The sequence below is a fragment of the Psychrobacter sp. UBA6739 genome (assembly GCF_002453835.1).
In the GTDB taxonomy this organism is placed as follows: domain Bacteria; phylum Pseudomonadota; class Gammaproteobacteria; order Pseudomonadales; family Moraxellaceae; genus Psychrobacter; species Psychrobacter immobilis_A.
This window is the reverse complement of sequence record NZ_DKHR01000061.1, coordinates 1-57,671: the sequence shown is the minus strand read 5'-3', so window position 1 is coordinate 57,671 and position 57,671 is coordinate 1. Positions and strand designations below refer to the sequence as shown.

51 protein-coding genes and 2 tRNA genes (1 of these 53 running past the window's edge) are annotated in these 57,671 nt (G+C 43.0%); 23 read left to right on the top strand and 30 right to left on the bottom strand.

The window, feature by feature from the left end; genetic code table 11:
- Window positions 1–127, top strand: the 3' portion of a protein-coding gene (locus tag B2575_RS13330) for a calcium/sodium antiporter (RefSeq protein WP_296242634.1). It extends 854 nt beyond the left edge of the window; the window shows 127 of its 981 coding nt (coding positions 855–981); the start codon falls outside the window, past its left edge; its stop codon occupies window positions 125–127.
- A 62-nt stretch (window positions 128–189) separates the two neighbouring features.
- On the opposite strand, the gene B2575_RS13325 is transcribed toward B2575_RS13330, so the two are convergent.
- The 3 genes from B2575_RS13325 to B2575_RS13315 all read right to left on the bottom strand — a co-directional run bounded on the left by B2575_RS13325 (window position 190) and on the right by B2575_RS13315 (window position 1,438).
- Window positions 190–843 (bottom strand): RDD family protein, encoded by a 654-nt coding sequence (locus tag B2575_RS13325; RefSeq protein ID WP_296242632.1) that lies wholly within the window; start codon window positions 841–843, stop codon window positions 190–192.
- A 241-nt stretch (window positions 844–1,084) separates the two neighbouring features.
- A tRNA-Arg gene (locus B2575_RS13320) sits at window positions 1,085–1,161 on the bottom strand.
- Window positions 1,162–1,348: 187 nt separating this feature from the next.
- Window positions 1,349–1,438 (bottom strand) — tRNA-Ser (locus tag B2575_RS13315).
- A 356-nt stretch (window positions 1,439–1,794) separates the two neighbouring features.
- Between B2575_RS13315 and B2575_RS13310 the strand changes: the two genes are divergently transcribed.
- On the top strand, window positions 1,795–2,601 hold the full coding sequence (locus B2575_RS13310; protein ID WP_296242630.1) for a hydroxymethylpyrimidine/phosphomethylpyrimidine kinase: 807 nt from the start codon (window positions 1,795–1,797) through the stop codon (window positions 2,599–2,601).
- A gap of 110 nt (window positions 2,602–2,711) precedes the next feature.
- Here B2575_RS13310 and B2575_RS13305 read toward each other — a convergent pair whose 3' ends face one another.
- Both B2575_RS13305 and proC read right to left on the bottom strand, forming a co-directional pair.
- Window positions 2,712–3,281 (bottom strand): YggT family protein, encoded by a 570-nt coding sequence (locus B2575_RS13305; RefSeq protein ID WP_060490268.1) that lies wholly within the window; start codon window positions 3,279–3,281, stop codon window positions 2,712–2,714.
- A 152-nt stretch (window positions 3,282–3,433) separates the two neighbouring features.
- Complete coding sequence (gene proC / locus B2575_RS13300) at window positions 3,434–4,267, bottom strand: pyrroline-5-carboxylate reductase (RefSeq protein WP_198332257.1); 834 nt, start codon at window positions 4,265–4,267, stop codon at window positions 3,434–3,436.
- Window positions 4,268–4,485: 218 nt separating this feature from the next.
- Between proC and B2575_RS13295 the strand changes: the two genes are divergently transcribed.
- Window positions 4,486–4,998 carry a GNAT family N-acetyltransferase gene (locus B2575_RS13295; protein ID WP_201552492.1) on the top strand — a complete coding sequence of 171 codons (513 nt, stop codon included), beginning with the start codon at window positions 4,486–4,488 and terminating at the stop codon, window positions 4,996–4,998.
- A 43-nt stretch (window positions 4,999–5,041) separates the two neighbouring features.
- Here the strand turns inward: B2575_RS13295 and tilS are convergent, their stop codons facing one another.
- The 3 genes from tilS to ppx all read right to left on the bottom strand — a co-directional run bounded on the left by tilS (window position 5,042) and on the right by ppx (window position 9,439).
- Window positions 5,042–6,652 (bottom strand): tRNA lysidine(34) synthetase TilS, encoded by a 1,611-nt coding sequence (tilS, locus tag B2575_RS13290; RefSeq protein WP_201552490.1) that lies wholly within the window; start codon window positions 6,650–6,652, stop codon window positions 5,042–5,044.
- A gap of 230 nt (window positions 6,653–6,882) precedes the next feature.
- The gene (locus B2575_RS13285) at window positions 6,883–7,686 is read right to left on the bottom strand and encodes an acetyl-CoA carboxylase carboxyltransferase subunit alpha (RefSeq protein ID WP_296242627.1); all 804 of its coding nucleotides are present in this window, start codon (window positions 7,684–7,686) and stop codon (window positions 6,883–6,885) included.
- A 226-nt stretch (window positions 7,687–7,912) separates the two neighbouring features.
- Complete coding sequence (ppx, locus tag B2575_RS13280) at window positions 7,913–9,439, bottom strand: exopolyphosphatase (RefSeq protein ID WP_201552480.1); 1,527 nt, start codon at window positions 9,437–9,439, stop codon at window positions 7,913–7,915.
- A 472-nt stretch (window positions 9,440–9,911) separates the two neighbouring features.
- Here ppx and B2575_RS13275 point away from each other — a divergent pair, with 472 nt between their 5' ends.
- Window positions 9,912–10,250, top strand: coding sequence for a DUF962 domain-containing protein (locus B2575_RS13275; protein WP_296242659.1), 339 nt, complete (start codon window positions 9,912–9,914; stop codon window positions 10,248–10,250).
- A 19-nt stretch (window positions 10,251–10,269) separates the two neighbouring features.
- Here the strand turns inward: B2575_RS13275 and B2575_RS13270 are convergent, their stop codons facing one another.
- The 3 genes from B2575_RS13270 to B2575_RS13260 all read right to left on the bottom strand — a co-directional run bounded on the left by B2575_RS13270 (window position 10,270) and on the right by B2575_RS13260 (window position 14,066).
- Window positions 10,270–12,018, bottom strand: a complete 1,749-nt coding sequence (locus tag B2575_RS13270; protein WP_296242623.1) for an AMP-binding protein — start codon at window positions 12,016–12,018, stop codon at window positions 10,270–10,272.
- A 281-nt stretch (window positions 12,019–12,299) separates the two neighbouring features.
- Complete coding sequence (gene hemL, locus B2575_RS13265) at window positions 12,300–13,601, bottom strand: glutamate-1-semialdehyde 2,1-aminomutase (RefSeq protein ID WP_201554985.1); 1,302 nt, start codon at window positions 13,599–13,601, stop codon at window positions 12,300–12,302.
- Between the two features lie 111 nt (window positions 13,602–13,712).
- Window positions 13,713–14,066: a zinc ribbon domain-containing protein YjdM gene (locus tag B2575_RS13260; protein WP_055123598.1), complete on the bottom strand. Its 354-nt coding sequence runs from the start codon at window positions 14,064–14,066 to the stop codon at window positions 13,713–13,715.
- 326 nt (window positions 14,067–14,392) lie between these two features.
- Between B2575_RS13260 and B2575_RS13255 the strand changes: the two genes are divergently transcribed.
- Together B2575_RS13255 and B2575_RS13250 are read left to right on the top strand one after the other, a co-directional pair.
- Complete coding sequence (locus B2575_RS13255; protein WP_109590736.1) at window positions 14,393–15,166, top strand: YgfZ/GcvT domain-containing protein; 774 nt, start codon at window positions 14,393–14,395, stop codon at window positions 15,164–15,166.
- A 74-nt stretch (window positions 15,167–15,240) separates the two neighbouring features.
- Window positions 15,241–16,566 (top strand): D-amino acid dehydrogenase, encoded by a 1,326-nt coding sequence (locus B2575_RS13250; RefSeq protein ID WP_296242619.1) that lies wholly within the window; start codon window positions 15,241–15,243, stop codon window positions 16,564–16,566.
- 98 nt (window positions 16,567–16,664) lie between these two features.
- On the opposite strand, the gene B2575_RS13245 is transcribed toward B2575_RS13250, so the two are convergent.
- The 3 genes from B2575_RS13245 to B2575_RS13235 all read right to left on the bottom strand — a co-directional run bounded on the left by B2575_RS13245 (window position 16,665) and on the right by B2575_RS13235 (window position 19,835).
- A complete protein-coding gene (locus B2575_RS13245; protein WP_296242616.1) occupies window positions 16,665–17,126 on the bottom strand; it encodes a molybdopterin dinucleotide binding domain-containing protein in 462 nt (153 codons plus the stop codon).
- Window positions 17,098–18,894, bottom strand: a complete 1,797-nt coding sequence (locus B2575_RS13240; protein WP_296242614.1) for a molybdopterin-dependent oxidoreductase — start codon at window positions 18,892–18,894, stop codon at window positions 17,098–17,100. Before B2575_RS13240 ends, B2575_RS13245 begins: the two co-directional genes overlap by 29 nt.
- A gap of 251 nt (window positions 18,895–19,145) precedes the next feature.
- Window positions 19,146–19,835 carry a TetR/AcrR family transcriptional regulator gene (locus B2575_RS13235; RefSeq protein WP_296242613.1) on the bottom strand — a complete coding sequence of 230 codons (690 nt, stop codon included), beginning with the start codon at window positions 19,833–19,835 and terminating at the stop codon, window positions 19,146–19,148.
- Window positions 19,836–20,338: 503 nt separating this feature from the next.
- Here B2575_RS13235 and B2575_RS13230 point away from each other — a divergent pair.
- The 3 genes from B2575_RS13230 (at window position 20,339) to B2575_RS13220 (ending at window position 22,627) form a co-directional block, all read left to right on the top strand.
- Window positions 20,339–20,542, top strand: coding sequence for a CsbD family protein (locus tag B2575_RS13230; protein WP_045443240.1), 204 nt, complete (start codon window positions 20,339–20,341; stop codon window positions 20,540–20,542).
- Window positions 20,543–21,297: 755 nt separating this feature from the next.
- On the top strand, window positions 21,298–21,960 hold the full coding sequence (locus B2575_RS13225) for a PepSY domain-containing protein (RefSeq protein ID WP_296242611.1): 663 nt from the start codon (window positions 21,298–21,300) through the stop codon (window positions 21,958–21,960).
- A gap of 295 nt (window positions 21,961–22,255) precedes the next feature.
- Entirely contained in the window at window positions 22,256–22,627 is a 372-nt protein-coding gene (locus tag B2575_RS13220; protein WP_296242610.1) for a hypothetical protein, read from the top strand.
- 9 nt (window positions 22,628–22,636) lie between these two features.
- Here B2575_RS13220 and B2575_RS13215 read toward each other — a convergent pair whose 3' ends face one another.
- Both B2575_RS13215 and B2575_RS13210 read right to left on the bottom strand, forming a co-directional pair.
- Window positions 22,637–22,948 carry an NGG1p interacting factor NIF3 gene (locus B2575_RS13215; protein WP_201501832.1) on the bottom strand — a complete coding sequence of 104 codons (312 nt, stop codon included), beginning with the start codon at window positions 22,946–22,948 and terminating at the stop codon, window positions 22,637–22,639.
- A 53-nt stretch (window positions 22,949–23,001) separates the two neighbouring features.
- Window positions 23,002–23,649, bottom strand: a complete 648-nt coding sequence (locus B2575_RS13210) for a DNA-3-methyladenine glycosylase (RefSeq protein WP_296242608.1) — start codon at window positions 23,647–23,649, stop codon at window positions 23,002–23,004.
- A 294-nt stretch (window positions 23,650–23,943) separates the two neighbouring features.
- On the opposite strand from B2575_RS13210, the gene B2575_RS13205 reads away from it, so the two are divergent.
- Window positions 23,944–25,263 (top strand): short-chain fatty acid transporter, encoded by a 1,320-nt coding sequence (locus B2575_RS13205; RefSeq protein ID WP_296242607.1) that lies wholly within the window; start codon window positions 23,944–23,946, stop codon window positions 25,261–25,263.
- A 260-nt stretch (window positions 25,264–25,523) separates the two neighbouring features.
- Here B2575_RS13205 and purC read toward each other — a convergent pair whose 3' ends face one another.
- The 3 genes from purC to dapA all read right to left on the bottom strand — a co-directional run bounded on the left by purC (window position 25,524) and on the right by dapA (window position 27,622).
- Window positions 25,524–26,237 (bottom strand): phosphoribosylaminoimidazolesuccinocarboxamide synthase, encoded by a 714-nt coding sequence (gene purC / locus B2575_RS13200; RefSeq protein WP_296242606.1) that lies wholly within the window; start codon window positions 26,235–26,237, stop codon window positions 25,524–25,526.
- 129 nt (window positions 26,238–26,366) lie between these two features.
- Entirely contained in the window at window positions 26,367–26,681 is a 315-nt protein-coding gene (locus B2575_RS13195) for a hypothetical protein (RefSeq protein ID WP_227681635.1), read from the bottom strand.
- A 35-nt stretch (window positions 26,682–26,716) separates the two neighbouring features.
- Window positions 26,717–27,622, bottom strand: a complete 906-nt coding sequence (gene dapA, locus B2575_RS13190; RefSeq protein WP_060490249.1) for a 4-hydroxy-tetrahydrodipicolinate synthase — start codon at window positions 27,620–27,622, stop codon at window positions 26,717–26,719.
- Window positions 27,623–27,667: 45 nt separating this feature from the next.
- On the opposite strand from dapA, the gene B2575_RS13185 reads away from it, so the two are divergent.
- Window positions 27,668–27,970, top strand: coding sequence for a hypothetical protein (locus tag B2575_RS13185; protein ID WP_296242603.1), 303 nt, complete (start codon window positions 27,668–27,670; stop codon window positions 27,968–27,970).
- A 90-nt stretch (window positions 27,971–28,060) separates the two neighbouring features.
- On the opposite strand, the gene B2575_RS13180 is transcribed toward B2575_RS13185, so the two are convergent.
- Together B2575_RS13180 and B2575_RS13175 are read right to left on the bottom strand one after the other, a co-directional pair.
- Window positions 28,061–29,269 (bottom strand): hypothetical protein, encoded by a 1,209-nt coding sequence (locus tag B2575_RS13180; protein WP_296242602.1) that lies wholly within the window; start codon window positions 29,267–29,269, stop codon window positions 28,061–28,063.
- Window positions 29,270–29,517: 248 nt separating this feature from the next.
- Complete coding sequence (locus tag B2575_RS13175) at window positions 29,518–30,882, bottom strand: Do family serine endopeptidase (RefSeq protein WP_390890589.1); 1,365 nt, start codon at window positions 30,880–30,882, stop codon at window positions 29,518–29,520.
- 972 nt (window positions 30,883–31,854) lie between these two features.
- Between B2575_RS13175 and B2575_RS13170 the strand changes: the two genes are divergently transcribed.
- Window positions 31,855–34,266, top strand: coding sequence for a cation:proton antiporter (locus B2575_RS13170; RefSeq protein ID WP_296242598.1), 2,412 nt, complete (start codon window positions 31,855–31,857; stop codon window positions 34,264–34,266).
- Between the two features lie 150 nt (window positions 34,267–34,416).
- On the opposite strand, the gene tmk is transcribed toward B2575_RS13170, so the two are convergent.
- Entirely contained in the window at window positions 34,417–35,157 is a 741-nt protein-coding gene (gene tmk, locus B2575_RS13165) for a dTMP kinase (RefSeq protein WP_296242596.1), read from the bottom strand.
- Between the two features lie 98 nt (window positions 35,158–35,255).
- On the bottom strand, window positions 35,256–36,548 hold the full coding sequence (mltG, locus tag B2575_RS13160; RefSeq protein ID WP_296242594.1) for an endolytic transglycosylase MltG: 1,293 nt from the start codon (window positions 36,546–36,548) through the stop codon (window positions 35,256–35,258).
- A 167-nt stretch (window positions 36,549–36,715) separates the two neighbouring features.
- On the opposite strand from mltG, the gene B2575_RS13155 reads away from it, so the two are divergent.
- Entirely contained in the window at window positions 36,716–37,480 is a 765-nt protein-coding gene (locus B2575_RS13155) for a DpnI domain-containing protein (protein WP_296242592.1), read from the top strand.
- 58 nt (window positions 37,481–37,538) lie between these two features.
- Here the strand turns inward: B2575_RS13155 and B2575_RS13150 are convergent, their stop codons facing one another.
- Together B2575_RS13150 and B2575_RS13145 are read right to left on the bottom strand one after the other, a co-directional pair.
- On the bottom strand, window positions 37,539–38,498 hold the full coding sequence (locus B2575_RS13150) for an aminotransferase class IV (RefSeq protein WP_296242590.1): 960 nt from the start codon (window positions 38,496–38,498) through the stop codon (window positions 37,539–37,541).
- 3 nt (window positions 38,499–38,501) lie between these two features.
- The gene (locus B2575_RS13145) at window positions 38,502–39,170 is read right to left on the bottom strand and encodes a hypothetical protein (RefSeq protein WP_296242588.1); all 669 of its coding nucleotides are present in this window, start codon (window positions 39,168–39,170) and stop codon (window positions 38,502–38,504) included.
- A 444-nt stretch (window positions 39,171–39,614) separates the two neighbouring features.
- Here B2575_RS13145 and aroE point away from each other — a divergent pair, with 444 nt between their 5' ends.
- Window positions 39,615–40,475 (top strand): shikimate dehydrogenase, encoded by an 861-nt coding sequence (gene aroE, locus B2575_RS13140; protein WP_296242586.1) that lies wholly within the window; start codon window positions 39,615–39,617, stop codon window positions 40,473–40,475.
- Between the two features lie 95 nt (window positions 40,476–40,570).
- On the opposite strand, the gene B2575_RS13135 is transcribed toward aroE, so the two are convergent.
- The gene (locus B2575_RS13135) at window positions 40,571–41,698 is read right to left on the bottom strand and encodes an FUSC family protein (protein WP_296242585.1); all 1,128 of its coding nucleotides are present in this window, start codon (window positions 41,696–41,698) and stop codon (window positions 40,571–40,573) included.
- Between the two features lie 398 nt (window positions 41,699–42,096).
- On the opposite strand from B2575_RS13135, the gene B2575_RS13130 reads away from it, so the two are divergent.
- The gene (locus B2575_RS13130) at window positions 42,097–43,917 is read left to right on the top strand and encodes an acyl-CoA dehydrogenase C-terminal domain-containing protein (protein WP_201560765.1); all 1,821 of its coding nucleotides are present in this window, start codon (window positions 42,097–42,099) and stop codon (window positions 43,915–43,917) included.
- Window positions 43,918–44,108: 191 nt separating this feature from the next.
- On the top strand, window positions 44,109–44,591 hold the full coding sequence (locus B2575_RS13125) for a hypothetical protein (protein WP_296242583.1): 483 nt from the start codon (window positions 44,109–44,111) through the stop codon (window positions 44,589–44,591).
- Window positions 44,592–44,628: 37 nt separating this feature from the next.
- Here B2575_RS13125 and B2575_RS13120 read toward each other — a convergent pair whose 3' ends face one another.
- Window positions 44,629–45,003, bottom strand: coding sequence for a 5-carboxymethyl-2-hydroxymuconate Delta-isomerase (locus tag B2575_RS13120; protein ID WP_296242582.1), 375 nt, complete (start codon window positions 45,001–45,003; stop codon window positions 44,629–44,631).
- A 107-nt stretch (window positions 45,004–45,110) separates the two neighbouring features.
- Window positions 45,111–45,599: a Cys-tRNA(Pro) deacylase gene (ybaK, locus tag B2575_RS13115; protein WP_055123626.1), complete on the bottom strand. Its 489-nt coding sequence runs from the start codon at window positions 45,597–45,599 to the stop codon at window positions 45,111–45,113.
- 258 nt (window positions 45,600–45,857) lie between these two features.
- On the opposite strand from ybaK, the gene plsB reads away from it, so the two are divergent.
- On the top strand, window positions 45,858–48,641 hold the full coding sequence (gene plsB, locus B2575_RS13110) for a glycerol-3-phosphate 1-O-acyltransferase PlsB (RefSeq protein ID WP_296242580.1): 2,784 nt from the start codon (window positions 45,858–45,860) through the stop codon (window positions 48,639–48,641).
- A gap of 146 nt (window positions 48,642–48,787) precedes the next feature.
- On the opposite strand, the gene ettA is transcribed toward plsB, so the two are convergent.
- Window positions 48,788–50,449, bottom strand: a complete 1,662-nt coding sequence (ettA, locus tag B2575_RS13105; protein ID WP_045443195.1) for an energy-dependent translational throttle protein EttA — start codon at window positions 50,447–50,449, stop codon at window positions 48,788–48,790.
- A 437-nt stretch (window positions 50,450–50,886) separates the two neighbouring features.
- On the opposite strand from ettA, the gene B2575_RS13100 reads away from it, so the two are divergent.
- The 4 genes from B2575_RS13100 (at window position 50,887) to B2575_RS13085 (ending at window position 54,770) form a co-directional block, all read left to right on the top strand.
- Entirely contained in the window at window positions 50,887–52,110 is a 1,224-nt protein-coding gene (locus B2575_RS13100) for a flavin reductase family protein (protein WP_296242579.1), read from the top strand.
- A gap of 149 nt (window positions 52,111–52,259) precedes the next feature.
- Window positions 52,260–53,609: a fatty acid desaturase family protein gene (locus B2575_RS13095; RefSeq protein WP_296242578.1), complete on the top strand. Its 1,350-nt coding sequence runs from the start codon at window positions 52,260–52,262 to the stop codon at window positions 53,607–53,609.
- A 223-nt stretch (window positions 53,610–53,832) separates the two neighbouring features.
- Entirely contained in the window at window positions 53,833–54,126 is a 294-nt protein-coding gene (locus B2575_RS13090; protein WP_296242577.1) for a GNAT family N-acetyltransferase, read from the top strand.
- A 350-nt stretch (window positions 54,127–54,476) separates the two neighbouring features.
- Complete coding sequence (locus tag B2575_RS13085) at window positions 54,477–54,770, top strand: 4a-hydroxytetrahydrobiopterin dehydratase (RefSeq protein ID WP_055123632.1); 294 nt, start codon at window positions 54,477–54,479, stop codon at window positions 54,768–54,770.
- 118 nt (window positions 54,771–54,888) lie between these two features.
- On the opposite strand, the gene B2575_RS13080 is transcribed toward B2575_RS13085, so the two are convergent.
- A complete protein-coding gene (locus B2575_RS13080) occupies window positions 54,889–55,044 on the bottom strand; it encodes a DUF1328 domain-containing protein (RefSeq protein WP_021814049.1) in 156 nt (51 codons plus the stop codon).
- 577 nt (window positions 55,045–55,621) lie between these two features.
- Between B2575_RS13080 and B2575_RS13075 the strand changes: the two genes are divergently transcribed.
- Together B2575_RS13075 and B2575_RS13070 are read left to right on the top strand one after the other, a co-directional pair.
- Complete coding sequence (locus B2575_RS13075; protein WP_296242574.1) at window positions 55,622–56,896, top strand: saccharopine dehydrogenase family protein; 1,275 nt, start codon at window positions 55,622–55,624, stop codon at window positions 56,894–56,896.
- A 538-nt stretch (window positions 56,897–57,434) separates the two neighbouring features.
- Complete coding sequence (locus B2575_RS13070; RefSeq protein ID WP_296242572.1) at window positions 57,435–57,668, top strand: IS630 transposase-related protein; 234 nt, start codon at window positions 57,435–57,437, stop codon at window positions 57,666–57,668.
- Window positions 57,669–57,671 lie beyond the last annotated feature (3 nt).

Here is a 57,671-nt window from a genome sequence, read left to right as displayed (position 1 = left end):
GTTACTCTTGGTATTGTGCGGGTTTGCCTTTATGAGTAAGCGTCCATTCGGTCGCACTTCTGGGTCGACTTTGGTCTTATTCTTTGTCGGCTATACTTTATGGCTGATACAAACCGTCAACCTGTAACGCTTAAAGTGTATTAACAGACCTTAAAATGTATGAACAGACTATGGCGATGATAATGTGGTTTATTTTCCTTGCTTGCGATTTCTAATCACCCGCCATAGTCCTTCATTCTCCGTTTTTGGCATTTTTAAGGTGATGGTATTCGATAGCATATCTTGCACTGCGATACCACGTGGGTTAAAGAGGCAAAAAGCATAGTTAAAGACAAAGCCCAAAAAGGCACTGGTCAATAAAACAGCACGCGAGCCATCGATGACACTACCAATGATACCAAATATAAGTGGCATAATACTGGCCGCTAAAATCCGCTTAAATGACTGTCCCCACGTTAGCAAATGACCATTGCTATTGACCGTCTTTAACCGCCAAGTCTGCATACCTAGTGTCTGTCCACCACGACGCCAAAATATCCCATAGAATCCCACTAACGTCAGTATAAAAGACGGCGTCATAATCACGTTTTGATACCACGTTGGCAGCGACTGCGCTTGAGAAGAGTCTGTACCGGTATTCATGGTCAGCAATGTACCAATCACGGTTAGCAGGGTACCGACCAAAAACAACAACGCTAAAATCAACATGCCATCATAAAGAATCGCTGCCATACGGGTACCAGCTTTGGCAATCGTCAGCTCTTCAACGTCAGAGGCATGGTGTGCTGAGGCTTTAGTTTTAGCAGCAGATTTGGTAGGTCGTTTAGGTAAACTTTTTGACATGGTACAAGCTCATAGCAAGCAGTGAATAGTGGCTCTATTGTACCGTAATTCACTGTCTTATCGTACATTATCCTAAGATGCCGTAAGTCATATAACAATGTGGTATAACCATGTCGTATGACTCATCAGCTCATAAGACTATCACACAGAAATTGCAGACATAAAAAAATCGCCAAGTTGTCATAAGACAGGCGATTATTTTAAGTTTTCTTTAACTGGGTTAAAGAAGTGATGATGCAAATGGTGCGCTTGGAGAGATTCGAACTCCCGACCCCTTAGTTCGTAGCCAAGTGCTCTATCCAACTGAGCTACAAGCGCGTACTTTGCATATCATTTACTGCGTTGTTAAGAAACAATTGCAGCAAATTAGGTTGGTTATTATATAGATAATTTCGCTTGTGTCAACATCTTTTTTTATCAAAATCAAATTATTTTTTGCTTTAATAAAACAGAAGATTATTAACGCTTTTATATCGCGTCACTACTCTACTAAAAACCGAATAAATGGAGGTGAAGGAGGGATTCGAACCCTCGATACGCGCAAACGTATGGTTCCTTAGCAGGGAACTGGTTTCAGCCACTCACCCACTTCACCAAACGACGTAAGACTTTTTAAGTTCTAAAAAATAGTATTATTGCTGATAATACGTCTTATCCCGTGGGCGAGTATTATAGCAAAGCCAAAACGAATTGCAAGCACTGTCTACAAATTTAATGCAGTTTTTATCATATTTATTTGTTTATATGGTTTCATAGCCTCTTGAGCAACCCAAATATCAATAAACACTAGTAAAAACGATGTTTAAGTTAGTCAGCACGCTCTGGGTTGTTGTTAATTGATTGATTAATGGATGGATTGTCTATGTACCATCTCTCACCTACTATGGCTTTTTTAGCAGTGGGTGTCTATAGTATTTGTTACTCATTTTAGATTATGTCAAAGGAATTTTTATGCGACCAGTGGTACTGTGTTTTTCAGGATTAGACCCCTCAGGCGGCGCTGGATTACAAGCGGATATAGAGGCCATCGGTCAAGCAGGTGCGCATGCTGCCATTGCTTGTACAGCTATTACCATACAAAACTCGCAGCAAGTCTTTGGTTTTGAAGCTTGTGCAGCAAATTTGGTAAAGGATCAGGCCACCGCAGTGCTCGATGATTTGCCTGTTGCAGCTATTAAGTCAGGTATGTTGGGTACGACTGATAATATCGCTATGCTGACTCAATTGTTTGCCGAGCACCTTATCACCGCTGATACGCCATTTGTATTAGATCCCGTATTGGTTGCCAATAGTGGTGGCAGTTTGGGCGATGAAAAGACGCTCGTTAGCGCATTTAGAGAGCTGTTACCATACGCGACCCTTATCACACCGAATACTCATGAGCTACGCGCATTAAGCGGTGAGCAAGACTTACATATTGGCGCGCAAAAATTATGCGCTCAAGGCACCTATGCCGTATTGGTAAAGACCTCACATGACTTTGATAGCGGCGATATAGAGCAGTATTTGTATATAAAGGGTGAGATGGTACATAAAAGCACCTTGCCGCGCTTAACGGGCGAATTTCATGGCTCTGGCTGTTCGCTTGCCAGCTTTATCGCTGGGCGCTTAGCAATGGGTGATGCGCTTATCGATGCAGTAAAGGCAGCAGACAGCTGGATTACCCAGACGCTGCGAGCCGCTGATGCACCGCACCCTAATAATGAGCAAGCCCAATTAATACCCAATCGTTTTATAGACTTTCAACATAACCTCTAAATAATTAATAAAAAAAGGGCGCTCTATATCTCATAGAACGCCCTTTTTTAGATAGCTACTGGTAATTTTAGATAGCGGCTTTCAAGTGATTATTAATTCATTAATCCAGCTCAACCCAACATCGGCATGAAGCTCGCGGCAAAGCCACCAATAAACATCTCAAGCAAAATAAAAGCAATGAATGCGACCATTGGTGATAAATCAATCATACCCAAGTTTGGCGTGATTCGACGAAATGGTGCCAAGATTGGCTCCGCTAAATTAACAATGATACCAATAATCGGATGCTGAGATTGGGTAAATACCACAATCCAGCTGACAATGATGGAACCAATGACGAGATAGCGACACATACGTAAAAAGTCTAATACCAAGCTGATAGTACCAGTGAAAAATAACGGTACAGGAGCGATACCTTTATGGGTCAGTGCTGCTTTTCCAGAGATATCGATCAAACGAATCAAAAACATCAAGACGATAGCCGCAATACTGATACGCCCTTGCCCGACGGTTGGAAAAATACGCCCAAACACGTCGACAATGTGCGTTGCTTTGTAGGCAGGCGCAATCATGGGATTGCTGGCATCCATCCCTGCAAATTGCAGCATAAAGCGAATAAACACCAACATCATGGCGAAGGTGGTGACCAAATCAAAGATTTGAAATAACATGTTGTTCATGAAGTGCTACTCAATGTGACATTATTAACAGGTTTTGGGATGACGACTGTCATTGCTTGGTACTTGGTATTGGTGCTTAATATTGCTGCTTAGTATTACGGCTCAGGCGCGTCATGCGCTTTTAGAAAATATCGCGCCTGATATATGGATGATTATTTACTCATCTCTTCACTCAAGGCTTGGCTACGGTCATAGCAGGCCTGCATAGCCTCAACGATTTGACCACCGATATCATTGGCTTGCATTGACTCAACAGCGGCTTGGGTTGTCCCATTTGGCGAGGTGACCTTGCGACGCAATTCGGCAGGTGCATCCTCACTATTCATCGCCATTTTTGCCGCGCCTAGCATGGTTTGCATAGCGAGCGCTGAAGCCTGCTCTTTATCCAAACCTAAAGCCACTGCCCCGTCAATCATGGATTCAATGAAGTAAAACATATACGCTGGCGCTGATCCTGATACGGCGGTTACCGCATGCATGTGTTCTTCATTATCGACCCACATGACCAATCCTGATGCTTCCATCACCGCCGTTGCTAACTGCTTTTGTTCAGCAGAAATATTATCAGTACCGTACAGACCCGTTGCGCCCATTTGAATCATTGCAGGGGTATTTGGCATCGCACGGACGATATTGTCATAGCCACCCAACATGTCAGATAAAAGCTCAGTCGACAAACCTGCTGCCACTGAAATTACCAACTGCTTGTCTAAGACATCCGCAAAGCTACTGACTACCGCTTTCATCACTTGCGGCTTGACCGCCAGCACCACAATGTCAGCATCGATAATGGCAGCTTTTGCATCAGCAGTTGGATCAACCGTATTCAGTCCTTTAGCAGCCAATTGCGCGCGCGCTTCACTGCTAGGATCAGCAACGGTAATTAAACTCGGTTTGACACCGCAGCTAACAAGCCCGCTAATCAAAGCCTGCGCCATATTTCCGCCACCGATAAAGCTGATTTTCTTATTATCTAATACTGACATACATGTCTCCTATTCAAAAATCCAAAGGTACTCAAACTAACATAATGATAGGTAAAATGACACTCAGTTTACCATACTGCTACTGGCATCGTTTGATAAATTGACGGCATCTAACCCGGTTGTAAGCTTCATCGAACCACTGAATTGCCATGGACTATTGCTCAACCAAACGGTTAAATTAACAAGGGCATTATATAAAATCAGTGACGGAGAGTAATATGTTTTTCATTCGTAAAGCTAACCCAAAGGATTATGCAAACATTGCTAACATTCACTTCAAAAGTTGGCATGCCGCCTATTTAGATTTGCTACCAGCGTCCTACATCAATGATAAAAACAACTTATGTAATAAAACAAAAATGTGGCAGGAGTTAATAGCGCATCCTGATGTTATTGTCTGGATAGCATATGATGTTCATAATAATAATTTGGGGTTTATTGGCTACTTCATTAATAATAAAAATTATGAAATTACCACGTTGTATGTTTTGCCCGACTATCAAGGATTGGGTATAGGCACTCAATTAATGACAGCATCATTACAAGCCCTCTTAGAATCTCATATCCATGCCCATTTTTATTTATGGGTATTAGAAAATAATGTGGCTGCTATTGATTTCTATCAAAAATTTGGCTTTGTAGCTAATGGCGAAAAGAGTGAAGAATGCTACAAAAGCATGCCAATAATAGATATCAAAATGGTTAGAAAACTTGTTGACCTAATGCCCTAGCCCTAGATAACCTAAACCTCCTAAAATATTTAGGTTACAAATATTAAAAAGCGTTATTGATGCTTAGACTGTTTCTAATAACATTGTTTTTAATAGCACTATTTCTAATAACATTCCCTCTAATAGCACTGTCTAAAACACCAGTATTGTCTATCGTGTCTATTAGCGACCTACTCGTCCCTAGTATCCAGCTCTCAAAAGGTGATACCAGTAATAATGGCCACTCTTTATCCTGCTGTACGGATACGGCAACGGCACTGACCACCACCAAACTCTCGCGCAACCATACAGGTACACCAAGCGTTTGATATAGCTTCTTGCCCGCTTGTGGACGTGATGCCAAGGCAGTTTGCACACGCTGCTGACGACCTAATGGTGCGAAGGTAATCTCAAACTTCTCATCACCATCTTGGTCGCTGTCTAATAGCTCTGCCAAGGCATTTGGCATCATTTGTGCTTGCCAAGTAAATTTACTATCCCTGCGTAAGGTAACTGATACAGACTGGGCAGCCTCTGAATCAGCATCAGCCACAACAAAATCAGATAAGGGTTGAATCTGTTTGGTAAGCGGCAACTCAAGCCATGTCAACCAATCGCTGCTGAGACGATAAAGCTGCTGACGGTAGCGGCAAATCGTATAGGACTGCTTGCGAGCTTGCCAAAAAAGCGCCGTTTGGTGATCAGGATCTTCACGTTGGCTTAGCATAAATACATCATCGACCAGCTGCTTAGCAGGCGGTAACGGTTCATCTTGACCGAGCCAATGATGCAATAGTTGCCGCTGACGATAAATGGGTAATGCTTGTAGCTTGTCTATATTTAGCACACGCTGGGCAGACGATAGCTGTAATGATGCTACCTCTATCTGCTGTAAATCTTCTGCCGCTTGTGCATTGATTATTAATTGGGCATCACGCAATAGCTGTGCGCTACGGGCGATATTGTCAATGACATTGGAATTATAGGTTGCCAATACTGGCATGATGTCGAGGCGTAGCCCACTACGTACATTATCACCAGCATCATTGGTTGGGTCATCGATATAAGGGAGCTTTAGGCGCTGAGCATAATTGCTGATATTGGCGCGTTTGACCGTCAGCCAAGGTCGCCATAATGCCATACGCTGTGTGCCTTGCGTTTGGATACGCCACGGCTGCATACCCGACAGACCATTCACCCCAGCGCCTTGTATCAGCCGCATCAGCACCGTCTCTGCTTGATCATCGGCATGATGCGCTAAGAGCAATACATCATCTTGATTGAGTTGCGCTCGCATGACATCATAACGAGCCTGCCTTGCGGCTTGCTCATCATGACCATTCACTTGCGCACGTAAAATCCGACACGGTATCTGCTGCACTGCTGCCCAGTTAGCAACATGTGTCGCCCAAGTGTCACTATCTGCTTGCAAACCATGATTGACATGCAGCAATTGCGGCAAAAATGGCAACTTACCTTGGCGATAGAGCTGCACACACAGCGCAGCCAATGCTAATGAATCACGACCACCACTACACGCCAGCCAAAGCCGTCGACCGTGCAGCTGTTCACCATATTCAGCCATACTGCTCAATAATGCTTGTGCCAGATCGGCATCGACAGGCAAGTCTGCGATTGGCTTCATAGGATGCGAGAGGATTGCACTGCTGGTCATAATCAGCCTTATTTATTTAGCATGCATACATGAATTGACATATAAATGAATCAGCTTATACGTCAGCTACTACATCAGTTACAGCGTCAGTTAGCACCTATATTAACAGCCACAAAAAAACGCGCCATAAAATGACACGTTTTTATTTTAGCATTAAGACTCAGTCTCTAATATGAAAAGCTTTGTGTCCATGAATAGAAGCTTAGTAACAGAGATGTCATAGCGACCAATTAAGCAGGCAACATCACTTCTGAGTTAAAGGTTTTCAGCTTCTCATAACGTAGCTCACAACGCGCGTGTGCGTCTAAATCTTTAATCTCATCTAACTGCTCAGCAATAAGTGCTTTCAAGGCGAACATGACTGGTTGCGGCTTGATATGTGCGCCTTCACCTTCTTCAATGACGGCATCAATCAGCCCCATTTGATATAAATTAATCGCATTTAATTTCAAGGCTTCACTAGCGTCTTGTGCTTTTTCAGCTGTTTTCCACAGGATAGAGGCACAGCCTTCCGGAGAGATAACCGAATAAATACTATTTTGTAGCATATTGACTTTGTCACCAACACCAATTGCCAACGCCCCACCTGAGCCGCCTTCACCGATGATAGTCACGATAATAGGCACTTTTAGGCTAGAAAAAACGGCGATACTTTCTGCAATGGCTTGCGCTTGTCCGCGTTCTTCCGCGCCAATACCCGGATAAGCGCCTTGAGTATCGACAAAGGTCATCACAGGGATATTAAAGCGCTCAGCCATTTTGACCAAACGAATCACTTTGCGGTAGCCTTCAGGATTGGCCATGCCAAAGTTATGGGCAATACGCTCACGGGTACTGCGACCGCGATGTTGACCAATTACCATCACAGGCTGATCATCAAAACGCGCCAGACCACCAAGAATGGCTTTGTCATCGGCAAAAGCACGGTCACCGTGCAGCTCATCGAATTCGGTAAACAACTGATTAACATAGTCCATAAATAATGGACGCTTGGCGTGCCGTGCAAGCTGCACACTATCCCAGACAGTGCTCATAGACGCTTCCCTTTAATAATTATACTTAATGTATTTATGTTTAAGAATAATATCGTTATCGATTTTTAGATAATGAAAGTACAGTTGTAAACTCAATAGAGGCTATAGTAGCACATCTTAAATGGCATGACATTACTGACAAAGCCGCTTTTGTTACGTTAATCTATAGCATACTCATTACAATAGTAACGGCATCATGTTGATCGTCAGTGCAAAGCAGGGCTGTCTAGCCCTCAACCACGCTCAGCGTCACGCCCCATTTGGCAAACTGCTCAATCTCAGTATGCAGATCCGGCAATAAGAAAGCGTAATGCTCACTGCTATTGGCAACGGTGATTTGCCAGCAATGATCGTCCATGGCTTGTAACTGTAATTCTGGTAATTCATAATCGCTGCGGCTGTGATGCGCCAGTACAGCCAAACGTAGCAACAGGCAAAGATAAACGAGCTGATTACCACCAACATTACAGGTCTGCTCTAACATATCAGCCTTGAGCTTACGACGATGATTGAGCATCAGCTGTGCCATGCGCTTTTGATCGACTTGTGAGAATCCTGGAATATCAGAATACTCAAGCAAATACGCGCTGTGCTTATGATAACTACTATGACTGATTGCCAATCCTATCTCATGCAAGAAAGCCGCACGTCTGAGTAAATCACAATCATCATTGGTAAGGGCGAGCTTCTCCTTCACTTGCTCAAATAAATGACGACTGGTTTTCACCACTTGTTTGGCTTGTTTTTTGTCCCCTGAATAACGCTTAATCAGCGCCAGCACACTGCGGTCACGAACATCTTCGCTAGCAAAGCGTCCAAGCATGTCGTACATCACACCTTCACGTAGTGCACCATCTGAGTAAGTAATGGTATCGACACCCAGCACTTTCATGACCGCACGCAGTACCGCAACGCCTGCTGGGAAGACGGCTTTGCGATGTTCCTTAACGCCTTCTAAATCGATGTCATCGACGTTGCCAATTTTAAGCAATAGCTTCTCTAACTTTTTGACACCTTTATAAGTGATGCGCTCTTGCTCATCAGCCCAGCCCTTAGATACCAGCACATTACGTACCGCTTTAATCGTCCCACTCGAGCCAACCACACTACTCCAGCCCAATTTTTGATAACGACCCTGAATCGCTAACACTTCTTTGCGAGCGGCTGATATCGCATTATTAAAGGCTTCTTTCGTGATTTGACCATCGGCAAAGTACTTCTGGGTAAAGGCGACACAGCCCATCTGCAAACTCTCGGTCAATAGCGGATCGAACTCTTGACCAATGATAAACTCTGTCGAACCGCCACCAATATCGATGACCAAACGCTTATCACTACTGGCATTGGTGTGTGAGACGCCCAAATAAATCAAGCGCGCCTCTTCTCGTCCCGCGATAATCTCAATGGGTTTCGGCAATATTTTATTGGCACGGGCAATAAAGTCATTGGCATTTTTGGCTTGGCGTAAAGCATTGGTCGCAACCACGCGAATGCGTTCGGGTGGTACCGAATCCAAACGCGCCACAAATCGGCTCAAACAGTCGAGACCTCGCTGTGCAGCTGCCGCACTTAAGATATTATTCTCGTCCAAGCCTGCGGCAAGCTGGACTTTTTCAGACATAGAAACGACTTTTCGCACCTCACCATGGTCAAGACGCGCAATGGCCAGATGAAAACTATTGGAACCGATATCAATGGCTGCCATCATTTCATCATCAGCAAGCGGCGGATTTGTAAGGTAGTCAATAGGCATAAGAGGAATCGTTACCGTGTTGGATAAAAGGGAGAGGATATGGGCTAAAAATCAGACGATTGAGTCATATAAACATCGTAGCTGCACCAAATAGTGCCATCTATACAAAGATGCTCACGTGTTTGACGCAATTTTCGCCATTAAAGCATTTATGCCAAACACTGGCAAGTGACCCAAATGCTAATTAAGCAGCAAGCGCATCATTCACAAAATAACGAATGCGCCATAAACATCCATTGCTTGTGTTAAGGATAGCGTTTTGCTACATTAAAAACGACCAATATTATAATAAATAACAGTTACTTAATGAGCGCCTAGCCGTTTTAGTAAAACGGAAAGCCCCCTAATTACTCTCCCTAATATCTATACTCAAGAAACGATTAGCAAGGAAGCTAAACAAATGAATCAAACGACCACACAAAACACTACCAAAAACGCCGATGCTCAAGCGGTCAGCAATGCTAAAAAAAACATGATGACAACCGTCAGCCCAACAAAGCAGAAATTTTATGATTTCTATTTAGCTGAACATCAAAACATGGCTTGCCGCCGCTTACATTTTGCTGGTAGTAGCTTTGGCTTATTGGGACTCGCAAAGTCGGTCAAAACCGCTTCACCAAAACCATTACTTACAGGCATCGCTGCTGGATATGCTTGCGCTTGGGTCGGTCATTTTTTCTTTGAAAAAAACGAACCTGCCTCGTTCAAATTCCCTCTAAAAAGCTTTGCTAGCGACTTTCGTATGTACAGTGATGTCCTACGCGGTAGACTCAGCTTAAAAGACCGTAAATTTGATAAAATCGGACGATGATAACTCGCCCCTAGCTCAACTAACGTAAAGACTTACGTAATATTTTGCCTACCGCAGTTTTGGGCAATTCATCGATAAACTCGTATGACTGCGGGCGTTTATAACCTGTTAAACGCTCGATTGCGAAGCTTTGTAGCTCTTCTACCGTTACGCTCAAATCCTTTTTAACCACAAACGCTTTGGGTACCTCGCCGCTGTGCGCATCTGCAATACCAACCACCGCGACTTCAAGTACTTTCGGATGCTCTGTCAATGCCGCTTCCACTTCGTTTGGATAGACGTTAAATCCTGAAACCAATATTATGTCTTTTTTGCGATCCACCAGCGTCAAAAATCCATGTTCATCTAGCACACCAATATCACCTGATTTAAAGTAGCCATCCTTTGTAAAAGTATCTGCATTGTCTCGTTGCCAATAACCACGCATGACCTGCGGGCCTTTAATACAAACCTCGCCCCGTGTACCTATTGCACAAGTTGCACCCTGTTCATCAATGATTTTAATATCCATCATCGCAAGTGGCAGACCAACGCTACCATTAAAATGATCTATACCAGGTGGATTAAAAGAGATAACTGGTGCAGTTTCGGACATGCCGTAACCTTCATTGATAATCATACCAGTGACTTGTTGCCACTGATCAGATACGGCTTTTATAATTGCGGTGCCGCCACCGATAGATAGTGCCAAGCGACTAAAATCAAGGTTGGCAAACTTTGGATGATGCAGCATACCAATAAATAAGGTATTCACCGAAGGAATGACATGCGGACGGTGCTGCTCGATGGTATTGACTAGTCCATCGATATCACGCGGATTGGTGACCAGTATGTCTTCCCAGCCGCCATAAATACCTAGTAAGCCGCAAACGGTAAATGAGAAGATATGATAGAGCGGCAACGGATTGAGTATTTTAATCTGCTCGCTACGACCCGCTTCAATCGCATGACCAAACATCGCATAACACTGACAGACATTGGCCATGACATTGTAATGCGTGAGCATCGCGCCTTTTGGCTTGCCGGTCGTGCCACCCGTATATTGCAGTAAAGCTAAATCTTCACGCTCGATAGTAACAGGCTGATATTGCTCAGCGTGGTATGCACTCATAATATGGGCAAAGCTTATATTCTGCTCTGAGATATTTTTTGCAGCATTATCGGCTGTGGTTTGATTGGTTTGATTGAATTGACGAGTAGTATCGGCTGACGGTTCAAGTTGGGTAAGCAAAGCAATATCGTTATCAGCAGGTGCAGCACTCGGATTGACGGAACAATGTACGACGAATGAAAGTTGCGCTTTGACTGCATCATCTAACTGATCGTAAGCAGAGGTCATACCATCGAGGACAATCAGCACACTAGCTTGAGCATCCGTCAGCTGATGTGCCAATTCATAATGGGTATACATCGGATTGACATTCACCAATACCGCGCCTGCTCGCAGACAACCAAGTAACACCACGGCATACTGCAATATATTGGGTAATTGCACAGCAACACGGTCGCCTTTGCTCATTCCTTGTGATTGCAAAAAAGCAGCAAAGCGGCGGCTGGCAATATCCAATTGTGCAAAGGTAAGGGTGGCGGGCCCCATACTAAAAGCCACAGAATCACTATGCTGATCTATTTTGGGTTGCAATAAATCTAGCAGGTTGTGCTTGTTCTCTAATACATCTAAATTATTTCTTATTCCATATTTCTCATATGAGGCTTGCCATAACGGTGGCGTATTACTGCTAGGCATATCATTAATGCTTGTAGTCATCAGTTGGCGTCCTTGCTCAATTGTCTTGATTCATCTCAGAATAGCATAATTTATTGTTTATTTTGCAATCACCCAAAGAAGGAATTGTCTTCGTCCTAGTTTTTTAGTTTATGCAATCATCGTCAGAAAATCTTTATCTTTCATAGTGAAAATCAGAAAAGGATAAATATTGGGCACAAAAAAACCAGCATGATCTCTCATACTGGTTCTTGTAAGTACATACATTTTAAACAGATCTTAAATAAACAAGGTCTTAAATAAACAAGGTCCTGAACAAACAGTTACGCTTTTGCCATTTCTGCAAAAATTTCGTCAGCGGCTTTAATCGACGCATCAATATCTTCATTGCTGTGTTTAATTGACATAAAGCCTGCTTCATAAGCAGACGGTGCCAGATAAATACCGCGATCCAACATGCCATGGAAGAACGTATTAAACACCGTCATATCACACTCTGTCACGTCATCGAAGTTCTTTGGCGTGTCAGTTTCATTGTCTTTAACAAAGAACATGCCAAACATACCGCCCAATTTATTGGTACGCATGTTGATGCCATGTTTGTCAGCTGCCGCTTGAAAACCGCCTACTAGACGATCAACTTTCGCTGCTAACTCAGCATAAAAGCCATCTACGGTTAAGTCTTCAAACATCGCGATACCCGCACGCATTGCCAGTGGATTACCTGACAATGTGCCGGCTTGGTAGACGCCGCCGAGTGGCGCAATGCAAGACATCACTTCTTTTTTACCACCGAAAGCACCAACTGGCAAACCTGCACCGATGATTTTACCAAAGCAGGTCAAATCAGGATCAATACCGAAGTATGCTTGTGCGCCGCCCAGTCCGACACGGAAGCCCGTCATCACTTCATCAAAGATCAGCACTGAACCGTTGGCAGTACATTCTGCACGCAAGGTATCATGGAATTCTTGGGTCGGAATGACCATATTCATGTTGCCAGCGATCGGTTCTAAGATCACGCAAGCGACTTCTTCGCCCCATTTCTCAAAGCAATCTTTAATCGCTTGTGGGTCATTATAAGGAATCGTAATGGTGTGCTTAGCAAAATCAGCTGGCACACCTTTTGATGTTGGCTCGCCAATATCTAGCATGCCCGAACCTGCTTTTACCAATAAGCTGTCTGAATGCCCATGATAGCAGCCTTCAAACTTAACGATTTTGTCACGCTGGGTATAGCCACGAGCCAGACGAATTGCACTCATGGTCGCTTCTGTACCGGAGCTGGTCATACGAATCATCTCAACGCTTGGGACAATTTCGCAAATTTTATCGGCAACAGTCGTTTCAAACGGCGTTGGCGTACCAAAACTTAAACCATCATCCGCTGCTTTTTTGACCGCATCAATCACTTTAGGGTGCGCATGACCCAAAATCATTGGACCCCAAGAGCCGACATAATCGATATAAGCATTGTCTTCGGTATCATAAATTTTGCTGCCGTTAGCACGGTGCATAAAAATAGGCGTGCCACCGACACCAGCAAAGGCACGGACTGGCGAGTTTACGCCGCCAGGAATATGTTTTCGGGCTTGCGCAAATAGCTGTTCGTTTTTAGTGCTCATCATTATTCTCTACTTATTATTTCTTTAATATTGGTTCTGTCTTATTTTATTAAAAATAACTTTGCGGCTTGTTGTTAATGCTTAGCAGATTTTTAAAGCACATTTAATAATTTATGCTTTTTTAACAACAGATGATTTAAGCTTCATTGGGCCAAAACCATCAAGTTTACAGTCAATATCATGACCATCAGAGGCATCGGGCAGCAGGCGAATACCTTTTGCTTTAGTACCGACTTTAATAACAATCGATGAACCTTTGACTTTTAAGTCTTTAATCACGGTGACGGTATCGCCATCTTGCAGCTCATTACCGACCGCATCACGAATGACCGCGTCTTGCTCTTCAGCTTGTGCCGCATCGGTTTCAGCCGCAGTCCATTCATGAGCACACATGGGACATACCAGTAACGCACCATCTTCGTACGTATATTCAGCATCGCATTTTGGGCAATTGGGTAAGCTCATAATTTCCTCGTCAGCCGTGATAAATTGGGTGTATTCTAGAGCTAACATTGTACCGTAACTCGCCAGCTTTAACCAATCGCTTCGCTCGTAAATGCGGTGCTGTGACTAATTGATAGATTCGCTCATGTCTTACAGCGGACGTTTTTTATCACACAGTGTTTTGTGGTACTCTGCTTTAACTAAATTTGGTTTGATGGCCATATATCTTTAGATGGTAAAAACCTCAATATTTACTTTAGCAATTACTTTAACAACTCAGTATTCACCACAATATCTGAGGCTATGGCTACTGATAACGATAGCGACTTATGAATAGGATAATAATAATGACTCAATCAAACGTATCGACCCTCTCATCAACATTGCCACAATTTGTTCAACTAACGATTCAAGGTGAAGATGCAGAAAAATTCTTGCAGGGTCAGCTAACCTCTGATGTCACCAAGCTCGGACTCAGTTATCAAGCAACGGCGCTTAGCAATTTAAAAGGTCGCATTGATTTTGGTTTATGGATAAAAAAACAAGCTGAAAAGCATTATGATGTGGTTATCAGTGCCGATTGCGCTGAGGCTTTTCAAGCCCATTTAAAAAAGTTCGGTGCCTTTTCAAAATTTGACACCAGTGCGCCCGCGCCCATTTATCCTTGCGTGCTTGATGACGTGCCAACCTTTAGCCATCAAGAAGACCACAATAAGCCAACCGATACCCAAGCGTGGATGCAAGAGAGTCTTGCCATTGGCAACTATTGGATAGTTGCTGCAACCCAAGGTCTGTTTCAGCCACAAGAGCTGCGTCTGCATCAGCGCGGCGGTATGGACTATGATAAAGGCTGCTATCTTGGTCAAGAAGTGATTGCCCGTATTTATTTTAAGGCAGCGCCAAAAGCGTTTTTACATTATGTCAGCGGCGCAGGTGACGTGCCAGCAGCCGGTGACAAGCTAGAAAAAATTCAGGTGGTTAATGCGATTGCCGATGACACTATTAATGGTAATGGTTTTAAAGCATTGGTCGTTGCCCGTCCAGAGCATTTAGCCGATAGTGAGCTTACTATATTAGACTTACCGCAAGCGCTGCAAGCCGATGTTGCGCGCCAAAAATAGTGCGATATGATGAGTGACGCGTAATAAGCAGCACTCGTCAAAACATTTTTACTAAAAAAGCAGCAGAGTAATCTATGACCCATATTGCGGTACTCGGAGCGGGTGTGGTGGGCGTGACCACCGCATGGTATCTTCGCCAAGCAGGCTACGATGTGACCGTCATTGAGCGTGAGCCAGCTGCCGGTATGCAGACCTCATTTGCCAATGGTGGTCAAATATCTGTCTCGCACGCAACCCCTTGGGCCAATCCTGCGGCTCCTATGAAAGCGCTTAAATGGCTGTTTCGCGAGGATGCACCGCTGCTGTATCGCTTGCGTGCTGATAAGGCGCAGCTTAAGTGGGCGATGCAGTTTTTGCAAGAATGCCGTGCAGATAGAGCCGATGCCAATCTGGTACAAATGGTACGTTTAGGCTTGTATTCACGAGATGCACTACAACAGCTGCGTGCTGATATTGATATTGATTACGAGCAGCAAACGCGCGGTATTATGCATTTTTATACCAATCAAGCGGAATTTGATGCCGCCATTGCGCCAACGGAGCGCATGCAAGAGTTAGGCTGTGAGCGTCATGTCATCGATATCAATAATGCCGTTAACTTAGAGCCTGCGCTTTACCCTATTGCTCATAAGCTAAAAGGTGCGACTTATACCAGCCGTGATGAATCGGGTAATGCCCATTTATTTACCCAACGCTTAGCCGAGCGCTGCATCGAGGCTGGCGTTAAGTTTTTATACGATACCGAGATTCTGGCGTTAAACACTGACGACTATTCTGCGCGCCCGCATGTGCATAGTATTACCATTCAACCTAAGGGAGAAAACGCGCAAACCTTTAGTGCAGACAGCCATGTACTGGCATTGGGCAGCTATAGCGTATCGCTCATGAAACCGCTGCATATTCATCTACCTATTTTCCCTGCTAAAGGCTACTCGGCCACTTATCAAATCAACCCTCGCGCCCCGCATCTGGCACCCTTTGTCAGTCTCATTGATGATGAGTTTAAGCTGGTGACATCACGCCTTGGCGACAAGCTACGCGTCGCTGGAACAGCAGAATTTAACGGCTACAATTTGGATTTAAATAGCACCCGCTGTGCAGCCATTACCCGCCGTGTGCAGCAGTTATTTCCCAAAGGTATCATCGCCAATTCTGTGCAATATTGGACAGGGCTACGTCCAATGACCCCATCAAATGTGCCGTTAATTGGGCGCGCGCACAGAGGTCAAGTCCGTCATGGCAGTCATAATGTGGATGCTGGTTTTGATAATTTATGGCTCAATACAGGTCATGGTACGCTTGGCTGGACGCATGCTTGCGGTTCGGCGCAGGCGATCAGCTTATTAATACAAGGTGAGACACCGCCAGTCGATTTTGATTTTGTTGGCTTAGGATCATAAAAATAAGAAACGTAAGAATAGGAAATATAAAAAAGGCGCTACCAATATAAGTCAGCGCCTTTTTTCTTTATATGAAAGACTTTTATTCTAGAACTATTTTATGCAGCGCTCTCTGATTTAATATCGGCATTAACTTCAGAATTAACATCAGAATCAGCCGTCGCCAAATCAGTCGCTTCTGGCTCAATCGCTTCCAATTGTACTGGTACACCATTGACTGCCGCATTGCCACTTAGCTGATCAATTAAGGTATCGTCTGTCAAATCATTGACACTGACGCCCGCATGCGCTTGAGCGATTTTTTGTTTTACCCCTTTACGGCCGTGACCCCAACCATGGGGGATACTCACGACATTTGGCATCAGCTCATCCGTCACTTCTGCTACGATCGTCACACTACCCACACGCGACGTGACTTTTACGTTTTGACCATCCTCAATACCGTACTCTTTCGCTGTTTCAGGATGTAACATCAAAGTACAGCGCGGCTTACCTTTTACCAAACGATAGCTGTTGTGTAGCCACGAATTATTACTGCGGACATGACGACGACCAATCAATCAATAGAATTTGCTTGTCATCATAGTCCTGCATCATCTCCTGCACCCGCTCTAAATCTGCTCGATAAAAATCAACATTAAGATGAATCTGCTTGTCTTTGTGTTTTAACGCTTGTGGCAGCATGGTTTTGAGCGATCCCAAATCAATTCCATGCGGATTTTTCTTCAATTGCTTTAGATTGAGACCCTTATAAGGCCCACGTTTTAGACCTTGATTAAGCACAAATTTCGGACCCAAAACTTTTATTATTAGGCGTTCGACTTTGGTTGCAAGTCCAGCTTTTTTATCCAAGCGTTTCGCCAGCTCTAAGTAAATTTGCCAGTCATGCTTGGCGCTTCTTTGCTTAGCAAACAATGCCTCTGAATATTTGGCAACGTTATGGACGGCAAAATTGTTAAAGGTGACGTCATAATGATCGCGCTCTAGCGGCGATACCGGTGGCAAAATGATATGCGCATGACGGCTGGTTTCTGTGACAAAGTAGTCAATAGCGACCATAAAGTCTAAGTTGGCAAAAGCCGTATCTAACTTTTCACCATTTGGCGTGCTGAGTACAGGGTTGCCCGCGACAGTCATAAAGCCTTTTAACTGCCCCGCCCCTTCTACCAACATCTCATCCGCCATTGCCACGACGGGATAATCGCCATTAAAATCAGGCAAGTTACTCACGCGGCTATGGCGCTTACCTAAATAACCTGGGCCTGAGTTATTGACCACGTCGACCGCAGGATTGGGGAACATCAGACCACCCACTTCATCCAAACGACCTGTGACAATATTAATCAGCATGATTAGATATTGACTCAGTAAGCCAAACTCTTGCACCGAGACGCCCATGCGCCCATAACAGACCGAGCTTTCGGCTTCACAAAACTCTTTGACCAGTCGTTTAATCTCTTTTGCCGCAATGCCAGTAATCTCAGCAACGGACTCGGCGCTATAGTCTTTTGCAAAGTCTGCAATGCGTGCAATCTCTGGCACGAGCGCCGCCGCTCTACTATTTTTAGCATGTGGCTTATCCGCATATCCTTGGAGATAAATTTCATTGAGCATGGCAAGCAAGAGCAAAACATCGGTCGCTGGGCGGATAAAATGATGCTCGCTAGCAATATCTGCCGTTTCGGTGCGTCTTGGATCAATGACTACCACTTTACCATCACGCGCTTTGATATCTTTTAGTTTTTGACGCATATTTGGTGCGGTCATAATACTGCCGTTAGACGCTAGCGGATTGCCACCAATGATGAGCATATATTGAGTACGATTGACGTCAGGCACAGGGATGCGCAGCATATGCCCGAACAGATGCATGCTAACAATGTGATGCGGCAACTGGTCGATGGAAGTCGCAGAAAAGCGACTGCGCGTCTTGATACTGGTTAATAGATGCTTAATAGTTAACATGCCGCCCAAATTATGGACATTAGGATTGCCTAGATAAATACCGAAAGCGTTTTGACCATGTTTTTTCTGTACCGACTGAATACCGGCGGCAACCTTATCGAGAGCTTCAGCCCAGCCAATCTCTTTCCAACCGTTAGCGGTTCTCTCAACGGGATGACTCAGGCGATCACTGTCTTCATGCAAGTCTTGCAAAGCAGTCGCTTTTGGACAAATATACCCTTTAGAAAATGGATCATCTTTATCGCCTTTAATCGATAATACCTTTGCTCCATCGTGCTTTATTTCAATACCGCACATTGCTTCGCATAAATTGCAGGTTCTAAAATGTGTTTGTTCATCCGTGTGACTCTTTTCACTAGCCATGGTCGCGCTCCCTGTTATTTTTTACTATAGTCATTCCACTATAAAAGTATTACTGCGTTAATCTCGTTTGAAGTATTAAATAGACATCTACACTCGGTTGCCTTGTACTACTTTTAAATTGAATCGACTATAGCGCTTTCACTATATAAATTCCGTTTTATAAGTTTAATATGGTTGCTAAATTTGCTCATCTTGAAACTATTGAGCATTAGTTAAAGCTAAGCATTACTAAAAATTAATAAGCTAAATAACTAGCCATCTACTCTGCGCTTGTCTTTGGTGAAAAAATGGCTAAAGACGCCATCAAAGTTTTTGCACAACATTTCAATGGCTTGCTGCCGTGAATAACGCTGTTGATGACAGCCCAATATCAATTCATGTACTTGGGCGGCAGCGATATCGACACAGAGATGAACGTCAGATTTGTCAAAAGAGCACTTGGCTGACTGCAACCCCTCTATAAATATCTTGGTCCACTCGTCTCTTATCTCTATGATTAGACTTCCCAGCCCGTTACGTTCTATGTTTGAATCAAAGCGCAGACTGTCTTCGAGCAAACGTTGAAATAAAGTGATGTTTTGAAAGGCGGCATCAAAAATCAATGTTAAGCATTCCTGACAACGCTCATTGAAATCCTTTTTAGACAGCGTTGCATAGTCTTTAAGCATATCTACCCACGCCATGCGCATTGGCGATAAATAGTTGCCTTTAAGTTGCTCGCCTAACACCTGCTGCAACGCATCTAAACTATCAAAATGATTATAAAAACTTGGCTGAGCAATACCTGCGCCTTTCGCGATTTTATTCATGCTCATACCAAGAGCGCCCTCTACGCTATACAGCTGCAAGGCACTTTTTAGTAACGTATGACGCGTTTTCGCCTTTGCCAGCTCGCGTTTTGTTTCCGGTTTTTTAGCACTTACGCTGTTAAGTACATTCACTATCAATCTGCCCCAACTTAATCTATAAAATAATTGTTATTTCAACTATAAGGCTATAGCCATTTAAACAAGAAGTCTATCACTAAATATTTAACCTTACTTATTCTTGATGATTCGTTTTAACCCATCCTAAAACAATCATAAAAAATAGCCGCCACATTTATGATGACAGCTACTTTTTTTATTCCTATATTTACAGCGTGTTACGACGTCATTTTTTATAAATCATCGCCAGACTTGTTAATCCTCTTTACGTATGTCACTGATAAAACACTTCATTTATTACACAAATGGACGATGCATAACATAGCTGTGCAGATTTCCATAATGGAGCAACACTCTCAACATTGCATATACAGACATGGCGATGGTGAGCACTTATATTAGATATCACCAGTTAGCTGATTAATAAGTACTGATAGCAGCTGAGTAAAATGTCGATTAAAGACAGATGGAATAATTGTCTCAATAACCAATTTTATAATAAAAGAAGGAACATAAAAATGAACGAACATACTCTAAAAGGTGAATGGAACCAAATAAAAGGCTCAGTAAAGCAAAAATGGGCTGACCTTACTGATGATGATTTATTACACGTTGAAGGTAGCCGTGATAAATTGGTCGGAAAAGTTCAAGAACGTTATGGTCACAGCAAAGATGATGCTGAACGTGAAGTAGATGCATGGCGTACTGAACATAAATACTAGTAGATAATCATGCTTGTAAGAAGTATTAAGATAGAAATTTTATAAGCAGATTATTTAAACGAAAACCGCATTAGTTTCTAATGCGGTTTTTTTATGCTGGACTTATCACCAACTTGATTTATATCAAATAATTATAAGAGATAAAACTCAAAGTCCAGACACGATAAAACCGCATAGCAATTAACTGTTATGCGGTTTTATTGTTAACCATCCATGTTACCTATCACCACTGTTTCCCATGCATCCTTGCATAATATTCAGCATATTGTGATACTGGGCATCCTGCCCTTTTTACTACAACCACCAGCATTAACTACTGATAGCAGCAAAGGGTATGTGTCCTTACTCCACTTATCATTATCATCCTGATGCTAATAAGTGAATCATTATCCTTAATGCGGTTAACTCAATCCTTGAGTCACATTCCCTAATGCCGTGTGACTATAATGCCTAATTCCTAACCTGATGTTAAGTCGCGTAAGCGTCATTACGTGTAAGCATATGCTTACATGATTCATATTCGTTGCTCTGATTACAACTTATTAACGCAAAAGACACTTATCATCAAGCTTTGTCCATTATGATAGATAATGTAAGAAAATATTTCAAAGCGCATAATGGTAATGACGATGGTGAAAATTAGTTTGCCAGTAAGTTATGAATACGATTATATGAACAATTTACAGAGTGCGTACGTGCTCGGCTATCACCAGCAATGGCATGGATAATTTAAAAATATTATAGGATATTGGATCATGAAAACTCTAAAGCCTTTCTCATTTAAGACCGTTATATCTACTGGTCTTGCAGTTGCATTATTGGGTACTACAGTTGGGTGTGCCGTCGTCGGTCCAGGGTATGATAATTACCCAGTATATGGTGGTAATGATGATTATGGTAACGCTGACTACAACCGCATTAGTCAAAAGCTACGCGCTGATCTACGCCGTAAAGGCTATCAGGTTATGGATATCAAATCCGATAACTACCGTGGCAATCGCATAATGACCGCTTATGCCAAAAAGAACAACCAAGCATACGAGCTAAAATACACGTATCCCGATCTAAAACTTATTAGCTCAAATAAAAAAGCTTGGTCTAATGTTTGGCAAGACGATAGATATGACAAAGACCATTACAAGAAAGATAAATATAAAAATAATGGCAAGCATAAGAATAATAAGCACTATAAGAATGACGATATCGAAGATAGCATTAAAAGAGACTCGCGTTATCCAGCAATTAAGCAACGTGCAATCAATAAAATACAAGGCATGGGCTATCGGGTCAACGACATTGAGTTGGAAGAAAAGAACGGACGCGGCGTGTTCGAGATTGAAGCCAAGCGCGGCTCGCAAGAATATGAAATACGACTTGGTTACCCAAATTTAAATGTGATTAAGATTGAAAAAGACTAGGGCATGTCCTCCATTCAATTGATAGTTATAGTCAATCCTATATAAATCAGATACGGTGTCAGGCTCGCTTAGTCTACTATTTATAGTACTTTCGCTTGCCTTCCTTGAATCTAAATTATATTGAACCGACTATATTTAAGTGCATTAAAAAAGAAATAAGTAAAATAAAGCTATTAAATAAAGTTTTGGCATCATTGATTACTTGATGCCTTTGGTCAAATAAGCCAGCCCTTGGTTTATTTGACCCTTTTTTATAAGATCAGCAAAAACATCTTTGACATCATAAGAGTATTTGATGAACCACCATACTTTATTAAAAACCACTGCTACCGCCAGTATGATTGCAGTGTTGCTGACGATAACGACTGGCTGTGTCACCGCACCTGGTTATAATGCTTACGGCGACCTTTACGAAGATTTTTATAAAGACAGTAAGGTCTACAAAAAGCACAAGAAGACCATCAACTCCATTGATAAAGAGCTTTATCAACCTGCTATCGAGCAAAGGGCTGCCAATAAATTCAGCAATATGGGTTATCGAGTCAAAGACGTCAAATACAAAAAAGGTGACAGTAAAATAAAAGTAAAAGCCAAACGCGGCAGTGAAGATTACAAAATCGAGCTTGGCTATCCGAGTTATAACGTGATTAATATCAAAGAGGACTGAGAGCTGACTCTAAAAGTCTAGTACTTCAATCACATCATAGGCAGGCATTTCATAAGGATGCACCTGCTTTAACACCTCGATGACCTGTTTAATATCAGCATCAGCCACTACCATTTCTACCCGCCACTCCTCAACGGTTTCCAGTTGATTATGTGCTCCAATATTCGGATTACTGCCTGCCAGTGGCATAAACTGCCCTATTCCCTGCACTTGCCAACAGCACTGTTCATAATTGCCAATCATCCCCGCGCCTGCCGAAAATAAAGCGGACTTTACCTGCTCTAATGCTGTATCTGGAATAAAAACCGTCAGTTTATACATGTATTACTTCCTTCCAGTCTATTTAGAAAAACAGCCATCAACTATCAATCTTACTATTTTTTGGATAACGAAGGATGGTCAGTCCAAATGTAGCGCAATAACCACTCTTTTGCCTCGCCCGCATAATCAATGCCAATCCGTGGACGCAGCGATACTGGTGGCTTACAACCGTCTTCTTCTACCCAAATGGCTGATGCTGGATGAATAGATTTGCCATACAAGTCACGGTCGATTTGTAAACGCTTGGTCAGCTTACCGGGACCAGCGAACTGCTTGGGATGAATCAGTTGTTGATCTAAGTTCAATAATTGCTCATCTCGCAGGCGGTCACTATCTTCTGCTAAAAACCCTGCGCGTATCAGCACTGACTCAGGGGAGTCGAGAGCACCACTGATTAAATTGAGCATATGATGGACACCATAAGTCAAATATACATAAAAAACGCCACCTTGCTCATACATGATTTCAGTACGCGGCGTACGGCTGCCAGCATGTGAATGACAAGCGGGATCGCCCGCACCGATATAAGCTTCAGTTTCTGAGATGCGCATACGCAATATTTTAGTTGTGCCATCCGTATCTAACAGCTTTCTACACAGCACTTTACCTATTAAGTCAGCAGCGACCACACAGGTTGGTCGAGTAAACCATGATGGCTCTAAAATAGTAGGCTGCGCCGTGGAAGTTTGAGGCGTTGACATTAGTAATGACCTTTTATACTTTTTGTATTATTGAATAATTAGGGCGTGTGTAATATTTGACCATGGCACTGACAGTACCGATTTGTGACTGTTCCACATACCCTAATAAGTTAGCATAAAAATAAAGCAAGATATGGCGCACAGTGTTTAAGGAATGTTTAAACAAACCTTGCAAGGTCGGTATAGCATTCAAAAAGATGATTTCTGCTGAATGAATAAGCATAAAAAAGTAAGAATGAGGTAACATTGGAATGAGGAATGAAACGTAAACTTAGACAAAAAGGAAGTCAAAAAATGAAAGGGATTACACGCTTCTCGAATAGCTTGATGGAAAAATATCTACCAGATCCATTTTTATTCGTCATTATTTTAACCTTGGTTATTTTTGTAATGGGCTTAGGTTTAACCGACTCTTCACCGGTACAGATGGTGGCGTTTTGGGGTGAAGGCTTCTGGGCTTTGCTGGCATTCTCAATGCAAATGGTTTTGGTGCTAGTAACTGGTTTTGTATTAGCAAGCAGCCCCATATTTAAAAAAGGTCTGGGTAAACTTGCCAGTTTCGCACGCTCGCCAGGTAGTGCGATTATACTGGTTACCTTAGTATCGCTTGCAGCAAGCTGGATTAATTGGGGATTTGGCTTGGTCATTGGGGCATTATTTGCCAAAGAGCTGGCCAAGCGTGTCGAAAATGTCGATTACCGTTTATTGATTGCCAGCGCCTATTCTGGATTTATCATTTGGCATGCCGGATTCTCTGGGTCGATTCCATTATCCATTGCAACAGCAGGCCATCCCTTCGTTGATAAAATCGGTGTTATTCCAACAAGTGCGACCATCTTTGCTAGCTATAACCTAATTATCGTTGCAGCATTGGTTATTATCGTCCCTTTATTAAACCGTCTGATGATGCCAAAAAAAGAAGATACGATTACGGTAGATCCAAAAATTCTAGTAGATCCTATCTCTGAGGATCTGCCAGCCAAATCGGATATGACACCAGCAGAACGTTTAGAAAACAGCTGGATTTTATCAATGGTCATTGGCGTATTGGGCATCGCCTTTATCTTGTATTATTTCGCACAGAACGGTTTTGCTCTAACGCTCGACTTGGTTAACTTTATGTTCTTGTTTCTTGGTATTATATTTCACGGTACACCTCGCAAGTATTTGATTGCAGTTCAAGAAGCGGTTAAAGGTGCAGGCGCTATCATCGTCCAATTTCCTTTTTATGCAGGCATTATGGGAATGATGACAGCTTCAGGGTTGGCAGGTGTGATGTCAGAAGCTTTTGTCAACGTTTCAACAGCGGAGACGCTACCACTTTTTGCTTTCCTCAGTGCAGGACTCGTCAACTTTTTTGTTCCTTCAGGTGGTGGACAATGGGCAGTACAAGCACCAATCATGTTAGAAGCGGCGGAAATGTTGGGTAGTGATCCATCACGAGTTGCTATGGCTGTAGCATGGGGTGATGCTTGGACAAATATGATTCAGCCATTTTGGGCATTACCAGCACTGGCGATCGCAGGTCTAAAAGCCAAAGATATCATGGGTTTTTGTGTCATCGTGCTGATTGTCAGTGGTGTTGTGATTGGTTTAGGACTCTTGTTTTTATAATAAATCCTATAACTCCAACCTTAACTATTTTAATAAAGAGGTTGTTCTTATCTTTAGATAATAATGAAGTAAATCAAATAGCAGTGGAGCTATTCAGAATAGCCATATTTGATAATAACGACTACCTTTAGGTCAAAGCCTTTATATTATTAGTCGTAAGATAAACACGAAGATTAATTTAAAATCACAAAAAAACTGAGCACATGGCTCAGTTTTTTTTACGCTAAAGATTGACCTGCAGTGCAGTGCCAATCAAACATCTAGCTTAATGGCACACCAATACGGTTAGCCACTTCTTCATAAGCTTCAATGACATCGCCTAATGATTGACGGAAGCGGTCTTTATCCAGCTTCTTCTTAGTCATCTTGTCCCAAATACGGCAGCCATCTGGTGAGAATTCATCCCCTAAGACGATACGGTCATGGAACACACCAAATTCTAGTTTGAAATCAACTAGTATCAAATCACCTGCTTCGAATAACGCCTTTAACACCTCATTTACTTGATGAGTCAGCTCTTCCATTCTTGCCAGTTGTGCTTCGGTTGCCCAGCCAAGAGACACAGCAAGTGACTCATTGACCATTGGATCACCCAGCGCATCATCTTTATAAAACAATTCATAAGTAGGCGGCGTCAATGCTTGCCCTTCTTCTAAGCCCAAACGACGAACCAAGCTGCCCGCAGCAAAGTTACGAACCACGCACTCAACTGGAATCATCTCTAAACGCTTGACCAATACTTCATCTTCAGACAATTGCTTTTCAAAATGCGTTTCGATACCAGCATCAGCCAGTTTTTGCATGATGAAAGCGTTAAAACGATTATTAACGACACCTTTGCGTGCTAATTGCTCAATACGCTTGCCATCAAGCGCTGAAGTATCATCACGGAAATGTAGAATCAAAAGATCATTATCTTCAGTTTCATAGACAGATTTGGCTTTGCCTTTATACAGCAGTTGTTGCTTTTGCATTATGGGAGTTCCTGTTCGTTCAAGCTTATGTGGTAAAAACGCGCAGCGACCGCTGATTTTTGTATGACAGAATGAATAATATTTACATTAATCACTGTAAAATGTCAGCGGTATAAATAGGGAATAGCTTTAATTCGAAGGACTACTGACAGCGCGCTCAGGCTTCGGTAGCTGGTACTGATTACCTGATTCGTTCTGTAATTTCAGCGTATTTACACCAGCATTAGGAGTTGCATACAAAGGTACAAAAGGAGCTGGTTCTTTGTTAGCAGGCAGCTCTATTGGCACAAGCTTTTTGCTTTGCTGATATTCTAAACTACCATTGTCACGCTTACCAAGTAAGTTTTTAGCACTTTGGCAACCGCTCAATACTAAGGTACTTCCCAATATTAAGGTCAGCAGCGCAGGGAATATTTTTGCAGTCGGTGATGATGTTTTCATCATATTATCTCTCTGAGTTAGCATTTACACGCATCATTTTATAATAAGTTAGCACGCACCAAGGCTTCATCAATAGTGGCATGATGTTGTTCAGCCAACCATACCAAAGGCAGACGAATACCAGTATCTATCATACCCATTTTATGAAGCGCATATTTGGCTGGGATAGGACTTGACTCAATAAACAAGTCACGGTGTAAATGCTTGACCACATCATGGACTTTATGAGCCGCGTCAAAATCACCACGAAGCGCCGCTGTAAAAGTCTCGCTCATCGCTTTTGGGGCGACGTTGGCAGTGACTGAGATATTACCTTTACCACCGAATTGCATCAAATCAAGCGCCGTACCGTCATCACCAGATAGCACGACGATTCTATCGCCCACTGCTTTGATCAATTGCTCACCGCGAGCGATAGAGCCTGTGGCATCTTTAATCGCGACGATATTATCGATATCAGCCAGACGTTCTACGGTCTCTTGTGCAATATCAACGACCGTACGTCCTGGCACATTATAAAGCATCTGCGGGATATTCACCGCGCGCGCGATAGCCTTATAATGTTGGTATAAGCCTTCTTGTGGCGGCTTGTTATAATAAGGCGCAACCAATAACGCACAATCTGCACCAGCGTCGGCAGCATCTTGGGTCAGCTTAATGGCTTCCATCGTATTATTGGCACCTGTTCCAGCAATCACTGGTACACGACCTTTGACATGCTGAACAAAGTAGCGAATAACATCGCTGTGCTCTTGCATAGATAATGTCGCTGACTCGCCAGTAGTACCAACGGCAACGAGACAATGCGTGCCTTGCTCAATCTGCCAATCTATGAGATCCGCCAGACGTTTATAATCGACCGTGCCGTCAGGATGCATGGGCGTTACCAAGGCTACCATTGAGCCTTGTAGTCGGGTTTTGATCTCGTCGTATGCTGTGCTCATAACCGTGCCTTACTGTATTATCCTAGCTTTTTTCAAAGCTGTCACATGATAGGTCGTTGGCAAGTGTCAATGATTATGTCTACGCCTGTACTTACATTGTGTACATTCATAGGCAACATTGGCAATATCTTGCTTGATATTAATGCTGAGTATTTTTTATTATCAATCTTTTTCTATGATAAAAGCGTTCGCAATATAGATGCTAAAAATCGTCTTAGCCTTATTTTTACCAATGACCGACAACGCTTATTTAGTACTAAAAATAGAATAATAAAAACGCCTGCTAGTGTAGCATATTTTGATTTGACCGCTATCAATCAATTAACGTTCAATCAATTGAATTGCTGACATGCCATTACAACCTACAAACCAACAGCCTTATTATTCAACTCTCAGTTTAGCGCAATGAATCAGCGCTGATAAGTCTTTTGAGTCATGTTAACGAATCGTCAACACATCGATAGTGGGGCGATACAAGCGAAAAGGCAGCCCTCGTGTACCGATACCGCTACTGACAAATATCTGCGCACTGCCATGTTGGTATAAACCCCGCTGCTTGCCCATGCGGCTATTATTCAACAGGGTTGACTGCTCGCTACTACGTGCGATATTTTTTTGTTTTTGTGCCAACCATATATTTTTTTGAATCGCCTTTGCTGCACCAGTAATCAATAGTGGTCGTGGCTGTAAGGATTTTGGCAAATCGCTAATACTATCAAATCGTGAAGCCAAAATGATGACGGGCTTCGTGGTATTAGCAATTTCAGCACCAAGTGCGGCTTTATCAGACGCATTTGCCTCTTCAATATCAGCAAACTGTTTAGGAACATCTTGCCAGCCGCAAAGCACGGCGACGGTTGGGCTATTTTCCAAATTTTGCTGTCTAAAACCCTCTTTATTATTTTTAGAATAACTCGCACTGGGCATTACTGGAAGCGCATTAGTAGCCCCAGTACATTTGAGTGGCAGCGAGGTACACTGCTGACCGATATAGCTGATATCAAGCACATCAAAGGCACTGGACAACGTATCTTCTAATAGCGGCTGTCCTTGCTTGGTCGTATTAATCGACTGATAACGCAAATCTGAGGTACTCATCACTGTATAAATAGGCTTATTAACCCCTTTAAACAACATGAGCTGACCCACTAAATCAGCACTTGGGTAATACAACCAGTCGCCCGTAATCAGCACCGCATCTGCTGGTAACGCATTGATGGTAGCAACCAGTTTACGAATATGACGCGGCTTGCCGCTATACAAGCCTATGCGTAAATCAGCCAATACGGCAACCGTCAGCGGTGTGGATAAATCTAAGTCGATTGCATGATGATCTAAACGTAAACGATTGGGTTGTATCACCACAGTATAAAAATAGAACCCCATTGCAAATACGGCCACTAGCACGAGTGGCAGTGAGAGCTGCGCCAGTATCGGCAGCATGTCTTGCGACCAACCTATCACCAACAGCAAAGCCCAAACAGGCATAGTATAGGCAGCATAATAGAGTGCCAACTTCAACCAAATACGCATAAAACGTTTGGTAGGATTGGCATTGAACGTTTGTAATCCTGACCACAGTATAATATACGCAAGCAATACTGCTGTCGTAGAGATACTTAGGATATAAAGAGCATGGTCAGTCATAATTACCTGATGGTTACGAGAGAGTATGAGCCGAGCAACTGGCTTACCCTATATTAGAACGTATAGAGCGATAAATAAATCGCTCCATGAATAAGTTAGTGACAATGTTAGATTATTTTAAGTCATGGTTAAAAAATCAGCCATTATAGGGGTCGAGCTCTATCATAGACAAGTAGAATTATTGACGCGCCTGTTATGCCATGCTCAGTTGCTGCACCGACTACCTACCCCTACTAAGCTATCAAAGCTTACTCAATACGTAAACCAATAATCGCGGGAATACCTTGGCGTATAATTTCAATGGTCACTACGCCTTTTTTGGGCAATGATGAAATCGCGCTTGAAAAATCCGTGACCTTTTTAATCGGCTTTTGGTGAAAATTGGTAATCACATCACCTGCCAACAGACCTGAACGCGCCGCCAATCCCGTTGGGTCAACTGTGGTAACCAAAATACCCGTCTTATTATCCACTGCGATTTCTGCTTGCTCATCAGCGGTCAAGTTACGTAAACGCAAGCCTAACTGCACCTCATCATTCTGCTGATCGCCGCCTTGTGCTCTCACATCATTGGGCGCATAAGTGAGTTTGCCGCTGATGGTCATTTGCTTACCATTACGCTGAATCTGTGCGCGGAAGCTATCGCTCGGTTTGGCACGATTGAGCAAGTTTAATAAATCTGAGGCGCGCATAATTTGCACTTCATTATATTGCAAAATGATATCGCCAGGTTTTAGACCAGCTTTTTGTGCAGGTGAGTCTGGTGATACCCTTGTCAGTAGTGCACCTTGAGGACGATCTAGATTATAAGCTTCTGCTAAATTGCGATCGATGTCCTGCGGATAAATACCTAAATAAGCACGTACCACCTCGCCATCAGTTTTTAGCTGCTCGTAAATATCCATCGCCGCATCAATCGGAATGGAAAACGACAGACCCATATAACCACCAGTACCACTAAAGATACGCGAATTAATACCAATCACTTCACCGCGCTGATTAAATAGTGGACCGCCTGAGTTACCAGGGTTCAATGCCACGTCCGTTTGGATAAATGGCACGCTAGTATCGCGTGAAAAACTGCGTGATTTAGCACTGACAATGCCCGCCGATGCTGAGTAATCAAAACCAAATGGCGAACCAATAGCTAGTACTGGCTCCCCTACTTTCAGAGCATTCGAGTCGCCAATAGGCAAAGCAGGAAATTGGTTGCCCGAGACTTTTAGTACAGCCACATCAGAGCGCTCATCACTACCAACCAAGGTTGCATCAAGCTCCGTTCTATCGTTAAGAGTAACAGTGATTTTATCAGCGCCCTCCACCACATGATGGTTGGTTAGCATATAACCATCGGCTGTGACAAAAAAAGCCGTGCCATAAGCATGCTCAATTGCTGGCGTGGCAGCCTGATCAGGAATACGTAAACGATCACCAAAGAACTGCCGCAACAATTCGGCTGTTTGGGCTTGGGCAAGCTCAGCCTCGCTGACGGTCTTGGTGACATTTACGCGGGCAACGGCTGGGGTAACTTGCTGAACTAAGTCAGAAAAATCCGCCGTGGTGACGACAGCTTGGGCGCTCGCCATGGCGGTGGCAGTGACGCCAGTAACCATCGAGGTACTGACAGCAAGCACCAGTGCACTACGTTTTAACCAATGCGGCACATAAAACTTAGATTGCGCTGTAAGCATATTGATAGGCATGTTGTCCTCCATATAAGTAATCGTTGTTATTTTTAATGGTTATGTTTAGGCTACTATCGCTAGTGACGTGTATACGATGTTTTAATTTTAACCAAGTCCGTATATGACAAACGTTGCATCGGCACTGAATGTTATGGCGGCCAACCTTTTTAGTCGCCATCTAGTCGTTTATTAGATTACTGTTTTTTATACCCTTATGCCATCGACCATTCACCTTTCCTTATATAAACACCCCAAAACAATGATAATCCTCGCTAGGTGCATGATAAAGACGGCTACTGTATGATAAGTCATCGTGCTATTTTGTCATTATTCCGATCATGTAGGATAACCCAAGGCGCGATTATTTGACCCAGTTATTGTATATTTTTACCGCTGCCTACTGATATCGTGGTAGATACGGCCTTGCTCAGCATGAAATAAAAGCATGTTATGATAGCAAGCCAAATAACTTTTCAAGCAAACTAAAGTCTATAAATAATCATTATTGACTATTGTTTTATAAAGCTGGCTATTATCACCCTTATTTTTCATCTTTTGCATCACTAGAATAATGCGATGGTCGATTCAAGATAAATGGATAAAAAAAGTCGCGTGACAGTACTATCAATAATAGACTGAGCGAGCGTGATGCCATATACGATTTATATGAGATTGACGATTTTTTCTAGCAATGCTTTTGTCTTTACTACTCTATAGTAGTTATATCATATCTAGCTCATGTTGTGATTCATGATGGATACCATTGTCGTCGCTTACGTTTTATAGAGATGTGTCTCTATAGCGAGTAGCGTCAACTTATTACTATACTACTGGCAGCCGCGACTCTAAAAAAGCGGTTGATAGCTATAAAATACGACAAGATTATAAAAGGATCAATTTATGGATACCGCCCTATTATTATCTGGCGTGGTTGGGATTGGCATTGCTGCCCAATGGTTGGCTTGGTATTTAAAGCAACCGTCCATTTTATTTTTATTACTGATTGGCATTATCGTGGGCCCAGTGCTGGGAGTCTTCGATCCTGACTTGGTGCTGGGGGAGCTGATGTTCCCCTTCATCTCTTTGGGCGTGGCGATTATCCTATTTGAAGGCTCGCTAACGTTAGAGTTTGACGAGATTAAACAGCATGGCACCGTGGTGCAAATGCTGGTGTCGGTCGGTGTACTTATCACCATTGCTATCGTGGCGTTATCGACTTATCTCTTATTTGATGTCGATCCACTGATTGCTTTGCTGTTCGGTGCGCTCGTGTGCGTCACGGGTCCAACGGTGATTATGCCGCTATTACGTAGTGTGCGTCCCAATAAGACCATCTCTAATATCCTTAAATGGGAAGGTATCATCATTGACCCAATCGGCGCTATTGCCGTGGTTTTGGTCTATGAATACATCATCTCAGGCGGCGAAGCCAGCAGTATCTTATTGTTTGCCAAAATCGTGGTATTAGCGACAGCGATGGGTATGGCAGGCGCTTGGCTGCTTGCCTTCTTGATGCGTCGGCATATGATTCCTGAATTTTTACGCAATGTCTTTACGCTCGCCTTTGTCTTGGTGTTATTTTCAGTATCGAACCATTTAGAGCATGAATCTGGGCTATTGACAGTCACCGTATTGGGCGTGGCATTGGCGAATTGGCCAAAATTCCCACGCGATACGATTTTAGAGTTCAATGAATCTTTAACCATCCTTCTTATCTCTGTGCTGTTTATTATCCTTGCAGCACGTGTAGAGCTGGAAAGCTTACTTAGCGTGGGTTTCGCAGGTCTGGTGTTACTTGCTATCGTCATGTTTGTGGCGCGACCCTTATCCGTTTGGGCATCGTCTATTGGCTCAAACTTAAAGACCAATGAAAAGTTGATGATTAGTTGGATTGGGCCACGTGGTATCGTCGCTGCAGCTATCTCATCACTGTTTGCTATTCGTCTGCAAGAATACGATATCCAAGGTGTTGAGCTGCTTGTGCCCTTAGTATTCATGGTCATTATTGGCACGGTTATGATTCAGGGCTTGGGGGCAAAAATAGTCGGCAACTTGCTGGGTGTCCGTGAGCCTGAGACCAATGGCATTCTTATCGTCGGCTCAAATCCCATTGCCCTTTTGGTAGCAACTTCTCTAAAAGATCAGGGCTTTGATGTCATCGTCGCACACAACAACTATACCAATATTGCCCGCGCACGCATGAGCGGTCTGCGTACTTATTTTGGCAATCCTATCTCTGATCACGCCGATCATCATCTTGACCTGATCGGTATCGGTCGTCTGTTTGCCATGAGTATGGACAAAGAGATGAATACCTTATCTGAGATTCATTATCGTCATGAATTTGGTGAGCGCAAATTGTACCGTCTCAAGTTCAGCGACGAAAAGGTCAAAAGCGAGCGCGATGATAAGCAAGGTAACTTCCACTCGCAGTGGCTGTTTGGCAAAGACGTCACCTACACCAAACTTGCCAGCATGCTGTCAAAAAAAGCCCGTATCAAGATTACCAACATCACTGACAGCTACAGCTTTGAGCAATACAAAGCCGACAACAAGCAATTCGTGCCGCTGTATACAATCGACAAAGAAGGCAAGCTACACGTCATTACCGATAAGTTTGACGGCATCGTGCCACGCGATCGCAAGCTCATCTCACTGGTAGTGGAAGATGAAGTACAGCCAAAACCTGTCGACGTGACACCTAAACAAGAGCAGGCGCGACTGGCAGCTGATGCTAACTTTGAGTCTAGCTCAAAAGCGCCTGAAAAGCGTAAAGAGAAAGAGCTGAGCGATGATAGTGTTGATGCAACAGAGCAATCCTCTGCCACTGATAGAGACAGCGCTAAAGAAATAATCGCTGAGCAGGCAATCACTGAGCAGGCAATCACTGAGCAGAAAGTCGCTGAGCAAAATGCAGATACTGAGGTATCAAACCATTCGAGCGGCAGTGCTGAAACTAAAACCACACCAGACACCTTGAATGGCAAAGTGATAGCGTCAAAAGATGAGTCTATTGACGTCGTTAATAAAGGCGTCATGTCAGCTAATTCAACAGCGACTTCGAAGGCAATTCCTAAAAATAATGTGTCTAACAATAGTAGTACGAATGGTAATGGCAACGCACCTAAAACCAAGAAGGGCGCGCTCGATCCAAATCGTTTACCCGACTCTGGTCAAGATAATACAACCAATGCAAGCTCTGATGGCGATATTACTAAAGGCGATATCACTAAAGACAACATTAACAAAGACAGTGTTCAAGAAATTTCAGATAATTCAGATAATAAAGCTGTGAACGAACAGGATAAATAATCGTTGCCACAGCTTTGATTTAACACAGTTTTGACAATATCTTGACAACTGCTTTAATACTTTGTAAAAAATAATAGTTTATAAAACACGAAAGCCCCAACGCAATGTTGGGGCTTTTTATTTGGCTAGGTGACGGCTTTATAAAATCCGTTACGAAACATCAAATCTGCCTTGTACCGTCTGCCATACTCGCGCGCTCACCTCATCGGCGCTGCCTAATGCGTCAATACGCTGTATCCGTTCGGGGTGCTGAGTCGCCAGCGTGTTAAAGCCTTTATGCACCCAAGTAAAAAACTCGGTCGCTTGCTGCTCAAATCTATCAGCGGTGCTACGTTTATTAGCGCGTGCCATGCCTTCTAATACGGGCAAATCCAGCCACAATGTCAGCTCAGGTAGTTGCGGCACAAACTGCTCGATAAGCGATTCAATTTTGGCTCGTACCACCGCATCGCCATGTGCCCGCCCAAAGCCTTGATAAGCAATAGTAGAATCGGTAAAACGATCGCATATTACCCACGTCCCACGTTGTAGCGCTGGCAGAATCACTTGCTGCATATGATCGCAGCGCGCCGCAAATAGTAGCAATAGCTCTGTATCATCATTGATGTCGGTCGCAGGGTCCAATAATATAGCGCGCAAACGTTCTGCAAACGGGCTACCACCCGGCTCACGGGTACGCAGATACGCAATATTGTTATCGTCTAAGCGTGTGCACAGCTGCTCAATGGCAGTCGTTTTTCCTACGCCCTCAGTACCTTCAAAACTGATAAAACGCCCTTGATTGAGTGCGATATCATTGATGTCATTGCTTGTTTTGGGCTGACTTGTTTTGAGCTGCTTTGCTTGCGACTGGACTGTTTGAGATACATGGTCTTGTATAGATACTGACATGATATGACCTTATGTCATTGATGAGCGTTATGTCGTTATGTAGACAGTTGCATAACGCTCAGTTCACGATAGGTTTGAAGAAAAGATAGAGGATTGAATTACTGCGGCGGGGTTTGTGATTTTTTCTCACGCATGACGCCGAGATATTCTTTTACCGCTTGATTGTGCGCCGCCAAGCTATTGGTAAATTTGTGCCCGCCATTACCCGTCGCTACAAAGTACAATGCGTCACTATCTGCTGGGTGCAAGGTCGCTTCGATAGAGGCAGCAGATGGTAGCGCGATAGGTGTTGGCGGTAGGCCATCAATTTGATAGGTGTTATAAGCCGTTTTTTCATCAATGTCTTTACGGCGAATGTTGCCTTCATAGCGACTGCCCATACCATAGATGATGGTCGGATCGGTCTGCATTCGCATGCCTTTATCTAAGCGATTTCTAAACACCGCAGAGACCAAAGGACGCTCTTCTGCCACACTGGTTTCTTTTTCGATGATAGAGGCCATCACTAACGCCTCATAAGGCGTCTTATAAGGCAAATTGGGCGCACGATTTTCCCACGCCTCAGTCAATACTTGCTGTTGACGCTTATATAAATCGGTCAGTACCTGCTTATCAGTGCTGCCTTCCCCATAATAATAAGTGTCAGGGGCAAACCAACCTTCAAGATTGTGATTGACGATAGGGTCGCTACTATTAATCACTTCATTTGGCAATATACCGACCAAATCCAACGCTTGAGCAATACCAGCATTGTCTCTATCATTGCCACTATCGTCGGTCAGCACCTCTTTTTTGATGCCTTTATTGTCCCTTAATGTTTGATATAAACCTTTAGAGGTTTTGCCTTCGATGATTTGCACCTTTACCATCGATGCTTTTACCCCTTGCCCAAGTATATGTAGCGTTTCAGCAAAGGTAGGGTTTTCTGGTAATTGATAAATACCAGCATGTAAGGGGCCATCGACTTGTGTTTTCATATAGAGCTTGGCAATCGTGGCAGAAAACAGCGGGATTTGCTGTTGCCACTGCGGCAGTAAGCCATAATAGCTCTGACCCTGCTCAATGGTGACCATTTGCTTTGGCTGCTCAATCCGCCCAAATAATGTCTGATAGACCATCACTAAGAAAAACGCAGCGATAAGCCCCAACACTAGCAACACTTGATAACCACGCTGCATAAAGAACGATTGATTATCCGCTTTATATTCGCGTGACTTAGCCGCTCCACTGATGAGTGACACATCTGTCGCTGGCGTTTCCTCTACTCCATCAACTGCTGGTTGCGTGTCTGGTAGTGTGGTATCGACACGCTCCTCAACACTGCTATCTGGTTTATTCGATGGCGTTTCATTAGGGCGTTCAGGAGGCGTTTCAGATGTAGGCTTGCTCATGGCAACTCGCGAGGCAGAAGTTTGCTAGAATTTAGCACTGAACCGTGCGATTTTCAATGGTATTTGCTTAGCTTATCAATTATCTTGGTATTTACGCCTGCTGATATGGGCTAATATTTCTACCTTCTTTTGGTATTTTTCCTTTTCTCTAATAAAGAAAACTGGTTATGAACCTACATTTTAATCAAAACCTTGCCAAAAATTACAAGTCGCCTAGTCAAATCATCAGAGTACTCAGTGAGGATTGGGTTGCTAAGCAAAGTTACTGCCCTAATTGCGATGCTGAACCATTGGCGGAATTTACTAACAATCAGCCTGTCGCTGACTTTTATTGTACAAATTGTAATGAGCAATATGAGCTAAAAAGTAAGCAAGCAAAGTTAAGCAACATTATCAATGATGGCGCTTATGACACCATGATTGAGCGTATCAATAGCGACAATAATCCAAGCTTTTTCTTTTTGACCTATTCTCAAGAATATAGCGTTAACAACTTCCTGATTATTCCTAAGCATTTTTTTCAGCCTGATATGATTGTCAAACGTAAGCCTTTATCAGTCACTGCTAAACGTGCCGGTTGGGTTGGTTGCAATATTGATTTGCGACAAGTGCCCGAATCAGGGAAAGTATTTTTGGTTAAAAACCAGCAAGTCATACCACGCAATAATGTCACCGAGCAATTTCAAAAAACCTTGTTTTTACGCGAGCAATCTACGACTTCACGTGGTTGGACGTTAGATGTTTGGCAATGTATTGATAGACTAGAAGACAGCTTTTCTCTCAATCAGGTTTATGCTTTTGCTAATGAATTACAGCGTAAACATCCTGAAAATAATCACATTAAAGATAAAATCCGTCAGCAATTGCAAGTGTTGCGTGATAAAGGCATTATTGAGTTTTTGGGTCGTGGGCGTTATTGCAAATTATATTAGACGCTTTTCACTATAACGTTCAGCTCTAGGTTGCCCTTTTTAAATACGATTCAATCGCTTAAAAACCCACCACCTCACCCGATAATAACGTCAGGCTACTCATTGGCATGACACCGCGCAGTGCATTACAAAAGAACAGCTGGCTTAACTGTGGCAAATCCTCATCTTTTAATGATCTGATAATGACGGGATGTTTGCTAGTTGATAACGCATCGATAAGCACTTGTCGCATCACGCCAGCGACGCCCGCTTGCGCCATCGAAGGTGTATACCATTGACCTTGGTCTAAATAATTTGGATCATTTTTATTAATGTCTAAATGGCTTGCGGATTTTGAGGATTGCTGCTCTGATAATTGATAAAACACATTGCTCATCGTACCTTCAACCCAACAACCACTCATATCTCGTAGCAGCCCCTCACTGATGCTTGGTTTAATATTGTCTTCTAATACTTTGGCTTTGATAGCTTGCAGCTCACCACTTGCCAGCACATTGTCGAGGCGATTGAGGCTTTTGAGTCCAGCTAATGGTGGCGGTAAGCAAGCAAGCTGCGAAGATAGGCAAATGGCAGAACTGATAGGCTGCATCGGGATTAAGCATCCATCAGGCAAGCGTAATTGCTCAGTCGTAGTGACGGTCATCACAGAGGATTTTAGCCAAATCTCACAAGCGCTACCAGATGTGGTTGGCACATAGCCATAACCACGGACATCTTGCACGGCGCGAGTCACCATCAGTTTCAGCATGCCTTGTTGTAGTTGCTCGGCATGCGTCTGCAATAAAGCCATGACAGAATGACTGTCTAATTCAAGTTGTAAAGCTTCAGCATGGGAAACAAGGCGCTGCTGATGATGAGCCAACCACAGTATCTGCCCATCGATGACCCCCATCGTGGTAAAAAACCCATCGCCATATGCCAACCCACGATTGTCTAGCGATACTGTGTCTGAGATATCCGTCGTAGCACTTGATGGATGTATGCATAGCCAATTATTGAGCGGCATGATAGCTAGCACAGCTTACTTCTTATCTGTTTGGGCAGCAGATTTATTGATGACCAACATACAACTGTAGAACTCACATTTTGCCAATTCTATTTTTTGTCCACCGATGACTTTATTTTTGATAATTTGACCATTAAGCATATCAGAAATCAGTTGTCCGCCCTCATCACCCATCAGTTGGCGGGCAAGCTTATGCGCTTTTTCGGCATGGTTTTGACTTATCTCTTTTTCTTTATCAGAGTCAGTAGGATTAGCAAAGTACCAGCCCAGTTCGAGATATTTTTCAGAATCAATCAAATCCAAATACGGCGCATCGGTATCCATAAAGCGATATTTTGCGGCTGGATTACTGGCATAGTCGAGGCTGTTCTCATCAGTGCTCATGACCTTACCAAAAGTCGCTTTGATCTCATCTAAATTATCGACGGTCAGTGACGCTACATTTTTAGTGCCCCATCCCGCAACGTCATATTTCACTTGTGTACCTTGCTGAGCAGTAGCACCGTCTAAATCGGCGTTCGGCGTAGCATTGTCCTGTACTAGCGCATCGTCAGCGACGGTTTGCTCGCTCATATCGGCATCTTGGTTTTGGGCGTCGTCTTTACTGCTATCACAGCCAATGAGCGACACGCTGACTGCCATTATCGTACCGACCAAGAGGGTCTGTAGGCTATTATTCCACATGGGCAATTTACTCACACTTTTAGATAATTCTCAAAATAGTATTAACGAGCAGGCAGATAGGCCGCTGATAATGGACATTATGTTTTATAAACAAGCGTTCTTATGCTTGGTATTTTATGACTCAGTTTGTTATGTCCGTTTCATATGACTTGGTTTTTGACAGTTCAGTTACTGCTAGTTATGCAACTGCCAAAATATCAATATAAAATTTTCATGCTCTCTAGTTTACCCAACTGCTTAACACTTGAACACCCTTTACGTTACGGATAACGCTCTCAGACAGTACAGATTTGTTAAAGATATAATCTGTCAAAAAACCTACCTATTCAAGTGTTTACTCGTTAGACCACCGATTTGTCAAATATCGCGTTATCCCTTATGATGATTGTATATCAATGCCCTTCTACTGATCAATTTTTGCCTCTTATCGCAAGCAGACCTATTATGACCCAGCATTTTATCGTTATCGGCAATCCCATTGCCCACAGCAAATCCCCTGAAATTCATACGTTATTTGCAGCGCAGACGGGTATTGAGATTAGCTATCAACGCCAATATTGCCCCGATGATGCAGCCAGTTTTACCGCAGTGCTTGAGGCATTTTTTCAGGGCGGTGGCGTTGGAGCCAACGTCACTGTACCTTTTAAACAAATCGCTTATGACTGCTGCGCGGCGCGCGGTGGTTTATCGGAACATGCCAAAGTTGCAGGCGCAGTCAATACGCTGTTACTAAATAAAGCGCTGGTAAAAAGTGGCGTGCCGATCACCGAGGCATTGTATGGCGATAATACCGATGGACAAGGACTGGTCAATCACATCGTAAGTTTGGGTTGGCCATTGAATGGTGCTCGCGTGGCACTCATTGGTGCAGGCGGCGCAGCACGTGGAGTGATATTGCCATTAATTGAAGCTGGTATCGCACATCTTACGATTGCCAATCGCACGCTGAGCAAGGCAACAGAGTTAGTCACTGAGCTTAGCGCGGCAAGCGCTGCTATTCATGAGCAGCAGATTGAAACTTGTCGCACGACTGAATTAAATGGATCGTTTGATATTATTATCAATGCGACTTCTATTGGTTTATTAGCAGATACGCTACCACTAAGCGACACGCTAAACGGTGACTATGCTTATGACATGATGTACGGACGCACGCTACCGTTTCTGCAGCATTTTTCTGCACGTGGCGCACAGACCTCGGACGGTTATGGCATGCTCATCGGGCAAGCAGCGCTAAGTTTTGAGCGTTGGACAGATCATACGATCGATGTTGCGCAAGCGACCGAAACGCTACACAGTCGTTAATCGAAAATCGACATAAAAAAAGTCGCATGAACTCAGCTCATGCGACTTTGATTAATACTTGATTTCAAACGTACTGGTGGTTTGACACTCATCAATTAGCCAAAGCGCGCCAGCAGCCAGTTTTCGATACGCCGTAGTGGTATGCGTAAGTTGGTTGAATGCATCACTACTCCGCCGCTCAGACCCACCAAGCAGCCAATCACAGTATCAAAAAGACGCGTGCGAATCACTTCTTGATAGGCGGACTCAGAAAACGGTAAACCACTGCCGTATTCTGCAATAAATATCGTCAGCGGCGTGATAAATATGACTGCCAAACCATAATGTCGATCCACCAACGTCTCGATACAAAGCATCATCGTCAGTATCGCCAGTGCCACCCCCCATATTGATAATCCCCAAGACAACATCCAACTCGCCAAAACCACGCCCAATACTGTACCAAGTAAACGATGTATTTGCTTAATCCACATGGTACGCAAATGAATACCTTGGATAATCAAAAAGCAACTAACTGCTGCCCAATAGGGGTTGGACAGCTGTAAAGTAACGGCTATGAGCAAGGCTAAACTGACAAAACTGGCGACAATCAAACTTTCAGTAATGGTATCTGGCTCGTAGCTATAAGTAGGCGTCGGCGTCGCTGGGCGCGTTGCCAGTAAAAACAACGAATACAGCAATGCCATCACTAAAGCAAAGCCACTGCCAAGCATCACCAGTCCAGTTGCACGCAAAATGTCTTCCAAAGGCAGCGGTATAAACAACGCAATAGCGCCTGCCATCATCACAAAAAGTCCCGCTGGCGGTGGCTGACGATAATAACGTCCAAAAATCACAATACCAAACGCCATGAGCGTAAATATTGGCAGTTTTAAGAGCGGGGCTTGCTGAGCAATTAGACCGAGCGCAAAGCACAGCGACATGGCAAAACCCCAAGCCATCACCGTCACCAATCGATACGGCAGCTTGCCCACTAAAGGTATGTTCAAAATAACCATCGCCCCCAAAGACGCTTTAATGCCTGACGATAAAGCATCAAAATAAGCGCCCACAAACACAGGAAAACTGATGGCAATCGCCGCGATAATCGGCATATGCCACGGTCTCTTGCTACGGTTCACTGTCAGCAAATGCGCCAGCTCCCCATCAATTAAAGCCTTTATGCGAGCAAATAACGCTGTCAGCCAAGATGCTCGCGTTGCCTCGCGCTTGGATGCGCTCATAATTGGCTTTCCTTATATCGTAAATGCAGTTAAAAAATGTTTTTCTGATACGGTCACATCTATCATTAATAGGTACTTAACCACAGACGCTGATAAAAACCGAATCCATAAATACATAAATTAATGTTTTGATTTAAAATATTAATTATGAATATTAGTTATTAGTTATATATTTGTCGCTATAGAAGATTTATACTGACAGTAACGCCGCGACAGCTGTTTTTTATCAAGGATGCCTTAACGGCAATCAAAATGGATGAGCTGTTTTTGATAAATCTGAATGACGAGCCGTGATATCGTCTATTCTTACCCCAAATGATTAAACACCCTTTTACATGAAACGTGGCTCAAATACCGAGCTAGCCATTTATGATAGCGAATAACTAAAGAGAGCGACTATGTTAACTTACAAAGCACCTTTACGTGATATCAAGTTTTTAATAAATGATGTTTTCGACTTTCAAACTCATTATAAAGATTTGGACAATGGCGAAAATGCCGATCCTGAAACCGTTGATATGATTCTTCAAGGGATGGCAGATTTTGCTGAAAATGTCTTAGCGCCTTTATATCAACCAGCAGATGCTGAAGGTTGTCATTTTGAGAATGGGGTTGTCACAACCCCTAAAGGCTTTAAAGAAGCTTATGATCAATTTGTAGAAGGCGGCTGGCAAGGTATTTCTTACCCTGAAGAGTACGGCGGTATGAACTTACCGACCTCATTGAACTTAATTAAAGCTGAAATGATCGGTACGGCGAACTGGCCATGGGCAATGTATCCTGGTCTATCAACTGGCTGTATCAATACCATTATGCAATATGGTACCGATGAGCAAAAAGAAACCTACTTGCATAAATTGGTCGAAGGCTCTTGGGCTGGTACCATGTGCTTGACTGAACCACAATGTGGTACGGATTTGGGTCAAGTTAAGTCTAAAGCCATTCCACAAGATGACGGCTCTTATAAGCTTAGCGGTACTAAGATTTTCATCTCAAGTGGTGAGCATGATTTAACGGAAAACATCGTTCATATTGTTTTAGCACGTTTGCCAAATGCACCAGAAGGCACACGCGGTATCTCATTATTTATCGTACCGAAATTCTTGCCAACTACTGAAGGTGAAATTGGCGAGCGTAATGGCGTGACTTGTGGATCGATCGAACACAAAATGGGTATTAGCTCATCGGCTACTTGTGTCCTAAACTTTGATGATGCCGTTGGTTACTTAATTGGTGAGCCGAACAAAGGTCTAAAAGCCATGTTCACCTTTATGAATACTGCCCGTATTGGTACTGGTATCCAAGGTTTGGCGCATACTGAATTGTCATTCCAAAACGCGCTGCCGTATGCAAAAGATCGCCGTTCTATGCGCACCTTATCAGGCACGAAAGAGCCTGAAAAAGTTGCTGATGCCATCATCAACCATGCTGACGTACGTCGTATGCTATTGACCCAAAAAGCCTTTGCCGAAGGCGGTCGTTCGATGATTTATCATTCTGCGCGCTATGCCGATAAAATGGCACAGGGTATCATCAATGGCGATGATGAAGAGTTTGAAAAATGGGATGATAAATTGGGTTTCTACACACCAATCCTAAAAGGCTTCCTAACTGAGCTAGGTATCGAAGCGGCCAAACACGGTCAGCAAGTCTATGGCGGTCATGGTTATATCAAAGAATGGGGCATGGAGCTAATCGCTCGTGATGCTCGTATCGCCACCATGTACGAAGGTACAACTGGTATTCAAGCATTGGATTTACTCGGTCGTAAAGTGATCTTGCAGTCTAAAGGTAAAATCATCCGTGATTACACCTCAAGCATTATGAAATGGTGTGGTGAGTATGCACTTGATAAAGACATGCGTAAATTCGTTTGGGCGCTCACCAAACTATGTGCTGAGTGGAACACACTAACCGTGCGCTTGATGCTAATGGCGCGTAAAGACCGTGAAATCATCTCAGCTGCATCAGACGATTTCTTGATGTACTCAGGCTATGTGATGATGGGCTACCACTGGGCGCGTATGGCGGCTGTCGCTTATGACAAGCTAGAAAACGGCGGCGCTGAATCACCAGAATTCTACAAAGCTAAGATCCAAACGGCTGAATTCTACTTTGATAAGTTGTTACCACGTACCTCGGGGCATGCCGAAGCCATGGTTGCACCAAGTGACAGCATGACAGCAATGAAGATTGAGAACTTTGCTTTTCTAGACTAAGTTTTTTAGACTAAGATAGCATCACAATTAAGCAGTAATTAATAAGAAAAGCGCCTAGCATGTAGGCGCTTTTTTATGCTTAACTAAAAGTACAGACGTTCTCATTAAAGCCTATCGATAATAAATATAAATCATAGATGAGAGATAACGAGTAACTCATTATAGATAAATGGCCATTTTAGGAGCCAATCATGTTATCCACTGATCATCAAAAAACTTCCTTAGCTTCATCATTTATACGAGTGCTACTGCTCAGTACGGCACTGATCAGTTTTAGCGCAACTAGTGCTACGGAGCTGGCTAAAAACCCTGACATTCCTATTAAATTTGCCAAAGGCGCGATCAGTAGTACGGTCACTGGCAAATTAAGCCCCAATGAAGATGAGCGCTGGTATCGCTTTGATGCCACCAGCTGGCAATATGCCGTTATTAATATTGCAGCACTTACTGGTACGCCTGAGACAGCCAATGTCGGCGTATTACATATGCCAAACGGTACGCAAGATGGCAGCAAAGGCGGTATCGTGTATCAAGGCTGCCTACCCGCAACCGGAAAATATCGCTTACGTATTGCCCGCAATTTGATGGCGACTGAAGGTAAAACGGCTGGTTATAAGGTTGAGGTAATGATATTACCCACATATGCCAGTAAATCGCTATGTGAGTACTTATAACGATTGATGAATCGTTGTTTCGGACGATATCAGCATTTTAGCTACCCAGCATTTTTTTATGATACACCGCGCTAATTTCTTCAACTTCCACACATATCTGTAAGGCTGCTCGCCCTGATTGCTCTGCGCCTATCTCCTGCTCTATCGTCGTCACCAGCAGCCCTGCTAGCTGATTACGAATAACCATGTCACGACCAGTCATTAGTTTTAGATGCGCATAAATAAAGCCATACGCCTGCTCATCATCTTCAACGCCTACCAAAAACGTCTCAATGGGCACGATCCGTGCTTTAATATCAGTCGGCGTGCCAAAGTGCCCACTGTCCCATAATGCTTTATTTAAGGCTTTAAGCAATGATTCTTCATGAGCAATGCTGACATTGGGCATCATTTGAATGGTTAGATGTGGCATGAATATGTCCTTATAAAATATGAGTGAGGGGATAAAATATTAGCCATCGTTTCAGAATTGATTAAACAGCCCGTCAGCGGCAACGATTTTTAGTCATCAGTAACTTTCTAGTCATCAATAATAGTACTAAAGCAAGCAGCAAGGGTCTCAGCTAATTGTGCTGGTGGCAGCTCAATTTCTAAACCACGGCGACCACCGCTGACATAAATCGTTGTTTGCTCTGCAGCCGAGCTGTCTATGATAGTCGGCAAGCGCTTTTTTTGTCCCAATGGGCTGACGCCGCCTAGCACATAGCCCGTACTACGCTCTACCTGCTTAGGATCCGCCATTTGCACTTTTTTGCAGGTCAGCAATTTATTCGAAGATAGCGCCTTAGCCATTTTTTTAAAGTTTAACGTTTTATCCACGGGTAAGATAGCAACAGCAAGCGCACCAGTCTCTGTCGACACTACCAAGGTTTTGAACACTTGTGACACATCCACACCTAGCTTTTCTGCCGCCTCTAAGCCAAAAGAGGCGGCATTACTGTCATGGACATAGTCGTGTAATTGATAGTTCAGAGCGCGTTGTTTGGCAAGATTAATCGCTGGTGTCATAATATTTCAGCTTATATCAATGATATTAAAAGGTAGATTTAAACATAATTATTCTATAGTGACTCTTGGTTGTCGCCGAACCATTATTGCGCTAAATACATTAACTTTCAATTATTTGAGCTTATTAAGAGCGACTTAACTCACTATATAGTAACCAGACCGTATTAATATTAGCAGTATATACAGACACTATATATCGCTTTGATGGCTTTTATGGCATCATAAGCGCAACATATTTGACTATTTTTGATACTGATTATGATACCGAAGTTCTTAAAAAAACGGATTTTTAAAGCGCCAGTCACAACCGACAGCGCTTCTAATACTGACGTCAATCCAATCGCCCCCAAGCCTTATTCCAATGCGCCGATTAATCAAATTTATCGCAAGCTATCGGGGCAGCTACTCGATGTCGCTGTTAAACCTAAGTTATTGGGTGAATTACCTGAGTTCGATACAGACGATCAAACGCTAAGATTTTATGTGTTGCAAGATTATTCGCGCTCCAACAGTATTTTGATTGACCTGCAGACGCAAGAGCACAACCTACCACCAGCATTGGTTGGGGTACATGATGCCGCCCATAATATCAAAGAAAACGCAGCCATCATATTTTTGAACCATCCAAGCGCCAAAGACAGTCAGCTATCGCCGCGCCTGTCACGTTTGGTGTCTGCTGTTTTGCAATATCCAGAGCTAAAAGTACGTTTGGTGCCCGTCTCTATTTTATGGGGACGCGCCCCAGAAAAAGAGGATTCACTGTTTAAGCTGCTGACCGCTGACAACTGGCAAGATCCTAGCATCACCAAGCAGCTCTTTAATATCGGGGTAATGGGACGTGACACCTTTGTACAGTTCCATCCACCTCAAGATCTACGTACCCTTATCAATGATAGCCTTAAAGGTGATGAAGAAGGGTTTTCTATTTTTGATTCACTAGCCGTTGATTCAAAAGAGAATTTTGTAAAAGAAGGTGATGTAAAGGATAGCAATTCAGACATCACCAGTAGCGTGGGCGATGCTGACGAAGCACCAAATTATGCTTTGGTAGCGACCGCTGACAGCAATCGTGAACTGGTACGTATGCTACAGCAGCGGCTTACGGTTTATTTAGACAAGCAGCGTGCCAGTATGCTCGGTCCTGATTTATCAGACAGACGCAACTTAGTAGACAAGCTAGTGTATTCACCAGCTATCAAACATGCGATAGAGGCAGAAGCCGTAGAATCCGGTATCAGTGTACGTGAAGCCCGTGTCTTGGCTAAAGGTTATGCCAATGAGATGGTCAATGACTATTCACATTCCATCGTGCGCGGTTTTTATAAGTTTTTAACGTGGTTATGGACGCAACTCTATGATGGCGTAGAAGTCCATCATTTCGAGCGCGTACGTGAGCTTGCGACTGACTATGAGCTGGTTTATGTGCCTTGTCATCGTAGCCATGTCGATTATCTATTGCTATCTTACGTCATCTACAAGCGCGGTCTGAGCATTCCTTATGTCGCTGCTGGTGACAACCTAGATGTACCCGTATTAGGGCCTTTATTACGCGGCGCGGTTGCCTTTTATATACGTCGTAGCTTTCGTGGCAATGCACTTTATACTGCCGTCCTCCGCGAATATATGCACACCCTTATTACGCGTAACACACCGATTGAATACTTTATCGAGGGTGGTCGCTCGCGTTCAGGACGTTTATTACCACCGAAGATGGGCATGCTAGCAATGACAGTGCACAGTCAATTACGTCATTCTGAGAAGCCAGTGGTTTTCATTCCGACTTATATCGGTTATGAGCGTATTATGGAAGGTGGTACCTATGTTGGTGAGCTAAAAGGCAAGCCAAAAGAATCTGAATCTTTACTAGGCTTACTCAAAGTTGGTCGTAAAATTGAGCGTATCTTTGGTAATGTACATCTAAGCTTTGGCACACCGCTGCATCTTAGCGACTTTATGACAAAATTCGATGTGCCAGCCAATAGCTTGCCGACGGATCGCACCGATACCCCGCTCGATGATAAAGCCAGCGCGATGGTCGATAACATCGGCGTCAAAATCATGCAGCACATCAATAAGGCGGCGGTTGTGACGCCCGTTTCGTTATTATCATTGGTATTATTATCAGCGCCTAAAGCGGCTTTAGATGAAGAAATCTGTCGTGAGCAAATTGCTCTCTATCAAGGTCTTGCTCAGCAGTTGTCCTACTCAGATGATACCGTCATTACAGATATGAGTCCGCAGCAAATCATTGATTATGGTATCAAACTAAAGCTCATTGAACGTACGCCACATATCTTAGGCGACATCATTCAGATTGCCGGTAAACAAGCGGCATTGCTCAGCTATTTCCGTAATAACATCCTGCATGTGTTTATTTTACTGTCTTTCTTATCAGCATTAGTGGCGCGTAACGGTCGTATCGAACGCAGTCGTTTGGACAATATTGCTAAGCAACTCTATCCATTTTTACAAAGCGAGCTGTTCTTATATTACCCAGCACATGGCTTGGCTGATACCCTGAACAAAAAAGTCGACAGCCTACTCTCGCATGGTCTAATTGTCGAATTGAGCGATGGCGTACTTAGTGTCCCTGAATCAAACAGCAAATGCTATCAGCAGCTGCAAGTGCTAGCGACGCCTGTCGGACAGAGCCTTGAGCGTTACTTTATGACGCTTGCCCTACTCGCCCAGCAAGGCTCAGGCAATCTAACCGAAAGCGAAGTCGTTGATCTGTGTCATCTGCTGGGTCAGCGCTTATCTGTACTATATGCAGACGATATTCCTGATTTCTTTGACCGCGCCTTATTCACCAGCTTCATCAGCGCCTTGACTCGTCTTGATTACTTGCAAAAAGATGATGAAACTGGCGTATTGACCTTCGATCATCGTATCAATGATATTGCTCGTCATGCTAAGTACGTGCTAACGCCTGACATGATGCAGATTTTGCAGCAAGTCGCCAGCTTAGATGAAGAAGAAATTACTCATGCGATTACTGAAATTAGTAATAAAAAGCAGCGTAAATTTGGGCGTAAGCGTTAATTTGTAACCAGCTATAATATTTAATGAGCTAAACTGAATATATCGAGCAAAAAAAGACCTCTAATTGATTAGAGGTCTTTTTTTATCTTTAAATTTGAAATTTCTAAGTAGCTGTTTTTTTAACAACTACTTTTTAAATAACAGTCCTAGGTTGAAATCTTTTTATATTTCATACGCTTAGGAGTGGCAGCATCACCCATCGTCTTTTTGCGATACGTTTCAAACTCAGAATAGTTACCATCGAACCAAACTGGGCCTTCATCTTCGAACGCCAAGATATGAGTCGCGATACGGTCAAGGAACCAGCGATCATGCGAGACGACCATGACCGTACCTGGGAAGACCTGAATCGCATCTTCTAGCGCACGTAAGGTTTCAATGTCCAAATCGTTTGACGGTTCATCAAGGAGCAAGACGTTCGCGCCCTGCTTCAATGTCTTAGCTAGCTGTAAACGGTTACGCTCACCACCTGACAATTGACCGACGTGCTTTTGCTGATCTGAGCCTTTGAAGTTAAAGCGACCGATATAAGCGCGGCTTGGCGTGGTGTAATCGCCAACCGTAATGATATCAAGACCGTCAGACACTTCTTCCCAAACGGTTTTGCTGTCATCTAAGTTGTCACGTACCTGACCAACATAAGCGACTTTGACACTTTCGCCCAAATCGACTGAACCCGTATCTGGCGTATCACGCTCGGTAATCATGTTAAATAGCGTGGTTTTACCCGCACCATTTGGTCCGATGATACCAACGATCGCACCAGCTGGCACGTTAAAGCTTAGGTTTTCATAAAGCAGACGATCACCAAATGATTTGGAGATGTTATTCACTTCAATGACTTTATTACCTAAACGTGGACCGGGCGGAATATAAATTTCAGCTGTCTCATTACGCTGCTGGAACTCTGTTGAGTTCAACTCTTCAAAGCGCTGTACACGAGATTTAGACTTGGCTTGTTGACCTTTTTGATTTTTGCGAATCCAATCCAGCTCTTTTTTCAGTGCTTTAGCAAATGATTCTTCTTGCTTATTCTGCTGCTCTAAACGCGTGTTCTTTTGCTCGAGCCACTCAGTATAGTTGCCTTCATACGGATAACCATGGCCACGATCCAGCTCCAAAATCCACTGAGCGACGTTGTCTAGGAAATATCTATCATGGGTAATGGCAACGATTGTACCGCTGTAGTTCTGCAAGAACTGCTCTAGCCATGCAACAGATTCGGCGTCCAAATGGTTGGTTGGTTCGTCAAGTAACAGCATGTCAGGGCGTGACAATAGCAAACGGCATAGTGCCACACGGCGTTTTTCACCACCAGACAGCTTACTAACATCCGCATCCCAAGGTGGCAGACGTAAGGCATCAGCCGCTTTTTCGAGTTGGGTATTTAAATTATGGGCATCCCATGCTTGGATGATGTCTTCCATCTTGCCTTGTTCTTCAGCAAGCTTATCAAAGTCAGCATCAGGCTCAGCGTATTCTGCATAAATGGCATCTAAACGTGCGAGCGCATCTAATGCTTCACGCATACCGTCTTCGACGTTACCGCGTACGTCTTTGCTGTCATCAAGCTGTGGTTCCTGCGGCAGATAACCAATTTTGGTGCCAGTTTGCGCGCGTGCTTCACCACTAAATTCAGTATCCACGCCCGCCATAATGCGTAGCAAGGTTGATTTACCTGAACCATTGATACCCAAGACACCAATTTTGGCACCTGGGAAAAATGATAAGTTAATATTTTTTAAGATTTCACGCTTAGGCGGAACAAGTTTTGACACGTTGTTCATCGTGTAAATATATTGAGCCATTAACACTCCGATAGACTGCATAAAAGAGGCGAGCAAATCATACTTAGCAATGATGCCAAGCGTGCTGCACCTCAAAATCAGGGTTACAAATTATAAGCCATTATCGCATTGTGGCGCATACCCTGCAAGCCAACAGATTGTTTTAACGATTGTTTTACGGCTTTTGTCACAGAGTACTCAGCTTTCTAGCTAAAAGCAGTAACGAAACCTACTATCGAACCGTTTCGCTTAACATTCTGACTTATAACTGTTTTATAAAGACCACAAAAAATAGCATCAAAACTTTCGAAAATTTAATCAATAGCCGTTAGCATGTTAGGATAGCTTAACAAATTCAAGCGACCTGACCTAAGTGATATCTGCTAAATTGGCGCACAGGTGAACACAATATTTATGATGTCAATCATTTTGATAGTATTAACAAAGGTACTGATAATATGACCAACGGCTATCGCCCTGAAATGATTCAACATGCATTTATCGATTTTATTGGATCGCACTTACAGCCGTTTTGGTCTTTCACTGTCCCAAAGCTGCGCCTTGTTGCGCGATATACCCTTAGCGATGACTTAATAGCGCTCAGATTTGAGACCAATCATGCTTTTCGACGGCAATTAATGGGTGCGCAATGTGGTTGGCAGGGTGGTCAACATCTTAACTTAAGCGTTCTTATTGAAGGTGTGTATCATCAGCGCAGCTATTCATTATTAGGTTTAGCGCACCAACCGCTCTGGTGGCAAGATGCTGCTATCAACAACAGTATTAATAGTGGCGATAGCAAAAAGCAATCCCCTTATCTTGCGGTTACCATTGCTATTAAGCCACAAGGCTTGGTTTCGGATTATTTAACCAAACATATGGCACTTGGCAGTATCATCAACAGTAGTGTCCCCAGCGGCTCTTTCACTTTGGCACAATCATCTATAAAGGTACAGACAAAATCAGCTGCCGAAAAACCTGATTCTTTACTATTTATCGCAGGTGGCAGCGGTATTACGCCCATGTTAGGACTCATCACGCAAGCACTAGACAACGGACATCAGGTGACGTTGCTATATTACAGTCGCACTGAAATGCTCCCGTTCAAAAACCAATGGCAACAACTGAGCACAGCGTATCCAGCTTTCGCCTATCATCTGGTCAATACCGAGAAATCTGATACTTATTTGGCTGGCAAGCGACACTTGAGCGTAGACAGTTTGTTGGCATTAAACCTACCGCTGGCAGATACGCAAATATTTGCATGCGGGTCACAGGCTCTGTTGACTGGCTTATATAAAGCAGCGGCGAAGGTGACCTTACCGCACAATAAAAACCTGCGCGATAATATTATTGTAGAAAACTTTGGTCATGCGTTGCCTGATTTCAATTTTGATAACGAACAAGCGCTCGATAGAAAAAAACACGCAGCGCAACATACTGTTTATTTACGGGCGAGGCAACGGCAGTTTGACAGTAGCACGACAATATTGAATGCCGCGGAGGACGCAGGAATTCGCTTAGCGCATGGTTGTAGACAAGGTATCTGCCAGTTGTGTCGCTGCAATAAAGTCAGCGGTGTGGTCAAAAATATTCACACAGGAAAAATAAGCAGTGATGGTTATGAATCTATTCAAACTTGCATCAACATTGCCATGACTGATGTGGTGCTGGATATTTAGCAACACGGTGATAAAAATAAATGCTCATAACGGCTCATAAGATAGAAACATAGCCTACTGTTACCTTATAGCCTACGGTAAAAACTTAAACAACTTATTGAACCGAACCCAGTACCGACTATCCGTACCATTTCGGTTAAGGATTATTTATGCGCTTGCTACCACCCGTCACTACTGCACAATCTGCTGTACCAGTTTTGACCCCACTAACTGATGCAAAACAGCAGAAAGCAAAGCAGTTGACTCGCTACCCAACGTTGACAGGAGCGCCCTTACCAAAGGCGCAATCTGATGCCCTCGCTCATGAATTAAATGTGCTTTACCGAAGCGTGATGGATTCGTTAGGTAGTGATGACGCACGATACATTAAACGAGTGTATGCCGCGGTAGTTTATAGTGAGACGACAGCGCGTGGCTTACTGGCAGCGGCTGGATGCATGCAGTCAAAACGTAAAATTGTCGCGACTTGGTTATTGGGTACCTCACTACTGAGTCTCAGTAAAATCCTAAACAATATGGAACTTGGGCATAATGTCATGCATGGTCAGTATGACTGGATGCAGCACCCGTATCTCAATAGCCAAAAGTTTGATTGGGACATTGTCTGTCCTGCCCCATTGTGGCAACACTCTCATAATTACTTGCATCATACTTTTACCAATATCGTTGGTCGTGACCACGACGTTGGCTATCACTTAATTCGCGTGACTGATGAGCAACCTTGGACGCCAAGCGACCGCCATAATATGTTGAAAACAGCGGTATTGGCTCTAGGTTTTGAGTGGGCGGTCGCCTTTCATGATATTCAAATCAGTGTCGACGAATACGCGGACTCCCCTGATCGACACCAAACCATGCAGCAGAAATCTCGCGCATTATTCGCCAAAATCGCCCGGCAAGTGGGCAAAGATCATATTGTACTACCCACGTTAGCAGGGCTGACATTAGGTCGAAGTAGTGCTATGACCACACTGAGCGGTAATGTTACTGCCAATATCGTTCGTAACCTATGGACATGGGCGGTGATATTCTGTGGACACTTTACCGAACAAGCCCATATCTATACCCATCTCGATGCCGATGAGTCTAAAGGCGACTGGTATGTGCGTCAAATTCTTGGCTCCAGCAATATTCAGGGCAGTAAGCTGTTTCACATTTTGACGGGTAATTTATCGCATCAAATCGAGCACCATATTTTCCCTGATATGCCAGCCAGTCACTATGCTCGTATCGCACCACAATTACAGGCGATATGTCGCAAGTACAATCTACCCTATAATACTGGGCGCTTTGGTACACAATTCCGGCAAATGCTGGGACGTATCCGCCACTTTAGCAAGCCAAGTGCTGAAGAATGGCAGTCTTATTTACATTCACAAACTACGTCAATCGCTGAAACAAATCATGCCGTAGCAGAAAGACCAAAAGAGCTGCCCGCTATACGTGGATTGGGTAAGTATCTTCCCCCTGTCATGCGCCAAGCCTTATTTTATGCTTGATGTGCAGCTCATATGGAGACCACTGGTCGACCCGCCTTAGTCTTAACATTTACTCTATCGACTCTTACGGTAAAGAACTATAAATGTGAATCGAAAGGACTCATACTTTAGTGAATAATCTATTTGGTCATTCAAGCTCTCTTCATTTAAAAATACGCTTGATCCATACTAAAAAAAACCAATAATATTTAATGATAATAATCAATAATAACGGAGAATATCCATGAAAAATCAAAACCCTGAACAAAACCTAACCATCACCCATGATGAACAGGCTAAACGTTTTGAAACCTCTATTGACGGTCATACTGGCTATATTAGCTATCAAGAGCGTGACGATACATTAGTTTATGATCATACTATCGTACCTCAGGAGCTAGGCGGGCGCGGTATTGGTTCAGCATTGGTCAAGCATGCCCTCAACTATGCTCGTGAACAGAATAAAAAAGTGATACCACAGTGCTCATTTGTCTCGTCATATATCAGCAAACATCCTGATTACCAAGACTTGCTATAGTCCACTCTTCAGCGATGAGCCATAGAAAATGTAGTATGCTAATAAGCGTCATAATTTCTTTAGAAATGTTTTAAGCATCTACTATGGTTCAGTTTGGCCAATAAAAATGGAACGTTAATACGCTATTATCCTCCTATTTATCTTTGAATATATGGCAAGATAGCAAATATAGGCGGGTTTTCTGACCTATAATGCCGATAAAACAAAAGGTCTTTACAGTGGTGTAATAGCGTCAATGATACAACTGAAAAAGAGGATTGAAATTTCCTAAAATAGCTTTGACAGCTACAATGTAGTGCCTGATATAGTTTTTAATAAACCAAACCAACATAATAATAAAGGTGATTAATATGAGTAGTTTATCTGATAAGCAAGTAAATTTGCAGCTGGAAGAATTACCTGGTTGGCAGCGCGAGGGCAATGCTATCGTAAAAACATATCACTTTAGCGATTTCATTGAAGCCATAAGCTTTATGAATCAAGCAGCGTTCCATGCCGAAGCGCTTGAGCATCATCCCGAATGGCGCAACACTTATAACGTGGTAGAGGTGCGCTTGACTACTGGCGATACTGGCGGTATTACCAGCCATGATATTCGTCTGGCTAAACGGATGGAACACATTGTCCAGCCGAAACGTTTATAGTAATGTGTTTGTTTTTATAATGTTTATAAAAATTTTTCATTAGTAAATACATTATTAAATACCAAAAAAAAGTCCTCAATTGAGGACTTTTTTTTATTTAACAATCTATAGGTATTAATTACATCTTGCGGCTTACAAATGCCACAATAAATAAAATGACAGCGACTGCTAAGAAAATATATGCCAGATTAGCAGACAATCCTGCGACACCGCCAAAACCCAACAAACTTGCTAACAATGCAATCACGGCAAAAATAATAGCCCAGCGAAACATAACCTTCTCCTTAAAAATTATTATTAGAAAACCAGATATTTAGATTGATGCAATGGACAATTATTAATAAGTAAGAGATAACTACTATTATTAATGACTGCCTTGCTCTCTCTAAAACTCCTTTTTCTTTACTTTTTGTTTTTTTGATATTTATTAATTTTTTAACCATTAATACTGCTTACGACCATAGATTAGCAATATTTATCTTTAGAAAACGTTCATTTTGGTAATGATATCGGTAGGTTATGTAACCTTTGTAGCAAATCTTAACATCGAACCTTTTTTTCATACCTTTATGGGAGTTATGTGTACAGATGGTTAGTTATCCCTTAGCCATCAACATTTTCATCATATAATCTGCTATAAACAGTAACTTACAAGTCATTTTTACTGGTCAAAAATACTTTAATATATCTTTTTCAGGCAGATATAAGTCTGACCAATAACTCATTTAGTCATGACTTATTTAGTTAATCTGATTTCTATCTAAAAACTAGACTTCAAACTCTGACTGTTAAATGGCAACAAATTTTAAACGTCACACAACTCATCAAAATAGCTATTAAGGATAATAAATATGGATACCTCAAACAATACACAACAGCGCAGCGATGGAAAGCGTCCTTACGCGGTCGTCTTATATGGTGCAACCAGCTTTGTTGGTCAAATCACAGCACACTATTTAACAGAGTTTTTATCTAATACTAAAGACAAAGATGGCGCCGATGCCACGTGGGCGATTGCTGGGCGTGATGAAGCAAAACTGAACGAATTGCAATCTAAACTTGGCAGCACTGTCGATATTATTCTTGCTAATAGTGACGATGCGGACAGCCTTGATGAGATGACCAAACAAACCCAAGTCATCATTTCAACCGTCGGTCCTTATCTCAAATACGGTGAGCCGCTGATCAAATCTTGTACCACTCATGGGACAGATTATGTCGATCTCACCGGTGAAGCTATCTTTATCAAAGATATGATGGATAAGTATCAGGACGCGGCAAAGCAAAGCGGCGCTCGTATTGTCAACTCGTGTGGCTTTGATTCGATTCCATCGGATTTGGGCGTCTACTTTACCCAAACCCAAGCAGAAGAGAAGTTTGGTCGCGCTTGTAATGTGATTCATATGCGTGTCAAAGCGGCGAAAGGCGGTCTATCAGGTGGCACCATTGCCTCAATGGCGACTATTTTTGAAGAAGTTGGAAAGGACAAGTCACGTCGTAAGCAGGTAGCAAATCCTTATCTACTCAATGATGACAAAGATGCGCCAAACGTGCGCCAAGCTAATGTCAGTAAGCCAGAATACGATAGTGAGCACAAACGCTGGCTTGCGCCTTTTGTCATGGCTAGCATCAATACCCGTATCGTGCATCGCACCAACCAATTGCTTGGCTATGAATATGGTCGTGACTTTAAATATGACGAAGCAATGTGGATGCAAGATGGTGTGAAAGGTCAATTATCAAGCTATGCAATGAGCGCAGGCTTGTTTGGATTTGCTACTGCTATGATGGTCAAACCGAGCCGTGAATTATTAGCTAAGCACGTGCTACCCAAGTCAGGTTCTGGTCCGTCTGCAGAAGAGCAAGCAAACGGCTACTTTGACATTCGCCTCTTTGGGACAACGGCTAATAAAGACACCATCAATACGAAAGTAACGGGTGATAAAGATCCAGGTTACGGTAGTACCTCGCGTATGCTAGCGCAAGCAGCGTTATGCTTAGCACAAGATATTAGCAAAGAAGAAGTCGGTGGTGGTTTTTGGACGCCAGCCTCTGCCATGGGTAATCATCTACTGGCGCGTTTAGAAGAGCATGCGGGTCTTAGTTTTGAAGTTGTCGATTCGTAAGATGACCCATTTATAAATCGAAGCAATCCAATCTACTTCTTAATATCTAAGTAATGACCGTATCTTAGCAACGAGATACGGTTTTTTATTGCCTATTCTTTCTCATTATTCAGATTGCAATCTTTTGAGCGATTGTTAATAAATAATAATAAAGTGATTCTTTGGTAAATGATATTGGCACTTCTTGCCTTTTTAATACATTAAGCTACACATTTCTAGAGTAATGTCACAGCCATATTGCAGTGAATGACGTAGGATAAAAAAGGTTAGGCAATTTTTTACCTCATATTTTTTTATCCCATATTGTATAGCAGCTTTGAGAGGAGTAATTGGCTCATTAAAATTTCATTGCGGCTTTAAACGCGTCAGAGTAATTTTCTAGTGCAATAAAAATCATATTAATAAAAATTAAGTTTTACTTGTTTATCATAAATTTGTAATAAATCAATAGACCCTCATCTAATTAAAAGGACATATAGTCAGTCTTTTATAAATAAGATACAATTGTTTTAAAACAAGCGAAATGGTATAAGAATATATGACCTATTCAGCAGACTTCCGAGCTCAAGTGATCAAAAGTGTTAAAAGTAAAGACATGAGTATTCGTGAAGCGTGTACTTTCTACAATATTAGTAAAACCGCATTACAGCGCTGGCTGAAAAACCCAAGTATCAAACAAACTCGGAATAAACCACCCAGTAAAATACCTAATGACGTGCTATTAAAAGATGTTGAACAGTATCCAGACGATTATATAGTTAATCCAGAATAAAAG

Coding starts and splice junctions, on each gene's coding strand:
- B2575_RS13325 (WP_296242632.1), bottom strand. CDS start 843: ATGTCAAAAAGTTTACCTAAACGACCTACCAAATCTGCTGCTAAAACT.
- B2575_RS13310 (WP_296242630.1), top strand. CDS start 1,795: ATGCGACCAGTGGTACTGTGTTTTTCAGGATTAGACCCCTCAGGCGGC.
- B2575_RS13305 (WP_060490268.1), bottom strand. CDS start 3,281: ATGAACAACATGTTATTTCAAATCTTTGATTTGGTCACCACCTTCGCC.
- proC (WP_198332257.1), bottom strand. CDS start 4,267: ATGTCAGTATTAGATAATAAGAAAATCAGCTTTATCGGTGGCGGAAAT.
- B2575_RS13295 (WP_201552492.1), top strand. CDS start 4,486: ATGTTTTTCATTCGTAAAGCTAACCCAAAGGATTATGCAAACATTGCT.
- tilS (WP_201552490.1), bottom strand. CDS start 6,652: ATGACCAGCAGTGCAATCCTCTCGCATCCTATGAAGCCAATCGCAGAC.
- B2575_RS13285 (WP_296242627.1), bottom strand. CDS start 7,686: ATGAGCACTGTCTGGGATAGTGTGCAGCTTGCACGGCACGCCAAGCGT.
- ppx (WP_201552480.1), bottom strand. CDS start 9,439: ATGCCTATTGACTACCTTACAAATCCGCCGCTTGCTGATGATGAAATG.
- B2575_RS13275 (WP_296242659.1), top strand. CDS start 9,912: ATGATGACAACCGTCAGCCCAACAAAGCAGAAATTTTATGATTTCTAT.
- B2575_RS13270 (WP_296242623.1), bottom strand. CDS start 12,018: ATGACTACAAGCATTAATGATATGCCTAGCAGTAATACGCCACCGTTA.
- hemL (WP_201554985.1), bottom strand. CDS start 13,601: ATGAGCACTAAAAACGAACAGCTATTTGCGCAAGCCCGAAAACATATT.
- B2575_RS13260 (WP_055123598.1), bottom strand. CDS start 14,066: ATGAGCTTACCCAATTGCCCAAAATGCGATGCTGAATATACGTACGAA.
- B2575_RS13255 (WP_109590736.1), top strand. CDS start 14,393: ATGACTCAATCAAACGTATCGACCCTCTCATCAACATTGCCACAATTT.
- B2575_RS13250 (WP_296242619.1), top strand. CDS start 15,241: ATGACCCATATTGCGGTACTCGGAGCGGGTGTGGTGGGCGTGACCACC.
- B2575_RS13240 (WP_296242614.1), bottom strand. CDS start 18,894: ATGGCTAGTGAAAAGAGTCACACGGATGAACAAACACATTTTAGAACC.
- B2575_RS13230 (WP_045443240.1), top strand. CDS start 20,339: ATGAACGAACATACTCTAAAAGGTGAATGGAACCAAATAAAAGGCTCA.
- B2575_RS13225 (WP_296242611.1), top strand. CDS start 21,298: ATGAAAACTCTAAAGCCTTTCTCATTTAAGACCGTTATATCTACTGGT.
- B2575_RS13220 (WP_296242610.1), top strand. CDS start 22,256: ATGAACCACCATACTTTATTAAAAACCACTGCTACCGCCAGTATGATT.
- B2575_RS13215 (WP_201501832.1), bottom strand. CDS start 22,948: ATGTATAAACTGACGGTTTTTATTCCAGATACAGCATTAGAGCAGGTA.
- B2575_RS13210 (WP_296242608.1), bottom strand. CDS start 23,649: ATGTCAACGCCTCAAACTTCCACGGCGCAGCCTACTATTTTAGAGCCA.
- B2575_RS13205 (WP_296242607.1), top strand. CDS start 23,944: ATGAAAGGGATTACACGCTTCTCGAATAGCTTGATGGAAAAATATCTA.
- purC (WP_296242606.1), bottom strand. CDS start 26,237: ATGCAAAAGCAACAACTGCTGTATAAAGGCAAAGCCAAATCTGTCTAT.
- B2575_RS13195 (WP_227681635.1), bottom strand. CDS start 26,681: ATGATGAAAACATCATCACCGACTGCAAAAATATTCCCTGCGCTGCTG.
- dapA (WP_060490249.1), bottom strand. CDS start 27,622: ATGAGCACAGCATACGACGAGATCAAAACCCGACTACAAGGCTCAATG.
- B2575_RS13185 (WP_296242603.1), top strand. CDS start 27,668: ATGATAGGTCGTTGGCAAGTGTCAATGATTATGTCTACGCCTGTACTT.
- B2575_RS13180 (WP_296242602.1), bottom strand. CDS start 29,269: ATGACTGACCATGCTCTTTATATCCTAAGTATCTCTACGACAGCAGTA.
- B2575_RS13175 (WP_390890589.1), bottom strand. CDS start 30,882: ATGGTTACTGGCGTCACTGCCACCGCCATGGCGAGCGCCCAAGCTGTC.
- B2575_RS13170 (WP_296242598.1), top strand. CDS start 31,855: ATGGATACCGCCCTATTATTATCTGGCGTGGTTGGGATTGGCATTGCT.
- tmk (WP_296242596.1), bottom strand. CDS start 35,157: ATGTCAGTATCTATACAAGACCATGTATCTCAAACAGTCCAGTCGCAA.
- mltG (WP_296242594.1), bottom strand. CDS start 36,548: ATGAGCAAGCCTACATCTGAAACGCCTCCTGAACGCCCTAATGAAACG.
- B2575_RS13155 (WP_296242592.1), top strand. CDS start 36,716: ATGAACCTACATTTTAATCAAAACCTTGCCAAAAATTACAAGTCGCCT.
- B2575_RS13145 (WP_296242588.1), bottom strand. CDS start 39,170: ATGTGGAATAATAGCCTACAGACCCTCTTGGTCGGTACGATAATGGCA.
- aroE (WP_296242586.1), top strand. CDS start 39,615: ATGACCCAGCATTTTATCGTTATCGGCAATCCCATTGCCCACAGCAAA.
- B2575_RS13135 (WP_296242585.1), bottom strand. CDS start 41,698: ATGAGCGCATCCAAGCGCGAGGCAACGCGAGCATCTTGGCTGACAGCG.
- B2575_RS13130 (WP_201560765.1), top strand. CDS start 42,097: ATGTTAACTTACAAAGCACCTTTACGTGATATCAAGTTTTTAATAAAT.
- B2575_RS13125 (WP_296242583.1), top strand. CDS start 44,109: ATGTTATCCACTGATCATCAAAAAACTTCCTTAGCTTCATCATTTATA.
- B2575_RS13120 (WP_296242582.1), bottom strand. CDS start 45,003: ATGCCACATCTAACCATTCAAATGATGCCCAATGTCAGCATTGCTCAT.
- ybaK (WP_055123626.1), bottom strand. CDS start 45,599: ATGACACCAGCGATTAATCTTGCCAAACAACGCGCTCTGAACTATCAA.
- plsB (WP_296242580.1), top strand. CDS start 45,858: ATGATACCGAAGTTCTTAAAAAAACGGATTTTTAAAGCGCCAGTCACA.
- ettA (WP_045443195.1), bottom strand. CDS start 50,449: ATGGCTCAATATATTTACACGATGAACAACGTGTCAAAACTTGTTCCG.
- B2575_RS13100 (WP_296242579.1), top strand. CDS start 50,887: ATGACCAACGGCTATCGCCCTGAAATGATTCAACATGCATTTATCGAT.
- B2575_RS13095 (WP_296242578.1), top strand. CDS start 52,260: ATGCGCTTGCTACCACCCGTCACTACTGCACAATCTGCTGTACCAGTT.
- B2575_RS13090 (WP_296242577.1), top strand. CDS start 53,833: ATGAAAAATCAAAACCCTGAACAAAACCTAACCATCACCCATGATGAA.
- B2575_RS13085 (WP_055123632.1), top strand. CDS start 54,477: ATGAGTAGTTTATCTGATAAGCAAGTAAATTTGCAGCTGGAAGAATTA.
- B2575_RS13080 (WP_021814049.1), bottom strand. CDS start 55,044: ATGTTTCGCTGGGCTATTATTTTTGCCGTGATTGCATTGTTAGCAAGT.
- B2575_RS13075 (WP_296242574.1), top strand. CDS start 55,622: ATGGATACCTCAAACAATACACAACAGCGCAGCGATGGAAAGCGTCCT.
- B2575_RS13070 (WP_296242572.1), top strand. CDS start 57,435: ATGACCTATTCAGCAGACTTCCGAGCTCAAGTGATCAAAAGTGTTAAA.